General features: G+C 40.4%; 29 protein-coding genes, 4 tRNA genes and 1 pseudogene. 23 read left to right on the plus strand and 11 right to left on the minus strand.

What is annotated here, in order from left to right; genetic code table 11:
• From I8J31_RS18730 to I8J31_RS18750, 5 genes are all read left to right on the plus strand, one after another.
• The coding region (locus I8J31_RS18730) for a hypothetical protein (RefSeq protein WP_199470113.1) at positions 1 to 2,100 on the plus strand (2,100 nt) is incomplete at its 5' end.
• Positions 2,081 to 4,153: a site-specific integrase gene (locus I8J31_RS18735; protein WP_199470114.1), complete on the plus strand. Its 2,073-nt coding sequence runs from the start codon at positions 2,081 to 2,083 to the stop codon at positions 4,151 to 4,153. The genes I8J31_RS18730 and I8J31_RS18735, both read left to right, overlap by 20 nt.
• A complete protein-coding gene (locus I8J31_RS18740; protein ID WP_199470115.1) occupies positions 4,146 to 4,616 on the plus strand; it encodes a hypothetical protein in 471 nt (156 codons plus the stop codon). The genes I8J31_RS18735 and I8J31_RS18740 overlap by 8 nt, the downstream gene beginning before the upstream one ends.
• Positions 4,613 to 5,836: a tyrosine-type recombinase/integrase gene (locus I8J31_RS18745; protein WP_199470116.1), complete on the plus strand. Its 1,224-nt coding sequence runs from the start codon at positions 4,613 to 4,615 to the stop codon at positions 5,834 to 5,836. The genes I8J31_RS18740 and I8J31_RS18745 overlap by 4 nt, the downstream gene beginning before the upstream one ends.
• Positions 5,837 to 6,071: 235 nt before the next feature.
• Positions 6,072 to 7,697, plus strand: coding sequence for a hypothetical protein (locus I8J31_RS18750; RefSeq protein ID WP_199470117.1), 1,626 nt, complete (start codon positions 6,072 to 6,074; stop codon positions 7,695 to 7,697).
• Positions 7,698 to 7,880: 183 nt separating this feature from the next.
• On the opposite strand, the gene I8J31_RS18755 is transcribed toward I8J31_RS18750, so the two are convergent.
• On the minus strand, positions 7,881 to 9,263 hold the full coding sequence (locus I8J31_RS18755; RefSeq protein WP_199470118.1) for a DEAD/DEAH box helicase: 1,383 nt from the start codon (positions 9,261 to 9,263) through the stop codon (positions 7,881 to 7,883).
• The gene (locus tag I8J31_RS18760) at positions 9,263 to 9,790 is read right to left on the minus strand and encodes a VspR family transcription factor (RefSeq protein ID WP_199470119.1); all 528 of its coding nucleotides are present in this window, start codon (positions 9,788 to 9,790) and stop codon (positions 9,263 to 9,265) included. The genes I8J31_RS18755 and I8J31_RS18760 overlap by 1 nt, the downstream gene beginning before the upstream one ends.
• 100 nt (positions 9,791 to 9,890) lie before the next feature.
• Here I8J31_RS18760 and I8J31_RS18765 point away from each other — a divergent pair, with 100 nt between their 5' ends.
• A complete protein-coding gene (locus I8J31_RS18765; protein WP_233402910.1) occupies positions 9,891 to 10,268 on the plus strand; it encodes a helix-turn-helix domain-containing protein in 378 nt (125 codons plus the stop codon).
• 163 nt (positions 10,269 to 10,431) lie between these two features.
• On the opposite strand, the gene I8J31_RS18770 is transcribed toward I8J31_RS18765, so the two are convergent.
• From I8J31_RS18770 to prs, 3 genes are all read right to left on the minus strand, one after another.
• The gene (locus tag I8J31_RS18770; RefSeq protein WP_199470120.1) at positions 10,432 to 11,142 is read right to left on the minus strand and encodes an NUDIX hydrolase; all 711 of its coding nucleotides are present in this window, start codon (positions 11,140 to 11,142) and stop codon (positions 10,432 to 10,434) included.
• A gap of 69 nt (positions 11,143 to 11,211) precedes the next feature.
• Positions 11,212 to 12,687: a nicotinate phosphoribosyltransferase gene (locus tag I8J31_RS18775; protein ID WP_199470121.1), complete on the minus strand. Its 1,476-nt coding sequence runs from the start codon at positions 12,685 to 12,687 to the stop codon at positions 11,212 to 11,214.
• 1 nt (position 12,688) lies between these two features.
• Positions 12,689 to 13,561, minus strand: a complete 873-nt coding sequence (gene prs, locus I8J31_RS18780) for a ribose-phosphate diphosphokinase (protein WP_199470122.1) — start codon at positions 13,559 to 13,561, stop codon at positions 12,689 to 12,691.
• Between the two features lie 268 nt (positions 13,562 to 13,829).
• On the opposite strand from prs, the gene I8J31_RS18785 reads away from it, so the two are divergent.
• Positions 13,830 to 14,276 (plus strand): 5' nucleotidase, NT5C type, encoded by a 447-nt coding sequence (locus I8J31_RS18785; protein WP_199470123.1) that lies wholly within the window; start codon positions 13,830 to 13,832, stop codon positions 14,274 to 14,276.
• Positions 14,277 to 14,356: 80 nt separating this feature from the next.
• Here the strand turns inward: I8J31_RS18785 and I8J31_RS18790 are convergent.
• The 4 genes and pseudogenes from I8J31_RS18790 to I8J31_RS18805 all read right to left on the minus strand — a co-directional run.
• Positions 14,357 to 14,592, minus strand: a pseudogene (locus I8J31_RS18790) (transposase); the annotation flags it as partial.
• A gap of 137 nt (positions 14,593 to 14,729) precedes the next feature.
• On the minus strand, positions 14,730 to 16,955 hold the full coding sequence (locus I8J31_RS18795) for a UvrD-helicase domain-containing protein (RefSeq protein ID WP_199470124.1): 2,226 nt from the start codon (positions 16,953 to 16,955) through the stop codon (positions 14,730 to 14,732).
• The gene (locus I8J31_RS18800) at positions 16,948 to 19,086 is read right to left on the minus strand and encodes an ATP-dependent nuclease (RefSeq protein ID WP_199470125.1); all 2,139 of its coding nucleotides are present in this window, start codon (positions 19,084 to 19,086) and stop codon (positions 16,948 to 16,950) included. Before I8J31_RS18800 ends, I8J31_RS18795 begins: the two co-directional genes overlap by 8 nt.
• A 158-nt stretch (positions 19,087 to 19,244) precedes the next feature.
• A complete protein-coding gene (locus I8J31_RS18805; RefSeq protein ID WP_199470126.1) occupies positions 19,245 to 19,709 on the minus strand; it encodes a hypothetical protein in 465 nt (154 codons plus the stop codon).
• A 463-nt stretch (positions 19,710 to 20,172) separates the two neighbouring features.
• Between I8J31_RS18805 and I8J31_RS18810 the strand changes: the two genes are divergently transcribed.
• The 4 genes from I8J31_RS18810 (at position 20,173) to I8J31_RS18825 (ending at position 30,217) form a co-directional block, all read left to right on the plus strand.
• Entirely contained in the window at positions 20,173 to 26,667 is a 6,495-nt protein-coding gene (locus I8J31_RS18810; RefSeq protein WP_199470127.1) for a P-loop NTPase family protein, read from the plus strand.
• Positions 26,582 to 27,250 carry a hypothetical protein gene (locus tag I8J31_RS18815; RefSeq protein WP_233402911.1) on the plus strand — a complete coding sequence of 223 codons (669 nt, stop codon included), beginning with the start codon at positions 26,582 to 26,584 and terminating at the stop codon, positions 27,248 to 27,250. The genes I8J31_RS18810 and I8J31_RS18815 overlap by 86 nt, the downstream gene beginning before the upstream one ends.
• Positions 27,251 to 27,552: 302 nt before the next feature.
• A complete protein-coding gene (gene recA, locus I8J31_RS18820; RefSeq protein WP_325101226.1) occupies positions 27,553 to 28,473 on the plus strand; it encodes a recombinase RecA in 921 nt (306 codons plus the stop codon).
• Positions 28,474 to 28,642: 169 nt separating this feature from the next.
• Complete coding sequence (locus tag I8J31_RS18825; RefSeq protein WP_199470128.1) at positions 28,643 to 30,217, plus strand: coiled-coil domain-containing protein; 1,575 nt, start codon at positions 28,643 to 28,645, stop codon at positions 30,215 to 30,217.
• Positions 30,218 to 30,267: 50 nt separating this feature from the next.
• Here the strand turns inward: I8J31_RS18825 and recX are convergent, their stop codons facing one another.
• Positions 30,268 to 30,726, minus strand: a complete 459-nt coding sequence (recX, locus tag I8J31_RS18830; protein ID WP_199470129.1) for a recombination regulator RecX — start codon at positions 30,724 to 30,726, stop codon at positions 30,268 to 30,270.
• A gap of 196 nt (positions 30,727 to 30,922) precedes the next feature.
• On the opposite strand from recX, the gene I8J31_RS18835 reads away from it, so the two are divergent.
• The 9 genes from I8J31_RS18835 to I8J31_RS18875 all read left to right on the plus strand — a co-directional run bounded on the left by I8J31_RS18835 (position 30,923) and on the right by I8J31_RS18875 (position 38,313).
• Positions 30,923 to 32,176: a D-amino acid dehydrogenase gene (locus I8J31_RS18835; protein WP_199470130.1), complete on the plus strand. Its 1,254-nt coding sequence runs from the start codon at positions 30,923 to 30,925 to the stop codon at positions 32,174 to 32,176.
• A gap of 12 nt (positions 32,177 to 32,188) precedes the next feature.
• Positions 32,189 to 33,289: an alanine racemase gene (gene alr / locus I8J31_RS18840; RefSeq protein ID WP_199470131.1), complete on the plus strand. Its 1,101-nt coding sequence runs from the start codon at positions 32,189 to 32,191 to the stop codon at positions 33,287 to 33,289.
• Between the two features lie 207 nt (positions 33,290 to 33,496).
• The gene (alaS, locus tag I8J31_RS18845) at positions 33,497 to 36,115 is read left to right on the plus strand and encodes an alanine--tRNA ligase (RefSeq protein ID WP_233402912.1); all 2,619 of its coding nucleotides are present in this window, start codon (positions 33,497 to 33,499) and stop codon (positions 36,113 to 36,115) included.
• A 49-nt stretch (positions 36,116 to 36,164) separates the two neighbouring features.
• Complete coding sequence (locus I8J31_RS18850; RefSeq protein ID WP_199470132.1) at positions 36,165 to 37,409, plus strand: aspartate kinase; 1,245 nt, start codon at positions 36,165 to 36,167, stop codon at positions 37,407 to 37,409.
• Positions 37,410 to 37,551: 142 nt separating this feature from the next.
• Complete coding sequence (gene csrA, locus I8J31_RS18855; RefSeq protein ID WP_199470133.1) at positions 37,552 to 37,740, plus strand: carbon storage regulator CsrA; 189 nt, start codon at positions 37,552 to 37,554, stop codon at positions 37,738 to 37,740.
• 71 nt (positions 37,741 to 37,811) lie between these two features.
• Positions 37,812 to 37,901, plus strand: a tRNA-Ser gene (locus I8J31_RS18860).
• A 60-nt stretch (positions 37,902 to 37,961) separates the two neighbouring features.
• Positions 37,962 to 38,038 (plus strand) — tRNA-Arg (locus I8J31_RS18865).
• Between the two features lie 60 nt (positions 38,039 to 38,098).
• Positions 38,099 to 38,175: transfer RNA gene (locus I8J31_RS18870), tRNA-Arg, on the plus strand.
• 61 nt (positions 38,176 to 38,236) lie between these two features.
• Positions 38,237 to 38,313, plus strand: a tRNA-Arg gene (locus tag I8J31_RS18875).
• A 49-nt stretch (positions 38,314 to 38,362) separates the two neighbouring features.
• Here the strand turns inward: I8J31_RS18875 and I8J31_RS18880 are convergent.
• Positions 38,363 to 39,370: a tRNA dihydrouridine synthase gene (locus I8J31_RS18880; protein ID WP_325101227.1), complete on the minus strand. Its 1,008-nt coding sequence runs from the start codon at positions 39,368 to 39,370 to the stop codon at positions 38,363 to 38,365.
• Positions 39,371 to 39,450: 80 nt separating this feature from the next.
• Here I8J31_RS18880 and I8J31_RS18885 point away from each other — a divergent pair, with 80 nt between their 5' ends.
• The 3 genes from I8J31_RS18885 to I8J31_RS18895 are packed head-to-tail and all read left to right on the plus strand — an operon-like array spanning position 39,451 to position 42,796.
• Positions 39,451 to 39,762 carry an OadG family protein gene (locus tag I8J31_RS18885; RefSeq protein WP_325101228.1) on the plus strand — a complete coding sequence of 104 codons (312 nt, stop codon included), beginning with the start codon at positions 39,451 to 39,453 and terminating at the stop codon, positions 39,760 to 39,762.
• 49 nt (positions 39,763 to 39,811) lie between these two features.
• Positions 39,812 to 41,605 carry a sodium-extruding oxaloacetate decarboxylase subunit alpha gene (gene oadA / locus I8J31_RS18890; RefSeq protein WP_199470136.1) on the plus strand — a complete coding sequence of 598 codons (1,794 nt, stop codon included), beginning with the start codon at positions 39,812 to 39,814 and terminating at the stop codon, positions 41,603 to 41,605.
• Between the two features lie 18 nt (positions 41,606 to 41,623).
• A complete protein-coding gene (locus I8J31_RS18895) occupies positions 41,624 to 42,796 on the plus strand; it encodes a sodium ion-translocating decarboxylase subunit beta (RefSeq protein ID WP_199470137.1) in 1,173 nt (390 codons plus the stop codon).
• Positions 42,797 to 42,855 lie beyond the last annotated feature (59 nt).

Here is a 42,855-nt window from a genome sequence, read left to right on the forward strand (position 1 = left end):
TTTTTTATGGAAGTAAAAGTAAACTCTACCACGATTAGATCGTTCTCTATTTACTCAAATACTTTACCGCAGGCTTTTCTTCTTGATGTTGCTGAAGCTTGGCGATTGCTTAATGGAACCTTCAAGACTAAAGCAACAGAAAGAACCTATTACCAACATATAACTAGATGGTTAAGATTTTTAGCAGATAGACCAAATCATGAGGTCTGGAGCTATATTGGACAGGATGTCGGTTCGTTACAGGAAGAGTATCTTGCTTGGCAAAATCTATTAACCGAATATCGAAATCATATATTTGACTCCTACCCTAAAGCAGATCAACTTAAAACCCGTATTAATCAATTAATGGGAGTCCGAAAGCTTCTAGAATATTTAGTTTATACAAAAACGATTCCGGATGGTCTTGTTCTTCGTGGATGGAAAGACAAACAGCGACTTGGGCAGAGCTCAACATTTTTATCTAATGACTTTTATCGACTTATAAATAGAAATAATCTGGAAAAACTTGTAGTTTCTTTCGATGATAATGATGTTTCGCTTGATGAAGATTCTCTATCTTTAATTAAGTATACACTTGAGAATACTGAGGGGGATTCTGATTTTAATCCAATATCCTTAGTAATTAGTTCATTACAAGATAGAAAGTCTCAGCTCAAGTCGCAAGCAGCTGAGGATTATGTTTCATATATTGAGTCGACAAATCAAGCTATCGAATGGGCTAATGACAGCAAGATAAGTGCTCGTGCGGATGCATTTCATAAAGCAATACTGTCAAGAGACGATGCTCATACAAAGATGCGTCTATACGATAAAGCATTAGGAGGATGCGCGACTTCAGTTTTAGTAAACTACTTAATTCGTTATAACGAAGGGAGGTTGCTTTTAAATAAAGACTCTCGCTATGGGGTTTTTTGGTTACCAGATAGAATGGATCGATATAAATATAATCGTCAGCTTATACAATGGCATCTAGGTTGCTCAAATTATGCAATGGTATGTGCATTCGCATTTATCCTACTTGAAACTAATGCTAATACAACAAGCGTTTGGGGGTTAAAAGAAGACGATTTAATTGATCAAAATGATAACTACTTTACTCTTAACTGGACTAAAAGAAGGCAACGAGGGCACGAGGCCAAATACAAAAATCTTCCAATGAGAGTCGATGAACTTACTCCTCAAACTCTGACTGTAAGAGATGTATTTCTTCATCAAATGAAATGCCGTAAAAAATTCCTTAATGATGTAATTCCAAGAGATAGAAGATTTCTATTTCTTCAATGGCACAAAAACAATGTAAAAATTAGTCCAAATGAACGCGTTTATGTACCTACTAGACCGTCATTAGAAATCTTTAATCGAATTTTTAAAATACTCTGTAAAAAAGCGTCTGGTGGTACTTGGGAAACAACACCTAAAGCGATCAGGGGAAGTGCTCTTCTTCTTACTGGGCTTGTTACTAGGGACGCAACAGCTGTAATGATTGAAGGTCAGCATGCTTCTTTAGAAATGGGTAAGCGCTATACATATCACTATCCCGAAATATGGCAACAAGATAAAGAAATACGATTGTTTCTTAACTGGTACCAAGCATTATTTACAGTTGATATTGAAGGTTTTGCAGAGAAAATTGGTATTGACCCTGTTTCGTATAATGAAAATAAAGAATTTGCTTTAGAGCAGCGACAAAAAGAAGCTCAAAATGCAATTAACCAACAGTTTGGTGGTATTCACTGCATTGATCCAACCGCAGGCGCTCAACATGGAACAAAAGCTGGTAGTGTATGTGACAAGGTAGATAAATGTCCAACATGCAAGCAGCGAAGGGGAGTATTCGTAGCTTCAATAAATAATTTAGCTAATGTTATTCAGTGGCATGAAGTTCTTGTTCAATTAAAACAGACTCTAAGTGACAAGGATTTTTATAAATGGCGAGTATGGCATGTTTTCACAACCCTCATTGTTGATACCTTTTCAAAAGACCCAACACATGCAAGATTAATGAGAGAGGCACAAAAAAAAGCTGCATTCACTCAAAACTCATACGTAAGCCTCATTCCTATTGCTGAGGTAATGTCTAATGGCACTTCAAATCATTAATTACGCAAATTATTTTTCATATTTTTATAATAAAACTGATATTGAATCCCTAAAAATAAGATGGTTCAAAGGTTGTTCTTATGATTCTGATATTTGGGTATTACAAGATACTAAAAATATGAAAAGGACTTATGAAATTGATTGGAAAAACATACCTGTTGGTCCAAATGGTGACAAACTAAATAATTATTATGGCGCAGTAAAATTGATAAAAATGAGTCTTTTGATAAGGGCTTCTACAACAGAAAAAAAACTAGGTATGACGAATTCAGCGGAATCATTATATAAAGCAGCAATTATGTTGTTTAATTTTTATCGATATTTACTTTTAATTCCTAATATTTCAAATTTATCTAGCGTTAATAACTCTGTTATTAATCAACTTATTACTGATTATTCTACAAAAGGGCTGGTAGTGCGTTTGGACTTAGATTCACGAGCAGTAAATCGATTTAACGAGATAATTTCTAATGGAAATGTTGGGGCCTATACAAAAACTTTGAAGTCAACAAAGTATTTAAAGACAAACCATGAAAAAATAGAATTTGATAATAATATGTTTTCTTCTGAGCTTGGAGTCAGCGCGCGAGCTCTTCAAAATGCTCCTAAATATCAGTTGCTAAAATATAAAACATTGAAGCCACTAGGTTATGACTTGAAAGGAAGTGGTGTGATAAAAAATAATATTGAAACTCAATCAGAAACTACTATTAGAAAGTCGATATCAGTTGTATCAAGTCTAATGCGGCAAGTTTATTTAATGCCTGATCTCTTCACAGAAAATCACCGAGTAGATCGTATGTGGATGGATGATATTAAAGTATCTAAATTATCTAAGAAAAAGGCGACTACTTCTAATATAAAGACCCGAAATATACCCCGAAACGTTATGTATGCTGTCATGGATGAATCTATCCGGTGGGTAATTGATTATTCAGATCCCTTACAGAATCATTTTAAGCATATAAAGAAAGTTTATAAAAAAAAATTGAAATGTATAAAGGATTATGGTTTTGGGGGGAATGTTGAGTCTAAGACTCATTACGCTAGGAGGCTCACCTCAGAGTGGATAAAAAGCAATAAGTTAGCTAATTTCCCACACTCAATAACTACATACCGACACCAAGCAACGTCTATTGAGCAAATAGTTAATAAACACCTTGTATCAGCATGTTTACTTGTCATATTAGCATTTACAGCTCGCCGAAGAGATGAGATATATGGACTTAAATCTAATTGTACATATGAAGAAGGTGGACTTTGGTATTTGATTGTTGATCAAGAGAAATTTAATCAAGGTGAGCGAGCTTTACCAACCTTGAAGCTTGTGGCTACGGCAGTATCTATTCTTGAAGATCTATCGGCGAAAGGAAGAGAAGCTAGTCAATTTGATAACCTTATGCAAGTCACCGATGCAAATTCTAAACATGGTAAAGCATGGCCGGATTTCAATGGTTTTTGTGACTATGTGGGAATAGAATCAAAAGATGAAGAAGGTAATCCATTCATATTCGCTGATCACCAATTTAGGCGGTTTTTGGCTATGGCTTATTATTATCAATACCGTGACCCTAACTTGTTTACTCTAAATTGGTTTTTAGGTCATGAGTCTATTGAGATGACAATGGATTATATCACTGATAGCGATGGTCAGTGGGAGATGCAGCAAGTTAAAAATGAACGAATTATAGATCTAATTGAAAGTGATTTCAGACCAGATAAATCGTTGATTGGGAATGAAATAGCAGAATTATTTGGACTCATTGAAGGACAGGGCGAAAAGCGTATTTCAAGAATGGAAGATAAAGGTAAATTAGTTGATAAGTATGTTCTAAATTTTGTCAAAGATGGAGCGTGTTTTGGCCTAACTCCTGATATCAAAAAAAGAAGCAAATGCTTAGAAAGTGGAGCCATACAATGTTCTAGCGCAACCAAAGGTAGCTGTGAAGGCTGTCTTAATTTGCTTCCAGTAGAGCAACCAATTAACCAAATTAATGTAACTGATTTGGTTTGGTCATCCTCTCCCATGCTTGAGGTGTTACAAAATGGATAACGGTCTAAAAGATTTATTGATGCAAAAAATAGAATGCAAAATAACTGCTCTTGAAAGTTACATGAATGGCTCTAGTGTCGATTTTCTTATACCAACTAAATTTTCCCTTAACTGGTTTGTAGCACTGTCAGAGGGGCGCTACGAGAGGTTTTCGAAGTCTTCTAGAGCCATTAAAGGTGGTACGGCACTAAACAAACATATTTTAGGACTTTTAAATGAGTGCGAAGAACGCCGAAAGAAAGGCGACCGAAAAGTTCAAACTAAAGATAAAGAGCTTCAAGGCGTAATTAAAAAACTAAAGGTTGAATTGCAGATTACAAAGAAAGAAAGGGACGCGCAGGCTGAAGAGAACACTGAGCTTCGCAGGCAATTAATTGATGCTAAGAGAAAGAATCAAATTGTTCAAGCGCAGATACGAGATCAAAACACCAATAGAAAAATTATTAATCTGGAGGGTAAATGAGTCACAAGGTATTAGCTCCTTGTAATTGCCCTAAGGTTATTTTTTCATCCGGTAGAACCGTGGTGCCTGTTAGCGAGTGGCTAATTGAACGTAAGTTTAATATTGGTTTGGCTGATAAAACAGTGAGAGCTGATGCGGACCATTTAGCTCATTGGTTAGATTTTTGTGAATCAGAGAAAATAGATTACCTCTCTGAACCAACAAATTTTACTATGGAGCGTTATCGTGATGAGGCTCTTTCCCGGCTATCTAATGAAAGTTGTGATCTTTATTTATCATCGATATGTAGGTTTTATTGGTGGTGTCAAAATAACACTTCTTACTGCTCAAATATGATTGGGTGGCCAAACAAAGCAGATAACACTGATTTTAACATCATAGTTAAAAAGCCTTCTAAGGGAGTAAGCGATTTTATTATACCATTTCTAAAAGGCGGTATACAAAAACCATTGAAATATATCCCTAACGTTCATGAGATAAGAGAGTTGAATGACTACCTTGCTAAAGAAGTCAAAAATCAAAAGGACTCTGTAGGTGAATTCTTGGCTGTCCGAAATCAGCTGATGGTCAGATGGGCGACTGAGGCCGCATTGCGGTCACAAGAACTTATTTGTTTACAAATTTCTGATTTACCTCGAGTTGATAATTTTAATTCTTCTATGTCAGAAGTATACATTCATCGAGGCACTAAATATGGAAAGCACAGAAAGGTTACAGTGAGTAAAAGTTTAATAAAGGCCACTTGGGATTATATCGAATATGAGAGAGATGACGCTATAAGTAATATTTGGACGAAATGTGGTGATGTTGATAATATTTTCATCAATGCGGGTAATAGATCTCTAAAACCAAGAATGAGCAAGAATACATTTTATACAGTATTAACTTCATTTAACCCAAAGATAACTCCACACGCTTTAAGGCGCTTCGGTTTAACGAGGTTTGCTGCAAGGTTAATTAAAACCGAACGTATTATTAGAAGAGAAAGCAATGATCTAAAGCAAATTGATGTTAGGCATGTTGAGCAAACATTAAGACTGCAGGCTGGCCATCAGTCTGTAACAACAACTATAAGACGGTATGTAGATTATGCTTTAGCTGTTGATTTGGATGAGGATGAAATGGAGTCCGTGAGTATTAGAATTGAAGAGTTAGAGCAGGAACTTGAAGCTCTAAAACTAAAACAGAATACAAGTATAGACCTGCGAGAGTTTATTTAATCTTAGATTTCAACAATAACCGACATACTTGGTATGGATAAGAAAGTCAGTTGCCTATAGGCTTCGAGTTCTCACATAATCCACCATTCCTACATTTCGAGTAACCTCAACCTAGTATTAAAAGTGTATGCCATTTTTATATACAATAGAGCTATCCAGTAATTCCACCTAAGCCAAATTCTCTGTTACGATTATCTACTTTACAATTACTGCTACGGCAAATATGGAAAGCAAAATGTCGGAACACCTAGTATTCCCATCAAATGTAATGGAACACTTAAACGAAGAACAAATCGAGTTACTTTACGAACGCTATTTAAGCAGGACTCTAACTAGAGCTCTAATGAATGAGCTGAATGTGAGTTGTCACATCTCACACATCATCTCGCATTTCCCTTATGTTGAGGCAGATACAGAACATGAGTGCCTATACTGCAAAAGCAAGATATATACAAAACGAAAAAATGTTGTGGGAAACGGCGTCGACTGGGGCATATGTGATAACTGTGGCCACAAGGTCTATTTGAATAGCGGTGACACTTTGATCAACTGTTCATGCGTTGAATGCAAGAAGATTCAAGCAGCACAAGAAAGATCTAGAAGAGAAGAAACCGAGAAACTAGAAAGCACTTTTTGGCGAGCTTTTCAGGAAAATAATACCATTGCTACAGATGAATACGGTGGACTGGATTACTTAAGCCAGCTAGATGTCTATGCAACTCACTTAATCATCAAATCGGGGTATGTAGATGAGAACGGCACTCTTGACCCTGTAAACAACATCCAGAAAAAACTATTACTGTTCCCAACGCAAAATGAGTTCATTCAGTACATAAAACGAATGTTCGAAGTTTCGGCGATGGGCTACGCATGGACAGAATATACGAAGAACGAGATTTTAAATGCTCATATTAACTCATTCGATCAACGCGAGTACCTAAAAGATGGGAGCCACTGGCCTTGCTTTGATTCTGTACACTTAAGGCTAACTATCGCTGATCAATATGAGGATTGTGATTGTGACACAGATGAACTGATAGATCTTTGTGATAAACATGGTTGCCGAAAACGTCAACTTATAAGCCCAGCTGAAGTTAGCCAGCAATACCATGTGCATGTGGCTACCCCTAATAAGCCGTGTATTAATCCTGAGGAAGAGTTTTGGAAGACCATTCAAAGCCTTCAACTGATGCAGTTAAAAGAGTTTCTTCAAGCGACAGAGAAGATTGTGGACTTCCCTATCCTCCAAGAAGAGCTACCTGCAATTTATGAAACGATGTGTAGCGCACTAAAGCGTTACTCTCCCTCCCGTTGCGCGTATCTAATTAATAAAGCTCTCAAAGACGCTGTAGTTTTTTCTCGGTCTGAGAAATGCAAAGGCAAAACACATGCTTGCCGCACCATAAAAAACAATATTACTCGTTTGATTGAAAAGGCTAATACTGAAGGCTGGGAGCCGACATCCTACGGACGACTCAAATACAGTGTCGTTCCAAAAATTGCTCAAAGCTTTTACAGCGAGGTACTTGGTTTTGTCGATGAGAATGATCCATCTTGGTATATGAACGTTGAAGACATTCGAGAACGATTAGCCATCCAAAATAAACAAGCACAAAAAAGGGCAAGCCTCTCGCCCGACAATGGGGAGGCTAGTGCGCCCATCGATGTTGGCACCCATTTCATGCCAGTAACTGACGAGGGCAAACAGGTATTTACTCAATTGCTTGAAGAATTCACGTGTGTAAATTGCCAAACCACAGGGTATATGCAAATTGGGGGAGGCAGAGCAGACCAAGTACTTCTTTATTGCATCAACTGTAAGAGCAGCTTCAGATACAAGCTTGAATCACAAAATGAATGAATATCATGAAGAAAGCCTGAATATGCTTCTCATCGCAGACATATTATAGCCGCCCAGCGATTATGAGAACTACCTCCAGCGTTTGAATAAGTATCTTAACCTTTGAGTAATCAAGATACCTCTCTTTGCGAAGCGAAAAGCCTTAGTGTTAGGTAATTTATTATACTTTGGTATTAGCTCTATCTAAGCTAAGGTTGTCTTAGACAAGAAACTAGAAACAATTCTTGATTTGAACGATGTCATCGTAAGTTCTGAAGTTTGAAGAGTATTACTACCTTCAGTTCGGCTGAAATCCAATTGGTCTAATACTGTTTCAGACCTATCAGAGTCGTTGCGACGTTCTAGGGCATTTAGCTCCCCCCTAAAAATATCAATTATCTCGAAGCGATCGGTAAGCTCTTTTGATTTTTGGTAGTTGTAAGCTCCAGGAATGGCTTTATTTAATCGCTTTGCGAACTCCATTAGATTTGGCTCAGCTAGAATGTACATGTAAGCAGAGCCTTTTTTGTTCTTAGTTATTCTAAGTATTCGACCTAAAATTTGCCTAAAATACAGTTCGGTTGTCACATCTGTGAGGTGGCAGCACACCTGTAGCCTAGGTATATCTGTCCCTTCACTGATCATTGCGATACTGATAATCCATTCAGATGTACCATTTCTAAAATGCTGAATTAATTCTGGCGAGTTGTCATATCTACAAGAAACTAATGTTGATTCTTTGCTGAAACAATTTAATAAGATCGATTTAATCTGCAAAGCATGTTCATATGAAGAGGCGACAATTAAACCACCAGTATTAGGTGAACTCTTTCTAAGAGCATTGAGCTGCTGAACACTCAATGACAATAAGTGCTTGATGACTTCTGGGTGTCCAATTACAGCTTGATAGCTTACTTCACCTTCTTTAAGTAGCGCTTCCAGACTAGTGTAGGTTTCAAATTTACCTAATCCTTTTACTGTTACTTTTTCTATATCAATTGCGGTAATTTGAGGCATCCGACAGACTTTGTCTTTTATTGCATCAACAAGATCATACGAGTAGTCACAGATAATGTTGCCTTCTGGATCTGAGTATTTAGCGAATGAAATAGGAAGTGTGTCAGTGCGCCAGGGTGTGCCAGTAAGTGACAACGTATAAGTCGCTAAATGCTGTATCGTGGATAGTAGTTGTAAACCCCAAGCATTAGCTGGAGAGTCACCGTTACCTGCACAGTGATGTATTTCATCAAAAATGACCAAGACTCTAGTGGCCGCAAGATCATTGATTAGCTCAGCCGCATTGCTAAGAGAGTGATAAGTTCGTGATGCTCCTATTGCCCCAAGTCTGCCATTAAATTTACGCTCCATTGTTTTCTCAAATGTTTCTTCAATGCTCTGTGAAACGATTCGAGAAGGTGAAAAGCATACTACATAGTCGATATCACCATTGTTGATAAGAGCTTTTGCTATATGCGCTGCCAGCAGAGTTTTACCCGCTCCAGGGGAAGCTAATACTAAGAACTGAGATTGATTCTTATAAGATGTGACTGCTTGAGAGAGACACTGTCCTTGCCATGCCCTAAGCATTAAAAATTCCCCTCAGGTTGGGTCGATTGAATAATCTTTTTAATGGCGTTTAATCGGCCGTAGAACCTTGTTGCTTTTTCTCTCGACTCATCTAACAATTTCAAAATAGTTGGTCGCTTATGTGGGAGTAGTCCTAAATATTCCTGATAAGCATCAATCTCTCCCAACAGTAGTTTTAATTCAGCATTGGCTTTTTTTTCTTCATCTAGAAGATGCACCTCATTTGAGCTTTGACTTGTATCTATAGTTTCTTCGTCTGACGAGCCACAAGAGCTGCTGTTTAGCATTAGGATTAATTCAGAAGTAAGGTGGTAGGTTCGAGCGTTTCGCTCTCCACTCGCGCTTAGGAGGCCTTTAGATGTCAGTCTGCTAACGTTCCTTGCTACTAGTCTAGTGGATTGGACTATATCTAGGTTTGTTGTACTTGATGCTAATTGAATGAGTTCTTTTCGTCTGATGCTGGTTCCTTCCACGCATTGTAAGAGTTCTTTGAACTGTTTATTCAAAGAAAATGGTTTGGATGTCATGTTTGTGTCTCAAAAACTAAATACTTAGGATTGCTAAGTATACAGAAATAAGTAAAACTTAGACAATCTAAGTACATGAGACTTTAAAGATGAAACTATTTTGTCAGATAACCCAATACCACTGCGGCTTAAACAAGCTCGTAATAAAATCGGCATATCTCAGAAAGAGCTTGGGATAAAAATTGGTATGGACGAAAGCTCTGCCAGCGGCCGTATGAACCACTATGAAAAGGGACGGCATGTTCCTGATATCGTGACGTTGAGAAAAATTGCTCAAGAGCTCAACGTTCCTCTGAATTACTTTTTGTGTGAAGACGATTTGAGTGCTGAACTGGCGTGTTTGATTTCCCGTTTGGATAATACTGCCAAAAAAGCATTAATTTCTGAGCTTGAGAAGTTGGAAGACTTAGAATTAGAAAAGGTTGTAGAACAGCGTGAGAACTCACCTGAGATTGCTATAGATATCAAAGACTTGTAGTTTAAATTCTTATGAGACCGCTTTGACTTTAGCACCTACTGGCACAACGACACCATTCTCAACAAAGTACTCCCAACTGATTCTTAGGTAAAAAAGTTGTTAATAGAACATTAGAAATTAAACCCAGTTTCTGAAATAAAAATGCACTTTAAGTAGTTGACGGCTATTCCATTAAGGGTCTGTTAAAGAACATTTCTCGATTGACTCCTGTTGACTTGAAAAGCTTAGCAGGCCGTTTCCCACTGATTTTGCTATTTCCTGTTTCGGTGACCATATTTGCTGACAGTACTCGATTTCTGAATGCCTTAGCTTGTAAATTTCGCCCTAAGATCATCTCAAAAACGTGCTGGAGTTCAGTCAATGTGAATTCAGTTGGCATGAGCTCAATAGGCAAAGCAGTATAAGTGGCTTTTGCGTGTAAGCGCTTTGTTGCTGTATGGATTAATTCATTATGATCGAATGCTAAGCCATGTTGTTTTAAATCAGAAAGAGGCATCCAAGTAGACTTTTTGTCAGTATCTACTCGCTTAACTTGGTTGATGTCCACGAGAGCAAAGTACAATACAGTGAGTGACCATCCACGAGGATCACGCTTAGGGGAGCTTACTGTTTTAACTTGCTCCAGATAGGCTGATTTCATACCTGTTTTTTGACGAAGTGTTCTGTGTGCTGCAGACTCAGTAGAATCATCTTCACCTAAGTGTATGAACCCACCAGGAAGAGCCCATTTGTCCTTGAACGGATGCTCTTCTCTCAAAACCATAAGAGTGTGCAGTTCATTATTAATTAATGAAAATATAGCGATATCAACAGTACATAAAGGAACATCAAAGTCGTGGATGTTGTATTGCTTTAAAAACTCTTCTTCTGTCATTTATGTTCTCGTAAAATTATGTGAGAAAACCCACTAAGTACGTCCTTGTACAGGTGGGTTTATGCGTTATTAGGCTAGCTTAGCTTTGATATCAGCAAAGCTGGTTTCCTTAATTATTTTTCCGTTCTCAAAGACAATGTCTAATGCACCTTGTTGTTCTTGCTCAGGTGTCTGGCGGTCGAATAATTCAAAGCCATTTTCTGTTTCTTCTATGCGCAATAAGCCAGCCGCAGACTTCTTATCACCTTTGTCTGTAATTGGGTCTTTAAAAATCTCACGACCTTGGCCATTCACTTGTCCCCATGTGGCTTTGATAGCAAAGCCAAAGGTATCTCGTGTTAGGTGTTGGTAAGTATAGCTACCAATACCAAATACAATATTCGTTGATGCGAATCCTTTTGCTTTAAGCCCTTTAAGAATGGCCTGAGCGCGTTGCAGTGTTATTGAATCCCCATAAATTAATCCGACACGCTCATTTAATAATTTATAGCCATTATCCGTAGTGGTACCACCAAAAATATCCCATAAGCATTCCGCTGCGCCTTTGAATTCAGGCGTACCTGGTGTTGCGTCAGCATCACCACAGATAACTTTTACTGGGTCACCGCTGTCCGGTCTAAAAACAACCTTCGCAAGTCCGATGGCATTAGGCTGACGGTTAAGAATGTCTTCTTTTAACACTTTTGTGAATTCACTAATGACTTTCCAAAAGTCCCAGGTATCAGAAACAATACTTACCACCCCTGATGGGTATAGGTCGTTAATGAGTCTTTTAAAAGTATCGATCTCGTTGTCTTTTTCGCCCATGCACATAACACTGTGTTCAGTGGCAGGGACAGAAACACCGACTACTCCATCAATACCATAATAGTCTTCGGCATAATCAATCGCAGCCACTGTATCAGTGCCGATAAAGTTGGCTAGGTGTCCAATACCAGATGCAGCAGCATCCAACATGCCACTCATACCACGAGAGCTAAAATCATGAGCTTGAACCGGTATGAAATCCAATGGAGCAGCTGTTTGTAACGCGTAATCGGTTAATAAACGCTTGTACTCATAGGCAATCGTAGCGGTTGTACATGGCTTCCATATTTCAGCACTAATACTTGTTTCTATGTAGTTAGTAAGCCAGAAAAACTCAGGTAGAGTGTTAACAACGGTAAACATAGGAACCCTAATATTTACTCGGCTACCTTCTGGTAAAGATTTAATTTTTAATGGTAAGTAACCTAAATCGTGAAGCGCTTCAATGTGTTCAATTGGCATGGCACCTTCACCAAGAGACGTGTCCATTCTGCGTTTATATTTACTGACGACTTCTTGCTTAGGCTTAGCAAAAAACTCTTGGCCCCATTGGTCGATCAAAATGCGTTTGATGTAAGCTTGAATCCCAATGACAACCACCCGTTCATCATAGCCTTCAAGTAAATTTGCTAATCGAGATGAGCGTGGTGTGAAGTTTGCGTAAACATATTCAGTCCCTTCTGGATACTGGCGTCTGTGGTCTGCTTTATAAAAGTCGATAGACATTAATGGGTTCATATCACGCTCCTTTAGTGTTTGTTGTGATTAGATTGTTTGATTTATACGTGTAGTCAATAACGTGTAATTTATCGCTGGGCTGATGAGTAAAGCTTGTCGTGGTGTAAATCTCATCAATGAGCCCTTCAAATACACTTAAGCCTTTGCTGAAAATTCCGTGAGTTACGTAGAGAACCACTTTTTCAGCATTCTTTGCTTTTAGCTGTTCTGCAATTTTGATAAAGGTGTATCCGCCATCACAGATATCATCGGTAATGATGGCTACTTTTCCTGTTAAATCATCGGTTAGTACATCTGTATGAGTAATCTTTCCCGTTGTAGGGTTTCTCTGTTTTTCGCATATCACCATATTCGAAATATTAAGCTCTTCTTTTAACTCTGAGCAGCGTTGCAGTGCTCCTTTGTCAGGGCAAACTAATACGGCCTTAGGGGAGCGTAATAAATCAGAGAGTCGGGAATCACTTTTTATTATCTCGGTAGCGGGAACGTTCGTTGCTCCTGTTAATTCAAGACCGACATTGCTATGGCAATCCCATACTGCAAGTTCTTCAATGTTTAGATTTTTAATTAACTTAGCCATTAACTGTAGAGAGAAAGCTTGCCCTTCAGCACAAACACGATCCTGCCTAGCATAGGGTAAGTAAGGGATTTCAAGGCGAAGCTTAACTTGCTGTCCATAGTGATTTTCTAGTGCATTATCGATTAAGAGTAAGTCGAGCAAATCATCCGTGCTGTTGAGTATGGCTTTTATCGATACAAATTTTGGTGTGTCTGTCGGAAGGTAAGATAGTTGTACGTGCCTTTCGCCTCCAGAGAAACCAAGAGTCACTAGCTGAATTGTGTCGTTTAAATTCGTTGTGATTGTGATGCTCATAATTACTGCCTCCTTGTTGTTGAATATATATTGTCACAGAGATAATATATATTCAACACATAAAGTAAAAAACTTATGAGGAGCTTCTTTTTGAACAATGAAGTGATTTTTTACCCGCAGAGCAAAAGCTGATATGGGTTGAGAGAGCTGGAGCTGCTCGCATACGCATGAAGATAAGTGGAGCTATCTACTTAAAGCTAATCAACTCCAAAATGATAAGCTTGGATACCTTTTTAATAAACATGATGAAGAAATAGGAAGAAACACGATGAAATCTATTGTTTATATCGATATGGACGATGTCTTATGTGACTTCAAGGGAGCATATCAGCAGGCTCGGGTGAATGAGCCTAATATTATGTTCCCTCAATCTCAATATGGCTTTTTCGCAAATTTAGACCCTATTCCGTTTGGGGTTGAATCAGTTAAACAGCTTATTGATTCAAATCTTTATGATCCTTATATACTGACCGCACCTTCCATAAAAAATCCACTTTGCTATACAGAAAAGCGTATTTGGATTGAAAAATACTTTGGTTTAGAGTTCACGGAAAAACTCATTATTTCGCCGAATAAGAGTTTACTAAAGGGAGGCTATTTGATTGATGATAACGTTTCAGGAAAAGGACAGGATGCTTTTGAAGGCAAGCTTTTACATTATGGAAGTACATCATACCCTGACTGGAAAGCGGTGATGAAATACCTGAAAACTTGAATTTAGGGGTATTGATTTAAAGGGCATGACAGAGGAAAAAATTTGCTTTGCTATGGGGCGAATAAACTATCGCTCGAGAATAATCTGCTGACTCGAGCTTCCAACTCTTGTATGCGTTGTTGCTCTGGCGTGAGAGCTTTAGTCATTGGTGTGACCCCTCCACGTTCACTTTGAAGCTGATTAACCCATCGCCGTAAAGCGGTTTCCTCCATCCTAGAGACTTGCAAGCCTCAGTAAAACTATAGCTCAGATTGAGCTCCAAGCTAGCGGCCTCATGCTTAAACTCTATTGAATATGTACGACGTTGTTTCGTCATTGAACACTTCTCTTAATGTGGCAATGTTACCACCTAAAATGGTGTCCGGTTTTATTAGACCACTACAGATTTGTGAAGCGATGATAAATTTGACCCGTAATCAAAAAACGAGACAATAAAGCTTGCTCGTAGTAAATTTAAATAAAATCCAACTGGAGCTCTTTATTAACCCTAGCTACTTTCCAACCGTTAGTCTTTAATTTTTCAAAGTCCTCGCTTGTCCAATCTATGTTGCTTGTGGCTGTTTTTTTATGGGATTCAGGAATGGCCAAACAAATGAGGTGAGTGGGTCGAGTTAATCCAACATACAGCGTATTTAGCCAATTTTTTTTAGAGCCAGTCGCTTCATTAGCTCGCTGCTCCCCAAGAAGATAAGGCTTCAATTGACCAAGTATTGGTCCCCGATTTGTACTTTCAAGCAACAGCGTTGCTGTATGTGTCTGTCCTTTGACCGAATGGATAGTACCAAGCCTAAGATCGATAGTGTTGTCACTATCATTGAATTTATGCCTATATAAATTATTTCTTTCACCCGCACCTTCTTCGAGGTGACTATCAGGAAGATCGACTTCATGCCAATCAATAAACTTGACTTTAGATGAGTCAATATCAGATCTATCAGTAAGGCTGCTAATCACCTCGAGAACAATTGCAGTTAAAGCTTCCCAGTTATGTTCATCCACTTTATTTTGGTTAGTCAAAGACTGTAGAACAACTTGGGTATAGGCTGCTGACAAAGAATCGCCAACTTCACGCTTAATGGCACTATGTTTATTTGCCACTGACTTTATCTTTGAAAAACTTGTGCCTTTAATATCATCGAGACTGTCACTACTGATTAAAAAACAAGCTCTCAATACTCCTTCGGCAAACTTTTCCAGACCAACAAATAGGCTCTTGGTATCCCTAATAAGATATCTGCCATGATTTAGGTAATCAATTAAATAGCTATGCTGCTGGTACTCTTTCGTCATCTTATCAGCAATATATGGCGTATAATAATCCCTAATAGTTCTTGCAAACTCTTCTGTTGAAGGAACTCCATCCCTCTCTTTATGTACATGGGAACAAACCTTCACATTTGCAGACTCAAGCTCAAAAGAGGCTAGTTCCTTTGATAGGAGCTCTGCAAATGCTGGAATAACAAAACTTCTAGTCTCTTCACTAAAAACCAATACACAATGATTACAACCTCCATTTGAAGCGGCTCTCACTCCCTGCATTGCGATGTCTAAAGGATTTGTCTCAAAGATCGCAGCAATTGATGAAATACTTTGATCAAATCGATGACTAACAGGTAAGGTCAATCCAGCAATACTTGGTGATGGATATGGGTCTAAACCATCTGATGGCATGGGAGGTTCAAAAGTATAGATTGTTTGATTAGCATCTCCAAACCTTTGCCTTGTGACAGCGTTTAGTTCTGGTATATCTGATAAAAATAGCTTGTGAAGCATTTTAGTCTGGGAGGAGGAAGTATCTTGTGCTTCATCAATAAACAGAAGAGGAAATCTCGCCCGAATTATTTTATATACATCTTCAGATGTATTCATTAATGCTTTGGAGAAAACAAAAATATCACTAAAACAAAACACCCCCTTATTTACTACCTCTTCAACGCATTTTCTAAGTAACAGCTCTAGATCTGCGGAGAGCTCAAAGGGCTTATCTCCCCCGAGAGTCACGCGAACTGTATTATAAAACTCATCAATGACTTTCCAATAAAGAGGAATGCCAAGACGCTGTTCTGATTCACTTTTCACCTCATGTTCAACTAACCATTGCTGAGCTTCAATATGTTTTTTTGTAGTCGATTTCGAACTCTTAATATCATCTAAACGTTTCCTAACTTGCTCAGCAACAAAGTGATCAGTTAAGGGGAGGTAATTATCTTTTTGTAGCAACTTACGCCTTTGAGAGCGACAAAGATCATCATCAATGCTAACTAATGGAATACCTTTTGAGTTTAAATATGGTTTGGCTAAAAAATCACTAAAAAAACTGTGAATAGTGCCTATAAAGTGAGGATGACGAAGAAGCCTCTGCCCTTCAAATGTACTTCCTAACCGCTCCTGAATTTCCTCTCTCGCTGCATTTGTCATAGACAGAACACAGACCCCTTGTGTTTTGGACGTCCAATAACGTGATAATAGAGCTAATTTAGCAACAAGCACCGTCGTTTTACCACTACCAGGGCATGCCTCAACATCTAATTCATCAAGATTTTGCAAAACAGTTATTTGATGCTCATCAAAACCATTTTTTAACCCTAAAACTAATTCTACCCATTTAATATCTTCCGCAGAAAAAGGGGGGGCATCTTTGTTCTGACCACAGCTTAGCAACGATCGAATGCTATTCATTACTATTCCCCTCAAGCGGTAAAGGGCTCACGGCAGTAGTAACATGATTGATTGCTTCTACCAATGCAGCCGGAAGCACTCCCTTCCAGTAAGCTATACGATCATATTCCAAGCCTTGGTTACGCATCAGCTTATCATCTATATCTTCTAGTAATACCCCAAGGTGCTGACCAGCAGCAGCTTTGGAAGCCTTTTTCTTCAAAATTAATGACGAGTTTTCATCACCTATATAGTCAGATACACTAACTGGACTCAAGAAAAGTTCATACACTTTACCCGCCAATACGCTGATATCAGTATATTGCCCTTTTAAGAATTCATAATAACTTTTAGCAGCAGTCACTACTTTCGCTTGATTAGACTTATCATACAAAGTCGAATGCTCAGCTTTAGCCAAGCAAGCAGCTACTGTAATCTCTTCTCCTAAACCATGAAATGCTAAAGAGTATTCCAACGTCCAAGGGCCAGAATAAAAGCCTTTAACAAAAGCCCCTTTATAATCACGTTTAGCCGCTTCAATTTTCACAGCATCGAATGTATTTCCCTCCAAATTAGAAATCATATTCTTTGGGAAAGCTGCATCTAGTTCTTTAAAACCAGGGGTTCCACCACCTTGGATAGTTTGAAACGCACTATCCCACTGCAAATCGAGTTGTGGCTTATCTTTGACACTATCAAGTCTAAGTTCGCGAGCAGCCAGAAAAGGGATTAGATCCCAATCATGTAAACACGCAACATTAATCCCTGGGTTAGGGTAAGCCTCTGTCCCAGAAAATATATTTGCGTACCGACTAAGCCCTGTATGTCCAACATTGACAATAGACACGCCATTTTCTGTAAAGTCCTTACCAAGTAGTTTAGCTATAGAAGGGAGCAATAAGTTCTCTGCGTCTCCTTCAACAATCATCACTCCTCTACAGAAAAATAAATTGGATTTTGTTGCATCAATAAAGCGCTCTAGAAAAGTACAATCGTCTTCAGGTAACAGACCGACAGCATGAAAAGGTAGTACTCTCCCTTTGTTAACCATCGTCATGCTCTTAATGGGTAATTTTGAAGCTAATGTAGGGCTATGAGTCGATAGAATTACTTGTAAATGAACAGAGTGGTCTTCTTTATGTTTTTGAACTTTGCTTTGGAGGTATTGAATTAACTTTAATTGTCTCTGAGGGTGTAAATGGGCTTCAGGCTCCTCAATAATCAGTAAGGCTGGTTCATCTTTAGAGTCAGCAAGAAGAAGCATTTCACATGCAATATACAGTAAATTATTAGAGCCTAACCCACGTCGCCCACCAATATTATCCAAAGAAATACCGATTTTCTCTAACATCTGCCTCTTAAGGGCTTCTTCATCTACATTAGGACCAATACCTAATTTAGCCTGAAGGTTATCTCCAGTCATCTGTAGTGGCTTTAAAAAATTCGTATTGAGGGTTTCTGTTGTTGCACCTATTGCTGGCTGTCTTTCTAAGAGTTGATTCACTAGGCGAGCAATACCAACGATACCAATTTTATCAATAACTTCAGAAAATTTATCTTCAGATAAAGAAGATAAATCAATGTCATTTTCACCAAGGTTTATTTCAGGTTGCTTCCTCAATATTTTTGAAATTCGAGAGTTTCGGCCAGCATCCATTTCTTTTTCCGCATCTCGAAGCGGTCGGAGGTAAGTAGCCCGAAGATTATCTCTCACATCAGCATCTAGTTCCTTTAACCCGTGAGCTGAAGTTGGAAGACCTGCAAAAATTGTAGTTCTTACTTTTCCGTTGCGTAGAGCTGAATTTAGCGTAATTTTTAAAACAACTGGGTTATGCTCAATTTCAGGCTGGTAAGTTAAATAGTCAGAGAAACACCCCTGCTCTGCGAGAGATAAATCTATAAAAAGAGCCTCTATAGAGAATTCTTTAGCCTGAATACCTTCAGGTGAATAATGGAAGTCCTCAGTTGTAGGTCTAAGGCTTTCTTGATCTCTAGTACCAAAAATTATTCTCAATGCATCAATAATCGCCGTTTTTCCTGCATCGTTTTCACCAACAAGTGTATTCAGTCCAACTTGCAATGGAAGCTTTAGCTTTTTATCTTCTCCCCCAAAGCATCTAAAATTCTCTACAACAAGTTCACTTATATACATAATCACCATCCATAGATATCAATACCAACACTATTACTTAGAGAACACATATTTATCTACAGTTGCAACTATGGAGTAATTTTATTTCATATCTGGACTTCGCTATGATTACTTAGGTTAATATTTAGTTCTCAGGTGTTCATTAGACAAAATTTTTATTAATCGAGGTTAAATCGTCCAGCATCTTCAATAATATCTTTCCGGTCTATCATAAAGTCAGGGACCGCTTTTATTCGGAACGGTTGATTCCACTTCCCGTACGTTTCTTGAGCGCTTTTATGAGATCGAATAATAAAAGGGAGTTTTAATTCATTGAGTTGATCTATTAGTGTTTCAGCAAGCCTGTTATCAACGTTTAGAAATAGTTCATCAGCATGAGTAGTATGAGAATCTAACCCTTCAAGTTGTTCGGCTTCACTTAGTCGATTGTCAATTACTTGGCTATTTAACCGTTTAATCATAACTTTGTTTTTTTCAGTACAGACTTCGATATGTGACCAACCATTTTTAGCAGCCAAATCACGAATCACACCAATTAATTCTGCTTGAGCCTTTAGACTCAGTGCTTCCTCCTCACTCGCAGCCACCACTTCAAATATGTTTGAAAACTTTATTGAGGTCATAATGTACTACCTTAAAATATAATCGATTACCGATTTGTAGTATAGCTGAGTGCTATCTGCGATGCTGGCAGAAGTCGAAAGTTAACTTTATCAGAGTTTTCTAACTTGATAAGCCTAGTTCTTAGAGTTTAAATAGTTTTATGGTCAAAGTGTTGGATTGGTGAATGTGTGCCCTAACGTAGCTTGCTATGTCAAAAACTCCAAAGGAATCAATGCTAAAAATGATTTTTAAAAAGCAAAGCAGTGTGAATTTTGCGACTTATCTAACGGAAAGTTACGAATTATATGAAAAAATATAATTGTATATAATTGGCGTATTACTAGAGTAAATCATTGTTTTTTGATGGCTCTATTTTAGCCGTTCTGTATTTTTATAGAGTCTAAGTTATTGTTATATAGATAAAATTTTTTAATTATCGCCGGTTATTTAGCCATTAATAGTAACCATAAAAGGACTTTAACTATGAAATCTGAATTCCTTGGTGCTAGGGCATCTAACACCGGCGACGATTTTCATGAGTGGTGGGCTCTTCGCTTAGCCTTACAATTACTAGCTCCAGATACATCTTTGGCTGCTGTAACAGTTGAGGGTGTAAATCTTGAGAATAAAAATGAAAAAAATTTAACGGAGTGGGATTCCGTTGATTGTGGCTTATTTTATGGTGGTCATTCAGTAGAGCAAGCTGAAAAGATCGTTTTTGAACAGCTAAAGTACTCTCCCTCAACGCCTGAAAAGAATTGGACTGTTTCAGAGCTAACAAACTCCAAGTCGAAGTCGTCAAATAACAGCCTTATCAAAGGACTTGCTGATTCATTTAGCGCCATATTAAAAACCAAGCCAGATCTGATTAGTACTGGTGAGCTAACAATTAGGCTAGTCAGTAACCGCCCTATTGGTGACGACCTCAAGAATTCACTTTCGGTTTCTTGTGAAAATCCGAAATCATGCTCCAAACCAGAGAAAGAGAAGCTTGAAAGGCTAAGACAGAAGCGTGAAAAGCTGAAAGAAGCCAGCGGTCTAAGCGAAGATAATTTCAAGAAATTTATTTCGCTCTTCGACTTTTCTGACTGTGGTACCGGTTCTCGCTTTGAGCAAGAAGAAAACGCGATTAATGAAATTTTAGACCTAACACAGAGTGCTGACCGAGGGTTTGTGCTGGATTTGAAGGATCGTGTCCACAAGCTGATGCTGCCTGAGTCTACCGAAAGTTATATCACTAAAGAAACAGTGCTGACATGGATGAATGTGTCTGACCCTCTTGCTTTATTCCCATGTCCCCCAAGACTCAAGGTAGTAGAAAATCTAGTTAACAGAAATTCTGCAGTTGAGATACAAACTGCCATGGTTAATGGTGATCAATTTATCTGCCTGCATGGCGAAGGCGGTAGTGGTAAGACGACTGTACTAAAACAGGTTGAAAGTTTGTTGCCCGAAGGCTCAGTCATGATTACATATGATTGTTATGGCGCAGGCACTTATATGCATAGTGAAGCATATCGGCATAGACCGAAAGATGCTTACTTGCAAATAATCAATGAAACCTCGGCTCGATTGCGATTACCTTTGTTGATTAGCCAGAATAATTCTGTAGATTTCATTAAGCCTTTTTCGTTAAGAATCGAAAGTGCAAGCAAAGTTTTAGAAGCACAAGAAGATAATGCATTATTGGTTATCGTTATTGATGCTGCGGATAATTCTGTAACGGGTGCAAATCAGTGTAAACCGGAAGAAACCAGCTTTGTTCATGAATTGATTAAAATAGGTAGTTTACCAAGCAATGTTAGGTTGATGATCTCTGCGAGAACTGGGCGTTTAGATTCTTTATCTATTCCACCTAAATACACCTCGGTAGAAATTTCTAACTTCTCACTGGAAGAAACAGCGCTTAATGTGTTGAACCAATATCCCAACGCAACTGAAGCATGGATAGAGGATTTTCATAATTTATCTAATCAGAATCCACGAGTACAAAGTTACGCATTCGATTATGCTGAATCAGATTCGGGCAAAGCGATCGAATTTTTAAGGCCCAATGGAAAGGGGTTGGATCAAATCTTTGAAGCCCGCTTTGAAGAGGCGATTTTGAAAGACGGTAATTCTGATGTCTTGTCTCTCGTTTGTTCATCGTTAATAGCATTACCTGCACCAGTTCCAAAGCGACACTTGGCTAATGTTGTAGGAATATCAATAGAGAGGGTTAACGACATTGTCTCTGACCTTCCGGGAATTCGAGTTCTTGAAGACAAAGTGGGGTTTCTTGACGAGGATGTTGAATTCTTTGTCAGAGGTAAGGCGGAACCAAAGCTGTTGGAGGCTTATCAGCGTTCGGCAGAACATTTCAGCGTTAATCATGAAAGTGATGAATATTCAGCAATGCATTTGGCTTCTGCGTTATTTTCTGCTGGGCAAGGCCAAAAAATTATAAAAATCATTGAAGAAAATGAAGCACCAAAAGTTATAAAGGACCAAATAATTCGTCGAGAAGTGCAACGTCAGCGGTTGCAACTCGCAATGAAAGTGTGTCGTTCAGCAGGCGAACCAGCAGATGCAATATTTACCTTGTTGGTTGGTGCTGAAGCTATTAAAACAGATTATGCCGTAGACAAAATTATCGTTGAAAACCCGGATTTATCCGTCCATTTTGCGTCCGATACCGTGGGACGAAATATACTTTATTCGTCAAAAACGTATGAAAGTCATGGGAGGTTCTTGTCGCATATTATTGCTCGCGATGCAGCTGACAGAGACTTTATCGCTGCTCGTGAAAAGAAACGCATTCTTCGTGAATGGATGAATCGAAGAAGTGAGGATATTAAACGCCAGGAAGACGAACAAAGTGAGCGCCAGTTTTTGCATATAAAGGCTTGGCCATTCGAGCTTGAAGATATTGCCGCCGTTGCTCATTCAGTGCTGGATATGGAGGGTTACCAGGCTGCATATGAGTTCATTTGTGGTTGGAAGCCGAAAAGTATCCATTACGAAGTCGCGTTCAGATTAGTGGATCGCCTAATGTTATCGGGTAAGGCAGTCACAATTCAGGAGTTTTTGAATAGTGGATGTATACCAGAGCCTTGGTCATCGCTATTCAGCATACCTTTAGCGCTTGTCGGTAATGACATTAATTATACTGCTCTTGAAAGGTCACTGTGCAGCAAGGAAATATTAAAGTATTGCGATCTAAAAGAGCTGGAAAGGCATATCTCTGAATACGCAGACGGTTTCAGCTTTGCTGAAATGCTACTTAGTGGCTGTGAAATATTGGCTGCCAATGGAATAGATTTATCCTCTATTGAGTCAATCCTTGAGTATCTATGCCCAGATAGATGGCGCTTAGTCAATAATATTTTCATACATGACGTTCTTAAAAATGATGTTGCTTTTAGGGCTTACTCTTTGTTGATGCGTCATCGTGGTTTCGACGTCACAATAGAGTCGTATTGGATTGATACGGAAATACCTGATGATATTGATGAGGCGGAAGAAAATAGACAGAAACAAAAGTTATCGGAAAAGCACAAAGAGCTAAATGAAAGCCTGTCAGGTTTAATATCTGTTTATGCTGTTAGAGCGGATGTTTTGCTGTCCAATACCTTGCCGGAAAATACTGAAGAGAAAGTTAAGTCTGCACTAAGTTCTTTGTTTGCAAATTCCTGGAGGATGTCTAGGGAGCACCATTTTGAATCCATATGTAGTCAGCTTTCTTTATCAGTAGCCAAACTGTCTGTTGTGCCTGATATCGATATGAATACGGTACTATCCTTGTCTAAGGCTACGTTTAAAGAATGGCCGTCAGTATATTCTCCCGGCCAGCGTAAACTCATTGCAAGTTTAATAAAAATACCGGAGTTGAAACCGATAGTTGTTACGGATATCTACGATCGCTCAGTTGAAGTGAAAAATCTAAAAGCAGCGGCGAACGAAAAGATCAACATTCTTTTGGATTTATCCAGGACTTTGCTTTTTGTAGATAATGACGAAGCTAGAGAAGTGTTTAAAATAGCAGTTGATATCGCTAATGACGTTGATGTTGATGCTATGCATGATGTGGCTCTATTTTCAGTGTTATCCAAAAACGCCAAATACCACTTTTCGCCCGCAGAATCGCAACAAATGGCAAGTCAAATGGCTGCGATAATAACGGAGTACGGCACTCTTCTTGACGGCTATGATCATTTTCCTTGGAATGATGCAATTTCTGCTGTTGCTATATTGGATATGCCGAAAGCGATCAGCCTTATAGGGTATTGGGAAGATTGTGATTTGATTCAAGCCAGCGAATCTCTTCCTGCGTTGATGTCTACGGGTATTTCAGAGGGTGCTATAAGCTCTGTGCAAGCTGCATCCTTGCTTAATTTCTGTGATGATTTGAATGAGGAGCTTGTGGCTAAACTAGCGTCGGTTACAAGCGCTCAAGATGCCAGACAACTGGTAGAGGAAATCGCAAAAGCTGAGTTATTGAGGTTCAATAGGAGCGGCAGTTCCAAAGTATGCCAGACGCTAAATAAGCTAGTTCCGTATGGTGATAGTAGTGAATATTGGCATTCAGCGCTTAATCAATTGGTTGAATTCAACTCACAAATCAAAGAAAGCGCCAAGGCCAAAACTAGTAATGACGAGCTTAATTCGACAACTAGGAAGTTTAAGGAGAAAGAGTTTCTTGAAAGTATAAATGTTGCGGAAATTTCCTTTGAATCACCTGCCGATTTTATAGGTTCAATTCACGCCAAGCGAAAAGAAGCTAGGAGTGAAGATTTTTATATTACCAGCGATGATATATTAAATTTTGTTAGCAGTCGTTTGGGGTCAAAAGATCGTATTGTTTTCCTTAATTTCCTGACTGATGAGCAAGTAATTGATGATCTTGGCTATACGTGGGCTAAAACGTTAATTGACAGCATTAATCTATGGATAGGTTCGTCTCATGCTATATCTTCTTGGAAAGATGATAATCTTCCAATTTTAATAGCTAATCACCTAGGCGAGTTTTCTTATGATGAAAATTATGGCTACGCCAAGGGGATGCTGAGAAATGTTATTCGTAGTCTTAAATTAAATAAAGAAGAAACGGTTAGCTTGCTGCTAGATGGACTTGAAAAAAATGCTGAATCGTTGCCATTACCACAGCTATATTTGGTGATCAGGCTGCTGACGGATTATTGCAGCGAGGAACAAATTGCAGAAGTCACCACTCGTTATGTTCATAGACTAACTACTCGGTTAAAGCTTCCAACGAATAAAATTTTGCCTGAGAGTTCATCTGAATCGGCATTAGCATGTCAACTTTACTCTTTCTTAGGTGATGTAGATACTAGAGTGAGATGGCGAGCAGCACATAGCATTAGAGCATCAGCCAGAATGGGGGATTCTGAGACAATTGTGAAGTTAACCGCTCTGTATGAGCGAAAATCTATGCGCGGCTATCGTAATGATAATGCTCCTTTTTATTGGTTATCAGCACGCCTTTGGCTAATCGTTACTTTTGATCGAATTGCATCCGAGGTACCTCAAGCTATAGCACCTGTCGCTCACTGGCTATTGAGCATTGCCACTGATAAAGGGTTTCCGCATGTATTGGTTCGGCATTTCGCTAAATCTTGTTTACTGAAGCTTCTTTCAAATAATTTTATCGAATTTAATGAGCAGGAAATTGCCGCGTTACAGGCTATTAACACTTCGGAATTGGCTAATGAAAAACCTAAAGGTAGAGTTTACCGAAGAGGGTTTCACGAAGAAGGCAATGAAAGAAGGTTTAGGTTTGATTCATTAGATACTCTTCGATATGTATATCCCGGAGCAATAAAATGTTTTGCCGATGTTGACGAGAAAATGTTTATTGACGAGGCGGAAGCCTGGATTATGGACCGTTGGAGAAGCGGTTCAGATTTATCAGCGTGGGATAACGAACCAAGAAAACATACGTTTGAAAGAGCTAATTACACCTTATATAGCCATAGTCATGGATCTACACCTACCATCGAACGCCATAGCTACTATCTTGAATGGCATGCCATGTGGTGTAGCATCGGCTCTTTAATAGCAACACATGCATTAGCCAAGCCTGAATATGATGATGAGGATTATGGGACACTAAATGGATTATTGAGGCGAGAGGGATTAAGTCAACCACCTCACTGGTCAAGTGATCTTCGTTGTCCAACGCCATTAGAATTACGTTTTCACAAGCCACCAATAGTCGAAGCGGAAGATTGGGTAGCAACAATTACAACTGCTGATTTTGAGTTGGAGCTTGGGTTAATCGCCGGTGGAGAAAATTTAGTTGTGGACTGTGATCATGATATTCGCACATGTAATCATCGCTCAAGCGTAAGAATATCCTCTAGCCTTGTTAGCCCTGATACAGGGCTTTCCTTGGTTAGAGCGCTTCAAACATCCGATGACTCCCACGACTACCGCTTGCCACCTGCTGGTCATGAATTTGAGATAGATGATGGCCCATTTTTACTACGCGGTTGGCTCAGCGAACACTCTGGTGATGCGCGTTTAGATGAAAAGGATGTGTTTAATCATGGTGTCCGTTTAATTGAGTCGACACCGTCTGAAAATGTAGTTGAAATGCTTGGGGTATGCCGCTTGGATAGCTACCCCGTTAGCTGGCTTGATTCCTCTAATGGGGGCAGAGTATTTCATTATGAAGCATGGGGGGATGTAAGAGATGACTCCAGGCAGAAAGAATACATATATGGTGAAGATGTTATCTCTAACGGGCATCGTCTAAAAATATCACTACATCACCTCAAACAATACTTAGATAAAGTTGGCTTTGATCTAATCCTTGAGGTCGAAATAACACGAAGAGTAATTAAAGATGGAACTACAGAATATAACGAAGACTCCGAAAAAGAAGCCCGATATGCAAGACTCTATCTTTTCAGAAGAACAGGAGAAATCTTTACCGCTGAAGGATGTGCTGGCACTTGGACATCATCTGGCGACTGAACTGGGCTTTTCGGATAGTTGTGACACGCTTGGAAAATGGATGTCACACTACTTGGCCGAAATGATGGATCGGATTGAACGCGAAGAAGACGGTGAAAAAAAAGAAAAATACCAACAGCAAACCGTTGAACTGATTTTGAAAATATGGAAGCACAGAAACTCATTAAGTGGAGATGCGTACCCATTAGCTAGATTTAAAGGGATTATCAACTCATTGAGTATACTTTCCCCAGAAGCTAATGTATGGGAAAAAAACAAGCTTAATAAATATGAGTTACTAGCAGCGGAAAGCTTTTCAATGATCGTAAATTTATATAGGTCATTACACTTTATTGAATTTGTAGCTTTGAAGTCAGTTAGAAATAAACAAGTACCTCCTTCTGTCTTAACAGATGAGGAACAGGAGTTTTATGACTTCGTGATTTCTTGGGCAGAAGAAGAGCTGAATTTTCGCTCCTCAAGCCGTATGTCAAATAAAAGCGAGTATGAAGAAGTATCTGATCAAGTATGTGATTACATTGATGAGCTTTGTGAGACACTTAACGAATTAAAAAAAACAATATCCACCACAAGAAGCCCTTGAAGAGGCTTGGATTCCCAAACATTATGTAAAGTTAGAATTAGAAGACTTGGTGTAAGCAGGTTGTTTGTCCTTTATATAACCTATTAAGTAGAAATGCTCACTAGAGTTTCTTGTAAAATTACAACAAATTCATAATTTGTTTAAGTCGACGCAATTCTCTCATGATGAGGGTTTGATCGCATCTTCCCTAATGTAATGACTTGTTAATTAAGATTCTGCGCTAAAGTGCTGACACGAGAATTTCAGGTCTGCCTCGTAAACTTACACTTAAGTTAATATCATCATATTATTTATAAGTCAGCTTGGAATCCACCTACTTAATAACGTGTACCATTATTGAGTATTTTATCTATATAACCTTAATCTACGGTCCAGAGTCTTCTGGTAAAACCACCTTAACGCTAAGCGTTATTGCTGAAGCGCAAAAACAAGGCAAAACCTGTGCCTTTATTGATGCTGAGCACGCGCTTGATCCAGCTTACGCGGAAAAGCTTGGCGTCAATATTTCAGACCTACTGATCTCACAGCCAGACACGGGTGAGCAGGCACTTGAAATTGTTGACATGTTAGTTCGTTCAAACAGTGTTGATGTCATTATTGTTGACTCTGTAGCCGCCCTTGTTCCTAAGTCTGAAATTGAAGGTGAAATGGGGAGTTCCTCCGTTGGTGTTCAGGCTCGCCTACTTTCGCAAGCGATGCGTAAACTAACAGGTTCCATTAAAAATGCTAACTGTCTGGTTATCTTTATTAACCAGATTCGTATGAAAATTGGTGTGATGTTTGGGTCACCTGAGACAACGACAGGTGGTAACGCGCTTAAGTTCTATTCTTCCGTTCGTTTAGACATACGACGTATTGGTTCGGTAAAACAAGGTGATGAAGTCATAGGTAATGAGACGCGAGTGAAGGTGGTTAAAAACAAAATTGCGCCACCATTCAAGCAGGCTGAATTTCAGATTCACTATGGTGCGGGTATTTACCGTATGGGTGAAGTCATCGACTTGGGGGTTAAACAAGGCTTCGTAGATAAAGCGGGGGCTTGGTATGCCTATGCAGGGAATAAAATTGGTCAGGGTAAAGCCAATGCTGCGCAATTCTTAGCGGATAACCCAGACGTTGCGGCAGAGATTGAAGCCAAGATTCGTGAAGATTTATTACCTAACCAAGAGAAATCAGCAGAAAAAGAAGAGAATGCAGAAAGTGCTGATCAGCTTGAGTTCTAGTATTTACTAAGATTTTTTCAGGTTTTTATATCAAAAAGCAGGCTATATGCCTGCTTTTTTTCGTCTGTTGCTTTGTTTGATAGGTTAAAAAATAGCCTATTTTGTGGTGACTAGGTGAACATGCTTCTATCCTTATTAAATAATAATTTAATAAGATGGAATTTTTACCATGTTTATATGGCAATGGGGGCTGATTGGGGTCAGCGTACTTTTCTTAGCGTTATTTTTATTGATCTTATGGCGTTATTTATTTTTGAAAAAGCAGGTTGCTGAGTTCGGCGAAGAGGTGACCAATGATGAGTTGCTGGAAAGGAAGGAGAGTGATGTCGCTGTTGATAAAAATTCGTGGTTGTCTTTATTTGAACACCAAAAAAATATATGTACCCAATTGCTGGCAGAAGTAGCTGACTCTGATGAGCAAAATAAGGCGTCTTTAACCTGTTGGGCTACTTTTTTAGAGGTCGAGAAACAAATTATTGAGCAAGAGATACCGAATGAAAAATTGGCTAACGTGTTAGAGGCTTTTGGCTATATCTTAGAAAAAATTGACCGGGTTCAAGAAATTGATGCTCTTTTTAAATCTCTTAAAGTGAATCAGGCTCTTTTAAGTGATTTGAATAAGATGATTGAAAAAGCCAGTGATAAGGTATTCGAGCAGGTTAATATTACGGCCGAGCTTAATATGCGCCTTGATAGGTTACACCTCCAATTAAATAAAGAAACCGAATTGGATGCCATGTTGGCCGCTTTACGAGCTGAAATGGCGAGCATGATTGAGCTGGCGGAAAGGCTTAGGTTGCACTTAGTGGACGTGAAGGCGGCAGAGGGTGTTGATGAAGCTTATGTTGAGGCGCTAGAAGCGTTTTTAGACAGCACTGAGGAATCGACGTTTTTGCATTCCATGCGTTCAGAGTTCGATGATAAAGTGGAAGACCTGAAGCATTTGGCAGACTACCAAAAAGATATTATTACAGAGCTACAGGAGCAGGTTCGAAAAGCTAAGGGTGAAGAGGATAGTGAGAAGCATATAGGCTCCTACGATATCGCAATGGTTAGGCTTGAAAAATCTCTTTTAGAAAGTGATCGAGTGGTAAAACATTTAGAGCGTAAGCTAGATAGCTTGCAGGCGGTGAAATACAACTTAAGTATAGATATTATTCGTCAAAATGAAGCTATTGCACAGAAAAAGGCTTTGCTAGAAAGTCAGCAAGATGAAGGCCTAACAGGGCGAAATGATATTCGTGAGGTGCTGGAACAAGAGCATGAGACGATGCGAAGTATGGAAGACTTACTTCATCAGGGCGCGTTTACAGAAGAGTCAGATGCCTATGTGAATGAGCAGTCTTCAAAAATAAGTTCATTGCGTGTGATGGTGAATGAGTCTGAGCTTTATGTCGAGATGTTGGAAAGGGATCTAGAAAATACAAGAGTGCTGCGTGAAAGTTTGGAATACAAACTGCAACAACTAGAGATTGGGTTGGGTGATGGTGCTTCAAGTGATGAAGTAACGGCAGATGAGCTTGAAGAGGTGGAAAATTTACGGGAAGTTAATCAAGAGTTGGAAGAGGAAAGAAAAGGGCTGATTACGGCCTTGTTTGATGGTCATTCACAGATGGATGAGTCAATAAAGCTTCAACAAAAAATTCATCAATTAGATGAAAGAATTGAATCTATTCAACGGAGTTATGTGGAAATGGAAGAGCGTTATCTAACGGCCATTATGGCCCAAGAAGAAAGCAGCTAGGCCTGAATCATTGTCTTAGTTATTTAACTTCGTCTTACTATGGGCGAGTTTTAGAAAAGGTCGTCTGATGCTGAAAGTGCGTATTTTATTTGCTCGAACTCAAAACCTCGGTATTGCAGGTAACGTGACTGTTTTGCCTTTTCTTTAAAATCTGTACTGATTCCTGTGCCGAACTTTTTTTCCTTAAGATGTTTTGCCAATTCAAACCAGTCGGCATTGTGTTCTTCAATCGTCCGTTTTGCTAGTTCGCTGCTAATGCCTTTTTGAATGAGTTCTTGTTGTATGCGTCGAGCGCCAAGAGGCTTATTTATTTTGCTGCGGGTGAAGCTGGCGGCGAATCGTTCATCATTTAGATAGTCCATCTCTACAAGTTTGTCGATAGTCGCTTGAATTTCTTCTTGCGAATGATTTCGGTTTTGTAATTTTCTGGACAGTTCCTTACTGGAGTGCTCTCGGTGGCTCAAGAGTGTTAGTGCTTGATCAAGTGTGGATAGGGTTTGATGATTCATTAGTACTTCCTCTCTAAGCATGCTAATCCTATCACCTATTGACGAAATAAAAGATTTTTCATATGAAACATAAAACTTTAAAATATATTTTTTTTGGTTTTATATTTTACAAATAAACTAAAAATAAGAATATAAAACTGGTTGTCTTGTGAAATTATAGTGCATATGACTTTTTGTTTTGTTGGGGCGGTTTGCGATGCGTATATGTGTACTAGGGGCGGGTGTTGTGGGTCTTACTTCTGCTTACTATTTAGCGAAGAAGGGGTTTCAGGTAACGGTGATTGACCGACAGCCGGGTGTGGCCTTGGAAACCAGTTTTGCTAATGCGGGGCAAATTTCTCCAGGCTATTCTGCGCCTTGGGCGGGGCCAGGGATTCCTCTTAAAGCCGTTAAGTGGTTAATGCAAAAGCATGCTCCATTGAGGATAAACCTTGAGCCTGAAATGGAAAAGCTTCTATGGATAGGTCGAATGTTAGGGCAGTGTACTGCTGGTGCTTACCATGTCAATAAGTCCAGAATGATGGCACTTGCTGAATATAGTAGAGACCAATTTATTGCTTTAAGAAAAGACATCGGTATCCGTTATGAAGATGGTCAATCTGGTACTTTGCAGTTGTTTCGTAAGGATGAGCAGGTAGCGGCGGCAGAAAAAGATATTAAAGTCCTTAAGGCGTTGGGTGTCCCTCATCAAGTTTTGACACCAGCACAAATTGTGGAGGCTGAACCGGGTCTTACCTCTGTTATTGATAAGTTTAAGGGAGGCTTGCGTCTAACAGGAGATGAAACAGGGGATTGTTATTTGTTCTGTCAATCACTTAAAGAAATCTGTGAAAGTCTAGGAGTGACCTTTCAGTTTAATTCCGATATTAAGTCGTTGGACGTTAAAGCGAATAAGGTAAAAGGGGTCGAAACTCAGTTTGGCGTTCAAGCGTTCGATAATGTTCTGGTTTGTTTAGGAAGTTATTCAAAAGAACTTCTTAAGGCTTGTGAAATTGATATTCCCGTTTATCCAGTGAAAGGCTATTCATTGACTGTGCCGATTGCTGATGACAAGTATGCGCCTGTTTCAACCGTGATGGATGAAACGTATAAAGTAGCAGTGACTCGTTTAGGTGGTCGTATTCGTGCTGCTGGTACGGCAGAGTTGACAGGTTATAACTTGGATTTGCCTAAGTCGAGAACGGAAACCATTAATCATGTGGTTAGTGATTTATTCGGTAAGGGTTGTGATTTGTCGTTGGCGGAATACTGGACAGGTTTACGGCCAATGACGCCCGATGGTACGCCAGTTGTTGGAGCGAGTGGCATCCATGGTTTGTACCTTAATACGGGCCATGGAACACTAGGTTGGACAATGAGTTGTGGTTCTGCAGCGGTGATTGCCGATATTATAGCGGGCAGTGAAACTGAGATTGATTCAGCAGAATTTTCGGCTCAACGATACAAGTAGTAGGGAGCAAGAATGGCAAGGCCACTAACCGCAACAATAGATTTAAATGCGATATTGCAAAATTATCGCTATGCCAAAAAATTGCAACCGACCTGTAAGGCGTTTGCTGTGGTAAAGAGTAATGCTTATGGCCATGGTGCCATTGAAGTGTCTCGCCATTTAGATAATGAAGTTGATGCTTTTGCTGTTGCAGCTATTGAAGAAGCGTTGGCGCTACGTGATGCTGGTATTGTGTCGCCTATCATGTTGCTTGAGGGCGTATTCGAAGCCGAAGAATGGCAGCTATGTGAGAAACATGGTTTCTGGGCAGCCATTGAAAATGATAGACAGCTCGGTTGGTTATTAGAAAGTCAGGCAAAAATCGAAAAAGTGTTTGTGAAGTTAGATTCGGGTATGCATCGGCTCGGCGCTGAGCCAAATGTAGCAGAACACTTGGTGACGACACTAAAAGAAGGTGGTCAAGTGGGTGAGGTCTTGTTGATGACTCATTTTGCTTGTGCAGACGACTTATCTGATATTACAACCTTGGAGCAGTTGGCGTACTTTGAGCGTGTGCGTCAGGCCATTGGGAATATAGAGGTGAGTGTGGCCAATTCTGCGGCTTTGATGAAATGGGCAATACCAGAGAGTGGCTGGATTCGTCCTGGTATTATGCTGTATGGCATTTCTCCTTTTGCTGGTATTAATGGCCGTGATTTAGGTTTGTTGCCAGCAATGACTTTATCTTCAAAAGTGATTTCTGTTCGACCTCTGAAAAAGGGCGATAAAGTCGGTTATGGCTTGTCTTATGAGGCCACCGAGGATCATCAGCTGGCAACGGTTGCAGTAGGGTATGGAGATGGTTATCCTCGTCATGCTGAAAATAATACACCTGTAGAAATAGATGGGTTAACGGGTGGTTTAGCTGGGCGAGTTTCTATGGATATGATTATGGTGCGTTGTCTGGATGCTGCAATAGAGCTAGAAATTGGTCAAGAGGTGCTTCTATGGGGAGGCAATGTACCGGTGGAAAGTGTGGCTGATTGCTCTGGAACTATCGGTTATGAGCTGGTGACTAGAATGACTGCTCGACCTCATTATCGTTATCATACGAATACTCAAATTAAGTCATAACACTCTAGAAAAGCGCCTTCCTGTTTGGAAAAGGTGCTTTTGTTTAAGCTTTGCACAAAATAAGCTTAAAATTCCTACGGTTTCTTTTGAAAATACCTAGCCTTTGCGTGTACTATTTTGTGCTTTTCATTGCACTAGATTGGTTTGTTGAACCATTCACGCAATTCAATTCGCTAAGACAACATAGAGATAGAGACTCATCCCATTATGAAGAGTTCTGAGTTACGCCAGTCATTTTTATCCTACTTCGAAAGTAAGCAGCATCAAATAGTGGAATCCAGCTCATTGATTCCAGGTAATGATCCAACTTTGCTTTTTACCAATGCCGGAATGGTACAGTTTAAAGATGTATTTTTGGGGGCGGATCCGCGCTCTTATACGCGGGCGACTTCCTCCCAGCGTTGTGTGCGAGCGGGCGGTAAGCACAACGACCTAGAAAATGTGGGTTATACAGCCCGTCATCATACTTTCTTTGAAATGCTGGGTAACTTTAGCTTTGGTGATTACTTCAAAAAAGAGGCGATTCACTACGCGTGGGAATTCCTTACGGTTGTCTTAGGCTTGCCGAAAGAGAAGTTGTTGGTGACGGTTTATGCCGATGACGATGAAGCTTTCTCTATTTGGCAGCATGATATTGGCCTTCCCGCAGAAAAAATTATTCGTATTGGTGACAATAAAGGCGCTCGTTATGCCTCAGACAACTTCTGGCAAATGGGTGACACAGGGCCTTGTGGTCCTTGTACTGAAGTTTTTTATGATCATGGCGAACATATATGGGGTGGTCCTCCAGGCTCTCCAGAAGAAGACGGCGACCGCTTTATTGAAATATGGAATGTCGTTTTCATGCAGTTTAATCGTTCTGCGGATGGTTCAATGACCAACTTACCTAAACCCTCAGTGGATACGGGCATGGGCTTGGAGCGTATTGCTGCGATTCTTCAGGGTGTGCATAGCAACTATGAAATTGATTTATTCCAGAATTTGATTGTAGCGTCAGCGAAAGCGGTCGGTACAGAAGATCTATCTTCAAAATCTTTACAGGTTATTGCCGACCATATTCGTTCTTGCTCCTTTATGATTGTTGATGGTGTGGTGCCTGCGAATGAAGGGCGTGGTTATGTGCTGCGTCGTATTATTCGTCGTGCTATTCGTCATGGTAATAAGCTGGGTCAAAAAGGGGTTTTCTTCCATAAGTTGGTAGAAGCGTTAGATATTGAAATGGGGGCAGCTTACCCAGAGCTAACAAAATTAAAAGAGCGAGTGGCTTCAATTCTGTTAAAAGAAGAAGAGCAGTTCGCGAAGACCCTAGATCAAGGAATGAAAATATTAGAAGAAGCCATCGCGAATTTGGCTGGCGCTAAGGTGATTCCTGGTGAAACTGTGTTTAAGTTGTATGACACTTATGGCTTTCCAGCCGATTTAACGCAAGATGTTGCCCGTGAAAGTGGTTTGGACATTGATGAAGCCGGTTTCAAAAAAGCGATGGAAGAGCAGCGTGCTCGTGCTCGTTCGGCGAGTAACTTCACTATGGATATGTCCGGTAGCATTAATCTTGATACGGTGACTGAGTTTACTGGTTATGATTCTTTTTCAGGTCAGTGTGAAGTGGAGATGTTGCTTGTTGATGGCGTTGCTGTGGAGGCGATTGAAGCAGGGCAGGCTGCAGTGGTTGTTCTGAAATCTACGCCTTTCTATGGTGAATCTGGTGGTCAGGTTGGCGACCAAGGCTGGTTGCGTGGTAATGGCGCTTTTAAGGTGTTGAATACGACGAAGCAGGCGAAGGCGCATTTACATCAAGGTGAATTGTTAGAAGGCCGTTTGTCTGTTGGCGATAAGGTCACTGGTGAAGTTGATCGTTCGTTACGTATGGCGACGACATTAAATCATTCTGCTACTCACCTTATGCATGAGGCGTTACGTCGAGTGTTAGGAGATCATGTTACGCAGAAAGGCTCTTTGGTTGATGCAGAGCGTTTGCGTTTCGATTTCTCTCATTTCGAAGGGGTTACGGCGACTGAGATTGAACAAATTGAAGATATGGTGAACGAGCAGATTCGTTTAAACCGTGCTGTTGAAACTGACATCATGGATGTGGAGTCTGCTAAAGCCAAAGGGGCGATGGCCTTGTTTGGTGAAAAATACGACAGCGAAGTACGTGTGTTAACCATGGGGGCGGACTATTCCATTGAGCTTTGTGGCGGGACTCATGTTAAACGCACGGGGGATATTGGTTTCTTTAAAATTATTGTAGAGAGCGGTATTGCCGCTGGTGTTCGTCGTATTGAGGCGTTAACAGGAAAAGCGGCGATTGACGCGACTCGCCAAACAGAGTCCAGATTGGTGAGTGTGGCGAATTTGGTTAAAGGTAACAAAGAAACCGCTTTGGATAAGGTAGTTGCACTAAATGACCATGCGCGTGCCTTGCAAAAAGAGTTGGATGTTTTAAAAGGTAAGATGGCGGCTTTGGCGGGGGCTGACCTTGCTTCTCAGGCGGTAGATATTACTGGTGGTAAGTTGCTGGTGGCTCAAGTCGAAGTGAATGACCCAAAAGAGCTGCGAGACTTGCTGGATGAGCTGAAGAGTAAACTTGAGTCTGCCGTTGTTGTGCTGGCGGCCGTGAATGGCGATAAGGTGAGCTTGATTGCTGGTGTGACGAAAGAGTTGACCAAGCAAGTGAAAGCGGGTGATCTGATTAAGGTGATTGCTCCTTTGGTAGATGGTAAAGGTGGTGGTCGACCTGATATGGCTCAGGCGGGCGGTACTAATCCAGATGGTTTGCCGGCTGCTCTTGCATTGGTGCCTGGTTGGGTTGCTGAAAGGGTATAAGTTAAGTTTGCCCGGTGTTGGGTGCTTTTAAATGGGTATGAAATAAACTATGGCGTTGTTAGTTCAAAAATACGGTGGTACCTCTGTTGGTACAATAGAGCGGATTGAAGCAGTCGCAGACAGAGTGTATAAGCATAAGCAGCAAGGTGATGACATTGTTGTTGTTGTCTCTGCTATGAGTGGTGAAACCAATCGCTTAGTTTCGTTGGCAAAAAGTGTTCAGGAGTTTCCCGATGCTCGTGAAATGGATGTTTTATTGTCGACGGGAGAGCAGGTCACCATTGCATTGTTGTCTATGGCGCTAATGAAGCGTGGTTTAGAGGCTCGTTCTTATACGGGCTCGCAGATTCGTATTACGACGGACAGTGCTCATAGTAAAGCCCGTATTCAGAAAATAGATACTGAGGCTATGCAGGCTGATTTAGACGCTGGTCGAGTGGTTGTTGCGGCGGGTTTTCAGGGGGCGGATGAGCTTGGCAATATTACCACCTTGGGTCGTGGTGGCTCTGATACAACTGGTGTGGCGTTAGCGGCTGCTTTGAAGGCGGATGAGTGTCAAATCTATACGGATGTGGATGGGGTTTATACGACGGACCCTAGGGTGGTAGATAGCGCTCGACGATTAGATAAAATTACATTTGAAGAAATGTTGGAAATGGCGAGTCTGGGCTCAAAAATATTGCAAATTCGTTCTGTTGAATTTGCCGGGAAATATCAGGTGCCACTGAGGGTGCTATCTAGTTTTGTAGAAGGTGAAGGTACGTTGATAACCACTGAGGGGAATAACAATATGGAGCAGCCGGCGGTTTCTGGTATTGCATTTAATCGTGATGAAGCAAAGTTAACCTTGATGGGGGTTCCTGATATCCCAGGTATTGCTTCGCGAATTCTTGGTCCTATTAGTGATGCGAATATCGAAGTAGATATGATAGTACAGAACGTATCGGTAGAAGATGGTACGACTGACTTTACTTTTACTGTACATCGTAACGAATATGATCAAGCTCTTGTTATCTTGAAAGATATAGCAGAAGAGCTTGGGGCTCGTGATGTCTTGTCAGATGCGAGCACTGCAAAAGTATCTATTGTCGGCGTAGGCATGCGTTCCCATGCTGGTGTGGCCAGTACTATGTTTAAGGCTCTAGCGAATGAGTCGATTAATATCCAGTTGATTTCTACTTCTGAAATCAAGGTTTCTGTCATTATTGATGAAAAATATATGGAATTGGCCGTTAGAGCGTTACATTCTGCGTTTAAATTGAGTGATTGTGCAGCTGGCATTAGCGAAGTTTAACAATTTAATGCAAAAGCTAATGGTAAAGGGATAGCTTAATTTATTTCTAGGCGCTACAATTCGTTTTGTAGGATTTAGCCTACAAGACTCGTAGGGCAATTCTCTGGATTGTTACTAAAAGATATTACAGGGAGATATAATTATGCTTATCCTAACTCGCCGTGTTGGTGAAACATTAATGGTTGGTGACGAAGTTTCGGTCACTGTATTGGGTGTAAAAGGCAATCAGGTTCGCATTGGCATCAATGCACCTAAAGATGTTTCTGTTCATCGTGAAGAGATTTATCTGCGCATTCAAAAAGAGCAAGATGGCGAAACTTTAGAAGATTAATTTTTTCAAAAAAAATCATCTAAAGGCCTTTACATAGCGGTTAAGCAGTATATACTACGCCGCACTTGTTTGGAGAGTTGGCCGAGTGGCTGAAGGCGCGCCCCTGCTAAGGGTGTATGGGTTAACACTCATCGAGGGTTCGAATCCCTCACTCTCCGCCATTTCAAGTTTGTCTTTTTAGAGGCTATCCTCTCTGAATAAAAGACTGGAATTGTTGTTGTGCACCCGTAGCTCAGCTGGATAGAGTACTCGGCTACGAACCGAGCGGTCAGAGGTTCGAATCCTCTCGGGTGCACCATTCCAAAGGCATTTTAAAGCTATCCTCTTTTAAATGTTTGTAGAGATAAATTGTAGTTACGCACCCGTAGCTCAGCTGGATAGAGTACTCGGCTACGAACCGAGCGGTCAGAGGTTCGAATCCTCTCGGGTGCACCATTCCCCAAAGCATTTTAATGCTATCTTTTTATAAGTGTTTGTAGACATAAATCGTAGTTACGCACCCGTAGCTCAGCTGGATAGAGTACTCGGCTACGAACCGAGCGGTCAGAGGTTCGAATCCTCTCGGGTGCACCATTACTGCCTTCCTTGTGCTTTTTGACTTTCCTTTTTTATTGTTCCTATTTTATGTTTTTGTGACTCGCTCTATTGTTTGAGTGAGTTCGCTGACTGTTTTGCAGCGTCTTAATACTTGTAAATTTTCTCTTATGGCGTCAAATTCAAAACGTAAATGCCCACACCATTGTTTCAATCTTCCTAGTGTGGCGACTTCATCATAATCTTGTTGTAAACGTACTGTGTAGTAGGCGAAAATCTTCGCAAATTGGTTTTGATGGTCCTCTATTGCTTCATTTCTTAGTGCGGCCCTTAAATCCTGATAGATAAATGGGTTGTTTAAAGATCCTCTTCCTATCATGAAGTGATTGCAGCCAGTTATTGCTTGGCATTTTAGTAATGATGAGGTGTCTGTGATATCACCGTTCGCGACTACCGTCATTTTTGTTTTATCTTGTATTTCTCCAATTTTTTCCCAGCGGGCGGGTGGTTTATAGCCATCTTTTTTGGTTCTGCCGTGCACAGTGAGTTTGTCTGTGCCGGCGCTTTCTATGGCGCTGACATTGTCAAATAATAGTGTTTCATCTTCGTAGCCTAGACGAATCTTCGCCGATAGTGGAATCTGTGCTGGCAGTTCTTTGCGTATGGCATGCATGATTTTATGGAGGCTTTCTGGGGTTTGTAATAGTACGGAGCCACCGCCGTGACCATTTACCCTTTTTGCGGGGCAGCCAAAGTTGATATCAATATGGGTTGCACCAGCTTTTACCGCAGCATGAGCGCTTTCTGCCATTAAATCTGGATTGCTGCCTAGCAATTGGGTATGGACTGGGTGCTGGTAGATTGTTTGTGACTGGTTTTTATTTTCAGGCACTAGGCGTTTGAAAGTGGATGTTGGTATTGGGTACTGAGTGACTCTAATAAACTCTGAAACCAGATAGTTCATGCCGCCAATTTGTGAGAGTAATTCGCGCATGGTGTGATCCATGACACCTTCCATTGGAGCGACAGCAAGTATGATTTGATTGTTTGTGTTGGTGTTTTTCAATGGTAAAGGTGCTTTTGATGAATTGTTCACGAAATAAGTCAAACTGTTATGCAAAAAAAATATGAAACTGTTCTGGTTTGTGATAAAAAAGTAACCACTAAAATAAGACAGTGCTATTTGATGTGCATCTGAGCACATTCAATGCAGACACACAAGGCAAGCGCAAAGGTATTAATACGATGAATGGATTGCTTGAAGACGGTTTCGGTTTAATGGTCTTAGGAATGGGCTTTGTTTTCCTGTTCTTGGTTGTTTTGATTTTCGCAACTGGCTATATGTCTAGATTACTAAATCATTTTTTTCCGGAGGTAGCGCCTGTTGTTAAGGTTTCTCCATCGCTCTCTTCTTCTAATAGGTCTGGTGTTGATGCGCAGCTGGCGGCAGTTATTACGGCGGCAGTACATCAGCATAGAAATAAATAACCCCCTAAATTATTAATATTAAACTTCCTGATATTTCAGAGGCTGAAACATGACAATAACTAAGCAACCTCTAGGCATTACCGATGTCGTTTTACGAGATGCCCATCAATCACTATTTGCGACGCGCATGCGTATTGACGATATGCTACCTATTGCCGAAAAGCTAGATCAAGTTGGTTTTTGGTCGCTTGAATCATGGGGAGGGGCGACGTTTGACTCATGTATTCGTTTTATTGGTGAGGACCCTTGGGAGCGTATTCGTGAGCTTAAGAAGGTTATGCCCAAAACCCCACAGCAAATGTTATTGCGTGGCCAGAACCTTTTAGGCTATCGCCATTATGCTGATGATGTGGTTAACAAGTTTGTTGAGCGCGCTGCTTTTAACGGCGTGGATGTATTTCGTATCTTTGATGCGATGAATGATCCTCGAAACCTAGAAACGGCGATTAAGGCTGTTAAGCAGCAAGGTAAGCATGCACAAGGGACAATTTCTTATACCAAAAGCCGAGTTCATACCACTCAGAATTGGGTAGATTACGCTAAGACGTTAGAAGACATGGGGGCGGATTCTATTGCCATCAAAGATATGTCTGGTATTTTGACTCCATATGATGCTTTTGAGTTGGTGAGTTTGCTGAAAGCGCAAACGGACCTAGAAGTTCAATTGCATGCTCATGCTACATCGGGTTTGTCAGATATGACGATTCTAAAGTCTATAGAAGCGGGTATTGATCGTGTTGATACCGCCATTTCTTCTATGTCTATGACCTATGGTCATAGTGCGACTGAATCGGTTGTGGCTGCTTTGCAGGGTACGGATCGGGATACAGGCTTGAATCTTACTTTGTTAGAAGAGATTGCGGCTTACTTCCGTGGAGTAAGAAAAAAATACGCGAAATTTGAAGGTTCGTTGCGTGGTACGGATTCTCGAATTCTGATTGCTCAAGTGCCTGGTGGAATGTTGACTAACATGGAAAGTCAGCTAAAAGAGCAGGGTGCAGCAGATAAGTTTGATGAAGTGTTAAAAGAAATTCCAAAAGTTCGTGAAGACTTGGGGTTGATTCCTCTTGTTACACCAACATCGCAAATCGTGGGTACTCAAGCGGTGTTGAATGTACTTACGGGAGAGCGTTATAAGTCTATTTCTAAAGAGACAGCTGGAATACTAAAAGGTGAATATGGTGCAGCGCCGGCAGCGTTTAATAAAGAGCTTCAAGAGCGAGTATTGGATGGGGCAGAAGCGATTACTTGTCGTCCAGCGGATTTGCTCTCTCCAGAAATGGATAAGTTGAGTGAAGAGTTGCTTGGTTTATCAAATGAAAAGGGTATCAGTCTAGCTGCTGATCAAATTGATGATGTACTGACTTATGCTTTGTTTCCTCAGATTGGTCTGAAGTTTTTGCAAAACCGAGGTGATGCGAGTGCCTTTGAGCCTGCGCCAACATTACATGACGCAGTAGTAGCCAATCCTTCTGTATCTGGTTCTTCTAATGATGCGAGTGTTTATACTGTTTCCGTATCTGGGCAAAGCTTTGTGGTTCAGGTGGCGGAAGGGGGAGATGTTAGTAATATTCAGCCTGTCGCTAGCCCGTCGAGCGCTCCTGTCGCTTCGGCGGCTCCATCGGCAGCATCAGGTGAAGGTGTACCTTCTCCCTTAGCTGGTAATATATTCAAGATCCTGGTTTCGCAGGGGCAGCAGGTTGAGGAAGGTGACACTGTGATGATTCTGGAAGCTATGAAGATGGAGACAGAAATTTCAGCACCTAAGTCCGGTGTGGTGGGTTCCATTAATGTGAAAGAAGGTGACTCTGTGCAAGTGGGTCAATCGCTTCTAACTTTGTAGTCTGGGAAAGTATAAAAAATGGAAAACAAATTACTGAATCTTTATCACGATACTGGTATCTATCAGCTTGAATTTGGCCAGCTCGTGATGATCTGTGTTGGCTTATTATTGGTTTATCTGGCTATCAAGAAAGGCTTTGAACCGCTGCTGCTTTTACCGATTGGGATTGGTGCTGTGTTAGTTAATATACCGGGTGCGGGCTTTATGGCGGCGCCTGTTTATGATGCGGCAGGGCATATGACTTCTCCTGGAGGCCTGCAATATTATATTTATCATGGTGGCATTGAAACTGGCTTATTCCCTTTAATTATTTTTATGGGGGTAGGTGCAATGACGGACTTCGGTCCTATGCTTGCTAATCCTAAAACCTTGTTGCTAGGGGCAGCGGCTCAGTTTGGTATCTTCGCAACGGTTATCGGTGCGGTTTTGTTGGGGGCGTTCGGGATAATGGACTTCACCCTAGCTGATGCCGCTGCTATTGGTATTATCGGTGGTGCAGATGGTCCAACAGCGATTTTTGTGGCAAGTCGATTAGCGCCTGATTTATTGGGAGCGATTGCGGTTGCTGCCTATTCCTATATGGCGCTGGTTCCTCTTATTCAGCCTCCTATTATGCGAGCGTTGACTTCGAAGGAAGAGCGCTCTATTAAAATGGAACAGTTACGACCTGTGACTAAGAAGGAAAAAATCATTTTTCCTGTTGTAGTGATTATTTTGGTTGCTATGTTCCTGCCTTCGGCAGCGCCTTTGTTAGGTATGTTTTGCTTCGGTAACTTGATGCGCGAGTGTGGTGTGGTGGATCGTTTGAGCGATACTGCGCAAAATGCCTTGATTAATATTGTTACCATCTTTCTTGGTTTGGGGGTTGGATCCAAATTAAGCTCAGAAGCATTTTTAAACCTAGAAACATTAGGGATATTGAGTTTAGGGTTAATCGCATTTTCGATTGGTACTGCTGCTGGCATATTGATGGCGAAACTGATGAATCGATTCTCTGTGGAAGCAATTAACCCATTGATTGGTGCGGCGGGTGTGTCGGCTGTACCTATGGCGGCTCGTGTTGCCAATAAAGTTGGTCTTGAGGCAAATAAGCAAAACTTCCTCTTAATGCATGCTATGGGACCGAATGTGGCTGGTGTTATTGGTTCTGCTGTTGCGGCTGGCGTGATGTTGAGCTACGTCGGTGGCTAGTTGTTTTGTTGTTTTAAAAAAGGCGCTTAGGCGCCTTTTTTGTTATTTGGCCTTTGTTT

Source organism: Marinomonas transparens, assembly GCF_016463975.1.
GTDB lineage: Bacteria > Pseudomonadota > Gammaproteobacteria > Pseudomonadales > Marinomonadaceae > Marinomonas > Marinomonas transparens.

Excerpts from the sequence above, each read along its gene's own strand:
- I8J31_RS18810 (WP_199470127.1), top strand. The coding sequence starts at position 20,173 with ATGAAATCTGAATTCCTTGGTGCTAGGGCATCTAACACCGGCGACGAT.
- I8J31_RS18795 (WP_199470124.1), bottom strand. The coding sequence starts at position 16,955 with ATGAATAGCATTCGATCGTTGCTAAGCTGTGGTCAGAACAAAGATGCC.
- prs (WP_199470122.1), bottom strand. The coding sequence starts at position 13,561 with ATGAGCATCACAATCACAACGAATTTAAACGACACAATTCAGCTAGTG.
- I8J31_RS18755 (WP_199470118.1), bottom strand. The coding sequence starts at position 9,263 with ATGCTTAGGGCATGGCAAGGACAGTGTCTCTCTCAAGCAGTCACATCT.
- I8J31_RS18835 (WP_199470130.1), top strand. The coding sequence starts at position 30,923 with ATGCGTATATGTGTACTAGGGGCGGGTGTTGTGGGTCTTACTTCTGCT.
- I8J31_RS18770 (WP_199470120.1), bottom strand. The coding sequence starts at position 11,142 with ATGACAGAAGAAGAGTTTTTAAAGCAATACAACATCCACGACTTTGAT.
- recX (WP_199470129.1), bottom strand. The coding sequence starts at position 30,726 with ATGAATCATCAAACCCTATCCACACTTGATCAAGCACTAACACTCTTG.
- I8J31_RS18805 (WP_199470126.1), bottom strand. The coding sequence starts at position 19,709 with ATGACCTCAATAAAGTTTTCAAACATATTTGAAGTGGTGGCTGCGAGT.
- I8J31_RS18775 (WP_199470121.1), bottom strand. The coding sequence starts at position 12,687 with ATGAACCCATTAATGTCTATCGACTTTTATAAAGCAGACCACAGACGC.
- I8J31_RS18750 (WP_199470117.1), top strand. The coding sequence starts at position 6,072 with ATGTCGGAACACCTAGTATTCCCATCAAATGTAATGGAACACTTAAAC.
- I8J31_RS18800 (WP_199470125.1), bottom strand. The coding sequence starts at position 19,086 with ATGTATATAAGTGAACTTGTTGTAGAGAATTTTAGATGCTTTGGGGGA.
- I8J31_RS18825 (WP_199470128.1), top strand. The coding sequence starts at position 28,643 with ATGTTTATATGGCAATGGGGGCTGATTGGGGTCAGCGTACTTTTCTTA.
- I8J31_RS18815 (WP_233402911.1), top strand. The coding sequence starts at position 26,582 with ATGCAAGACTCTATCTTTTCAGAAGAACAGGAGAAATCTTTACCGCTG.
- I8J31_RS18740 (WP_199470115.1), top strand. The coding sequence starts at position 4,146 with ATGGATAACGGTCTAAAAGATTTATTGATGCAAAAAATAGAATGCAAA.
- I8J31_RS18745 (WP_199470116.1), top strand. The coding sequence starts at position 4,613 with ATGAGTCACAAGGTATTAGCTCCTTGTAATTGCCCTAAGGTTATTTTT.
- I8J31_RS18850 (WP_199470132.1), top strand. The coding sequence starts at position 36,165 with ATGGCGTTGTTAGTTCAAAAATACGGTGGTACCTCTGTTGGTACAATA.
- I8J31_RS18895 (WP_199470137.1), top strand. The coding sequence starts at position 41,624 with ATGGAAAACAAATTACTGAATCTTTATCACGATACTGGTATCTATCAG.
- I8J31_RS18785 (WP_199470123.1), top strand. The coding sequence starts at position 13,830 with ATGAAATCTATTGTTTATATCGATATGGACGATGTCTTATGTGACTTC.
- csrA (WP_199470133.1), top strand. The coding sequence starts at position 37,552 with ATGCTTATCCTAACTCGCCGTGTTGGTGAAACATTAATGGTTGGTGAC.
- I8J31_RS18760 (WP_199470119.1), bottom strand. The coding sequence starts at position 9,790 with ATGACATCCAAACCATTTTCTTTGAATAAACAGTTCAAAGAACTCTTA.
- oadA (WP_199470136.1), top strand. The coding sequence starts at position 39,812 with ATGACAATAACTAAGCAACCTCTAGGCATTACCGATGTCGTTTTACGA.
- alr (WP_199470131.1), top strand. The coding sequence starts at position 32,189 with ATGGCAAGGCCACTAACCGCAACAATAGATTTAAATGCGATATTGCAA.
- I8J31_RS18735 (WP_199470114.1), top strand. The coding sequence starts at position 2,081 with ATGGCACTTCAAATCATTAATTACGCAAATTATTTTTCATATTTTTAT.
- alaS (WP_233402912.1), top strand. The coding sequence starts at position 33,497 with ATGAAGAGTTCTGAGTTACGCCAGTCATTTTTATCCTACTTCGAAAGT.